A 56,124-nucleotide genomic window follows, 5' to 3' on the forward strand; every position below is an offset into this window, starting at 1 on the left:
AGATGTGTATAAGAGACAGGCACCACACCATCCCACCCCTCAGGAGCAGACAGCATGGACTGGCTCGACAGCATCATCAAGACCTTCTTCGACTTCGACGCGATGTGGCAGGTGTTCCCGCAGCTGCTCGGCGTGGGACTCGTCAACACTCTCGTCATCTCGATCGCCGCCACGGTGATCGGGGTCATCCTCGGCATGATCATCGCCATCATGGGCATCTCGCCCTCACGCTGGCTCCGAGTACCCGCGCGGATCTACACCGACGTGTTCCGCGGCCTGCCGGCGATCCTCACCATCCTCCTCATCGGCCAAGGCTTCGCCCGCTTCAGCCAGCAGCTGTTCGGCCCCTCGCCCTATCCGCTGGGCATCCTCGCGCTCAGCCTCATCGCCTCCGCCTACATCGGCGAGATCTTCCGCGCCGGCATCCAGAGCGTCGACCGCGGCCAGCTCGAGGCCTGCCGGGCACTCGGCATGAGCTACGGCAAGGCGATGCGACTCGTCGTGGTGCCGCAGGGCATCCGCCGGGTCCTCCCCGCGCTCGTGAACCAGTTCATCGCCATCGTGAAGGACTCGAGCCTCGTCTACTTCCTCGGGCTCCTCGTCAGTGAGCGCGAGCTGTTCCGGGTCGGTCAGGACGCCGCCGTCCTCACCGGCAACCTCTCCCCGCTCGTCATGGCGGGGCTGTTCTACCTCGTCATCACCGTGCCCCTCACCCACCTCGTCAACTTCTTCGACAACCGCTTCCGCACCGGTCGCCGCAAGGCCACCCCGCCGAAGAGCGGCCTCGACGAGCTCGACGAGGTGCAGCCACCCCTGCCAGCCACCACCGGGAGCAACACATGACCTACACCTCTCCCCTGCCCGTCACCGACGGACACTTCTACCGCGGCTCGAGCCTGGAGCTCCGCGACGTCTCGATGGCGTACGGCGACATCGAGGTCATCCGCGAGGTGAGCATCGACGTCGAGCCCGGCACGACGACCTGCATCATCGGGCCGTCCGGCTCGGGCAAGTCGACACTGCTCCGCGGGGTGAACCGCCTGCACGAGCCCACCTCCGGCGACGTCTTCCTCGCCGGTGAGAGCGCCCTGAAGATGAAGCCGGAACGGCTCCGGACGCGGGTCGGCCTCGTCTTCCAGCACTTCAACCTGTTCCCCGACCACACCGCGCTCGAGAACGTGGCCCTCGCACTCCGCAACGTGAAGGGCATGTCGAAGAGCGAGTCACTCCGAGTCGCAGCAGCGCGCCTCGACGACGTCGGACTCGGTGAACGATCGGACCACCGGCCGCGCGACCTCTCGGGAGGCCAACAACAGCGCGTCGCGATCGCCCGCGCACTCGCGATGGAGCCCGAGGTCATGCTGTTCGACGAGGCCACGAGCGCCCTCGACCCCGAACTCGTGAAGGGCGTCCTCAACCTGATGGCCGGTCTGGCGCAGCGCGGCATGACGATGCTCGTCGTGACCCACGAGATGGGCTTCGCCCGCAAGGTCGCCGACCAGGTCGTGTTCATGGACGAGGGCCGCGTGGTCGAGGCGGGGACCCCGTCGCAGCTGTTCGACGCCCCGCAGAGCCCCCGCCTGCAGCGCTTCCTCTCCGAGGTCCTCTGATGGCGGCACGCGTCTCCGGCACGATCAGGACGGGCGTCATCGGCTTCGGCACCTCCGGCGCGGTGTTCCACGCGCCGTTCCTCGCCGCGGATCCCGACTACTCGCTCGACCTCGTCGTGACCTCCGACCCGGATCGACGGGCCGAGGCGCTCGGGCGGTACCCGGGCGTCAAGGTCGTGTCGACCGCCGAGGAGCTCTTCGCCCGAGCCGACGAGCTCGACCTCGTGGTCATCGGCTCGCCGTCCGGCACGCACGCCGCGCTCGCGACAGCCTCCCTGGACGCCGGCCTGCACGTCGTGGTCGACAAGCCGTTCGCCGTCACCGCGGCCGAGGGCCGCGCGATCGTCGATCGTGCTGCAGCCGCCGACCGCCTCGTCACGGTCTTCCAGAACCGCCGCTGGGACGGCGACTTCCTGACCGTGCGGCGGCTGCTCGACGAGGGCATGCTCGGGCACGTCCATCGCTTCGAGTCACGCTTCGAGTGGTGGAAGCCCGATCCGCCCGCATCGTGGAAGACGACCGCGACCGCAGCGGAGGGCGGCGGCATCCTCTACGACCTCGGCACGCACGTGATCGATCAGGCCATCCAACTGTTCGGCGAGGTCGAGGACGTCCAGGCTGAACTCGGTGTCGTCCGGCCCGGAACGGTCGCGGACGACGACGCCTTCGTGGCGCTCCGTCACCGTTCGGGGGTCCGGTCGCACCTCTGGATGGGGTCGCTCGTCGCCCAGGCCGGCCCACGGTTCCGCGTCCTCGGATCCTCCGGTGCCTACACCTCGTGGGGACTCGACGGCCAGGAGCCCGCACTGAAGGCCGGTGCTGATCCGCGTGACGACGGATTCGGTCGGCGTGACCCGTCCGGTTGGGGCGCGATCGGGGTCGACGGTGCAACAGAGCCCGTCCCCATGGCCGACGGCGACTACGCCGCCTTCACCCGCCTCCTCGCGACCGCCCTCCACGACGGCGGTCGTCCACCGGTCGATCCGGCCGACGCGATCGCCGTCCTCGAGATCATCGAGGCCGTCCACGCGGCCGCAGCACCTCACCAGCGCAGCACTCCAGAACAGAAAGAGCAGACAGCATGAGCAGCACCACCCAGACCAGCCGACGCGTCGTCGTGATCGGCGGCGGCATCCTCGGAACGTCCAGCGCCGTCGCCCTCGCCCGCCGAGGTGCCGACGTGACCCTCGTGACCGACCGCTCCCTCGCCAGCGGCGCCTCGGGACGATCGCTCGCCTGGCTGAACTCCGCGGCCCGGCGGTCGAGCGAGTACCACGCGCTCCGTGTCCTCGGGATCGACCGCTGGCGGACCTTCGCCGCGCAGATCCCGAGCGCGGAGTTCCTCCGCTTCGACGGCGGACTGATGTGGGCACCGGAGGGCGAGTCCTACGCGGAGACCTTCGCCTACGAGCGCGGCATCGGCTACGACGCCCGGTGGCTGGCTCCGGAGGAGGTCGCTTCGGTCACGCCGGGTGTCGATCCGGCCGCCGTGGCTGCGGAGGGCGCGATCTTCAATCCGGGCGAGGGCTGGGTCGAGCTGCCGTCCGTGATCGAGGTGCTGTCCCGCGAGTTCGTCGCCCGCGGCGGACGGATCGTGACGGACGCCGGCGCCGAGATCGCCTCGTCCGGCGGATGTGCCGTGGGTGCGGTGCTCGCGAACGGTGACCGCATCGAGGCCGACGCCGTCCTGTTGGCCACGGGTCCCGACGTCCCGGCCCAGCTCGCCGCACTCGGCATCACGATCGGCGACCAGAGCCCGGCCGCATTCGTCGCGTTCACGAAGCCCGTCGCAGCCGAGCTCGTCGCCGTCCTCAACACGCCGAAGGTGGCCGTCCGTCGCACCAGGGAGGGCGGCTTCGCGCTGGACTCCGCGTGGTCGGAGGAGGAGATCGAGGTCCGCGACGACGGTTCGCTGCACATCTCGGACTCGACCGTAGAGCGGCTGTTGGCCGAGGGATCGCGGGTGCTCGCCGGCAACCCGAGCCTCGAACTCGACCACATCGGGGCCGGCTACAAGCCGATCCCCGGAGACGGCGAGCCGGTCTTCGGCGCGGTCCCGCAGCTGCCGGGGCTCTTCACGGCCTTCAGCCACAGCGGTGCGACACTCGGGCTCATCGCCGGTGAACTCCTCGCGGACGAGATCGTCGACGGCGAACCCTCGCCGCTGCTCGCGACCTTCCGGCCCGAGCGGTACGCGGAGTCCCCTGTCCCCGCGTAGCCCTGGCCGATTCACAACTCAGGACGGCCCCGGCGGGTCACATCGGCCACCCGGCGGGTCCCGCGGGACGCGCCGCACCGGTCCTGAGTTGTGAACCCCTGCCGTCCCCAACTCAGGAGTCGTCCGGCGTGTCGCAAGCGCTCCCGCTCGACGCACCGCAGCACTCCTGAGAACGGAACGCGAGAGACCACGACAGAATGCCCGCCGCACTCGTGGAGTGCGGCGGGCGTTCTGCGTGACGTGGTGCGACTAGTCGGTGCCGGAGTCGAACGCGGCGCCCTCGGAAGCGAGGTCGGTCGCGCGCTCGAGGGCGTCTGCGGTCGGGTCGAGGAGTTCGCCGCCGAGGATCTCCTGCGCTTCACCCTGCTCGAGCTTGCCGACGAGGTCGGCGGTCGCGCCGCCGACGATGCCGGCCGCTGCGTACTGCTCGAGCCGCGAGCGCGAGTCCGCGATGTCGAGGTTGCGCATGGTGAGCTGACCGATGCGGTCGTCGGGACCGAACGCTGCGTCGCCGACGCGCTCCATCGAGAGCTTGTCGGGGTGGTAGCTGAGGCCGGGGCCCGAGGTGTCGAGGATCGTGTAGTCGTCGCCGCGGCGCAGACGGATGGAGACCTCGCCGGAGACGGCGGAGCCGACCCAGCGCTGGATGGACTCGCGCAGCATGAGCGACTGCGGATCGAGCCAGCGGCCCTCGTACATGAGGCGGCCGAGTCGGCGGCCCTCGTTGTGGTAGTTGGCGACCGTGTCCTCGTTGTGGATCGCGTTGAGCAGACGCTCGTACGCGATGTGGAGGAGCGCCATGCCGGGGGCCTCGTAGATGCCGCGGCTCTTCGCCTCGATGATGCGGTTCTCGATCTGGTCGCTCATGCCGAGGCCGTGACGACCACCGATGGCGTTGGCCTCGAGGACCAGCGCGACCGCGTCGGCGTACTCGACGCCGTTGAGCGCGACCGGGCGACCGGCCTCGAAGGTGACGGTGACGACCTCGGAGGCGATCGCGACGTCTTCACGCCAGAACGGCACGCCCATGATCGGCTCGACGAGTTCCATGCCGGAGCTGAGCTCTTCGAGGCGCTTGGCCTCGTGGGTGGCGCCCCAGATGTTGGCGTCGGTGCTGTACGCCTTCTCGGTGGAGTCGCGGTACGGGAAGTCGCGGGCGACGAGCCACTCGCTCATCTCCTTGCGGCCACCGAGCTCGTTGACGAAGTCGACGTCGAGCCATGGCTTGTAGATGCGCAGGCGCGGGTTGGCGAGCAGACCGTAGCGGTAGAACCGCTCGATGTCGTTGCCCTTGTAGGTGGAGCCGTCGCCCCAGATGTCGACGCCGTCCTCCTTCATCGCGCGGACGAGCATGGTGCCCGTCACGGCGCGACCGAGCGGGGTCGTGTTGAAGTAGGTCTTGCCGGCGTTGCGGATGTGGAACGCACCGCACTGGAGGGCGACGAGGCCCTCCTCGACGAGCGCCGACTTCGCGTCGACGAGGCGCGCGATCTCGGCGCCGTACTCCTTGGCGCGGTCGGGGACGGCGCCGATGTTCGGTTCGTCCGCCTGGCCGATGTCGGCGGTGTAGGTGCACGGGACGGCACCCTTCTCGCGCATCCAGGCGACGGCGACGGAGGTGTCGAGACCTCCGGAGAAGGCGATGCCGACGCGCTCGCCGACGGGGAGGCTGCTCAAGACTTTAGACACGCCTGCGATTCTACGGGTTCGCGGGGAGCGGAGCACGTCGCCGCCGGTACCGCTTCGCCCGGGCCGGGGGACGGCGGGGGCTGTGGCGATATCGACGGCGACGCTGCTGTGAACCGGACGGATCGGACCAGGTCGGCTCAGGCGCTGTTCGGGTCTCGCGCCATGAGCTTCACGAGTGCATCGGGATGACGATTCGTCGACTCCAGAGTGATTCTCGCAGCGTCTGTCGGTCTTCCGCACGTCCCACTACTGGGGTCATCGGCAGGGGGCGACAGGCTCCGCGAGACGCGGCGCTACCAGATGGTGACGCGCTCCTCGGGGGCGAGCCATGCTGCGTCGGATTCGGTGACGCCGAACGCCTCGTAGAAGGCGTCGATGTTCCGGACGATCTGGTTGCAGCGGAACTCGTTCGGCGAGTGCGGGTCGATCGACAGCAGACGGATGACCTCCGCGTCGCGTCCCTTCTGCTGCCAGGCCTGCGCCCAGGAGAGGAAGAACCGCTCCGCGCCGGTGAGGCCGTCGATGACCGGCGGCTCCGCACCCTCGAGCGACAGCAGGTACGCCTTCCAGGCGATGCCGAGCCCTCCGAGGTCGCCGATGTTCTCGCCGATCGTCAGTGCGCCGTTCACGTGGTGGTCGGGCACCTGGGCGGGAGCCAGCGCGTTGTACTGCTCGATGAGCGACGCGGTGCGCTCCTCGAACGCCGCGCGGTCGGCCTCGGTCCACCAGTCGGTGAGTCGGCCGTCGCCGTCGAACTTCGATCCCTGGTCGTCGAAGCCGTGCCCGATCTCGTGACCGATGACCGCGCCGATCGCCCCGTAGTTCGCGGCGGCGTCGCGGCCGGCGTCGAAGAACGGGTACTGGAGGATGGCGGCGGGGAACACGATCTCGTTGAAGCCGGGGTTGTAGTAGGCGTTGATCGTCTGCGGCGTCATGAACCACTCGTCGCGGTCGAGCGGCTTGCCGATCTTGCCCAGTTCGCGGTCCATCTCGAACCGGCTGGCGCGACGGACGTTGCCGAGCAGGTCGTCGGCTTCGAGCTCGAGCGCCGAGTAGTCGCGCCACTTGACGGGGAAACCGATCTTGGGCGTGAACTTGTCGAGCTTCTCGAGCGCCCGCGTGCGGGTCTCGGGGCTCATCCACTCGAGGTTCTCGATGCTGTCGCGGTACGCCTCGACGAGGAAGCCGACGAGGACGTCCATCTCGTCCTTCGACGTGGCGCCGAAGTGCCGGTCGACGTAGATGCGGCCGACGGCCTCGCCGAGCATGCCCTCGACGAGCGAGACGCCGCGCTTCCAGCGCTCGCGCTGCTGCGGCGTGCCGGTGAGGGTCTTGCCGTAGAAGTCGAAGTTGGCGCGACCGAACTCCTCGGAGAGGTACGGTGCGGCACCGTGGACGACCTTCCAGGCCAGCCAGTCCTTCCAGGACTCGAGCTGCTCGTCGACGAGGAGCTCCCCGAGGCCCTCGAGGAAGCTCGGCTCGCGCACGACGATCTCCGCGAACACCGCGTCGGCGGCGCCGATCGCATCGCGCCAGACGGCGAGGTCCGGGCCGTCGAGGTCGGCGCCCGCGGCGAGCGCCCCAGCTTCGTCCCACGAGTACAGGTTGTACGTCTTCTCGCTGTCGCGAGTGGCGACGTTGTCCCAGTGCTTGGACGCGATCGCCGTCTCGAGGGCGAACACGCGGTCGGCACGTGCGGCAGCGTCGTCGATGCCGGCGAGCTCGAACATCGTCTGGAGGTGTGCGCGGTAGGCCTCGCGGATCTCGGCGAAGGTGTCTTCACGGAAGTAGGACTCGTCGGGCAGCGTGATGCCGCCCTGTTCGGCGAAGACGAGGTACCGCTCGGGGTTGCCCGGGTCGTTGTCGACGAAGAGCTGCAGGAAGCCGCCGACGCCCTCCGCCTCGAACTCGCCGGACAGGCGGAGGAAGGCTTCGATGGAGTCGACCGCTGCGACACGGGCGAGCTGATCGGCGAGCGGGGTCGCTCCGAGGGCGTTGGCCCGGTCGACGTCCATGAAGCTGGCGTACAGGGCGCCGACCTTCACACCCTCCTCGCCGTCGGGGTTCGTCTGCGACTCCTCGATGATGTCGCGGACGGCGTTCTCGGCGTCTTCCGCCAGCTGGTGGAACGAACCCCAGCGAGCTTTGTCATCGGGGATCTCGGTGCGGTCCATCCACTTGCCGTTCACGTGGCGGAAGAGGTCGTCCTGCGGCCGCACGGCCGGGTCGAGTTCGGAGCGGTCGATGCCGGAGGCGAGCTGCGCGTCAGTCATGCGGATCAGCCTAGCGACGGCACCTGACCACGGCTCGGGTGTTCTCTCAGAGCGGGCGTGCCGCTCTGGACCGAGTCCTGTGGAGGAGCGTCGCGAGCGCTTCGGGGAACGAGGGACTACCGTTGACCCACCCGGCCGGAAGGAGCCCGCGTGGACTGGTTGGCCGACTTCCCGCCCGGCGTCCTGCTCCTCGTCGTCTTCCTGGTCGTCGCGGTCGAAAGCCTCGGCGTGCCGTTACCGGGAGAGACCGTGCTCATCGGGGCGACACTCCTCGCCGCGTCGAGTGGCCTGAACCCGGTGTTCGTCGCCGCCGCGGCCGCCGGTGGTGCGATCCTCGGCGACTCGATCGGCTACTGGATCGGCAAGCGGTACGGCCGGCGGCTCCTGTCGGTGCTGAACCGCAGATTCCCGAAGCACGTGGGGCCGAAGCGACTGGGCGCCGCGGTGCACCTCATGCGGCGGTGGGGGCCGTGGGCGGTGTTCGTCGGACGGTTCATCGCCGTCCTCCGCATCTTCTCCGGACCGCTCGCGGGCATGTTCCGCATGACGTACCCGCACTTCCTCGTCGCCAACGCGGCGGGTGGCATCGCCTGGGCCTCGCTCGTGGTGACGGTCGTCACCGTACTGGGGAGTGCCGCGACCGAGTTCCTGCACCGCTTCTCCTGGGCGGCGCTCGCGTTGGCCGGTGCCGCGGCCGTCGTGATCGCGGTGGTCGTCGTGTTCCGGATCCGTCGTCGGGCCGCCCGGCCGGCCGCCGATCGCGCGCCCGTGTCGATGACCGAGGCGGAGCTCGACGAACTGCTGTCTCCATCCGGGTCGGTCCCGGCCACGACCGACGCCGACGCCCGAATGGACACGCCGACCACCCGGGCCGCCAGCTCGGCCCCCGTCCGCACCGATCTGCGCGCCGCGATCGCCGTCGTCCTGACGCCGCTGCGCTGGGCCCTGCGGACGACCCCCGCGACCACCGCCTTCGTCACCGTCTTCGTCGCCCTCGGCGTCGTGACCGGTGGCCTGTGGCGCCCGATCGACCAGGCCGCCTGGTACCCGGCGTTCGCGTATGGGGTGCCGAGCCTTGAAGCCGGGCGCTGGTGGACGGTCCTGACGGGCATGTTCATCACCGCCGACCCGCTCGCCTACCTCATCGCGATCGTCGGCGCGGCCGTGTTCGGCGGGTGGGTCGAGGTCCGATTCGGCACGCTGCGGGCGTCGGCGATCTTCGTGGCCGGCCATCTCGTCGGTGTCTTCGGGGCCCTCGGTGCGGCCCTGGCGTTGGCTCGGCTCGACTGGCCGTGGGCGCAGTCCCTCGTGACGACGCTCGACGTCGGTCCGAGCTGCGGCATCCTCGCCTGCGTCGCGACCGCGACCGCGTTCATGCGTTCCCCCTACCGGCTGCGCTGGCGGCTGCTGCTCCTGTCGTGGGTGTCGATCGCGCTCCTCTACATCGGGAAGATCGACGACCTCGAGCACTTCATCACGACGGTCGTCTTCGTGATCGTGGCCCGCCTCCTCCTCGGCGAGCACCGGTCGACCCCGCGACCCACCATGCGCGACTGGCGGCTGTTCGCCGTCTCCGGACTGCTCGTGATCGGTGCGGTGCAGCTGCTCGTCACCCTCGTGCCGCTCGACGGGCCGCTCGGTTCGACCACCCTGACGCAGGGCTCGATCCTCGACGTCGGGGTCGACACCATCGCGATCCTGGTGATCGCGAACTGGCTCCGCCGTGGTCATCGCTGGGCCTGGTGGGCGGCGATGGTGCTCACCGTCGGCAACCTCCTGGTCACGCTCGCCCTCATCGCCCTCGCCTGGCTGGCCCAGGTGCCGGTCGTGGCGTCGACCATCTGGATCTCCGCGAGCGTCCTGTGGGCGGGACAGGCGGTGGTCCTCGTGCTGTCGCGCCACGCGTTCCGGGTCGCGGCGAACCAGACCAGGCGACGCCTGCCCGGGGCGATCGGACCCGGTGCGCGGCGAGCACGCGCCAGGGCGGCCCAGCTGCTGCGCGAACACGGCGGCGGACCGCTGGCGGCCTCGGCACTCCGGCGCGAGAACCGGGTGTTCGTCACGGCCGACGGTGGACACGCGGTCGCCTACCAGCAGCATGCCGGCGTCGCGCTTGCCCTCGGCGAGCCGATCGGCGACCCCGGCGGTGCAGTCGCCGCGGTGTCGGCGTTCGCGACGGCGGCCGAGCAGGAGGGGCTCACACCGGCGGTCTTCGCCACCCGCGACGAGCGCATCGTGCCCGAGGGGTGGCGGGTGTCGCCACTCGGCCGAGACCTCGTGCTCGACCTCAGCGGTGCGGATGCATCAGAACCCGTTGGTCCGGACGATGCGACGGGAGCCGCCGGCGCGGATCCGACGACCTCGATCCTGGTGCCCGCTCGCGAACTGCCGTGGGAGCTCCGCAGCCAGATCCGCGCGCTGTCGTCGGTGTGGGTGTCCGACCGGCACGTGCCCGAACTCGGTCTCACCGTGGGTTCGAGCATCGACGCCCCCGATGGCGACGACCGGGAGCCGACCGCCGCGGTCCGGGTCTCCGTCGTGACGGACGCCGCAGGCGCCGTGCTCGCGGCGGTGTCCTGGTTGCCGATCCCCGGGGCCGACGGCACCGTGCACGGGTGGGCGCTCGACGCGGTCCGGCGCGCACTGCCGACGGACGACGCCGGAACGACGGCGAGTGCGGGTACAGCGTCGGAGGAACACACCAGCCGAGCCGTCGAGCGGGCCCTGACCGACGCCTGCCGACGATTCGCGTCGGAAGGCGCAGCCATGGTCTCGTTCGCTGCTTCCGGGCTGGCACAGGACGGCACCGAGCCCGACGGCGCCGCCGTGCGCACGATGACCGGCATCGCCCACCGGGTCGACCCGCTCGTCGGCTTCGCGGAGATCGCCGACGTCGCCGAGCGCCTGGGCGCCACCGCCGTGCCGCTGTACCTCGCCTGCCGCGAGGACGCCGACCAACCGCGGGTCGCCTACGCCGCCGCGGCCGGCTTCCTCACGGGCATCCGCCTGCGCGACCTCCCTGGACTGAGCGGGTCGCTGCTCGCGCGGTAGGCCGTCGACTCGTCCCGCCTCGGACGGTGACGCGGCGCGTCACCACCCGCGGCTAGGCTCGGCGGGTGACCACGGGACAGGACAGGCGACGGCTGCGACCCGTCGACCGCGACATCCTCCGGCTCGCGGTCCCGGCGCTCGGGGCGCTGATGGCGGAGCCGCTGTTCCTGCTCGCCGACTCCGCGATGATCGGTCACCTCGGCGTCGTGCCGCTCGCCGGCCTCGGGGTCGCGAGCGCGGTCCTGCAGACGGTCATCGGGCTCATGGTGTTCCTCGCCTACGCGACGACGCCCGCGGTCGCCCGGCGTCTCGGACACGGCGACGAACGCGGCGCGGTATCGCTCGGGGTGGATGGGCTCTGGTTGTCGCTCGGGCTCGGTGTCGTGATCGGTGCGGCCGGATGGTTCCTCTCGCCCACGCTCGTCGGGCTGTTCGGCGCGACGGACGCCGTCGCCCAGCAGGCCGACACCTACCTCGGCATCTCGATGCTCGGCATCCCCGCCATGCTGCTCGTCTTCGGTGCGACCGGGCTCCTCCGCGGCCTGCAGGACACCACCACGCCCCTCGTGGTCGCCGGCGCCGGGTTCGCCGCGAACATCGGCCTCAACTTCCTCTTCATCTACGGCCTCGGACTCGGCATCGCGGGATCCGCCATCGGCACCGTCATCGCGCAGTGGGGCATGGTCGTGGCCTACCTCGTCGTCGTCCTGCGCCATGTGCGGCGGACGGGAGCGAGTCTCCGCCCGCACCGCGCCGGCCTCGGTGGTGCGGCCCGTTCCGGCGGATGGTTGTTCCTCCGCACGGTCAGCCTCCGCGCCGCGATGCTCATCGCCGTGTTCGTCGCGACCGACCTCGGCACCGACGAACTCGCCGGGTTCCAGCTCGTCATGACCCTCTTCGCCACCCTCGCCTTCGCGCTCGACGCCCTCGCGATCGCCGCGCAGGCGCTCGTCGGCAAGGGGCTCGGGGCCGGCGACGTCGCAGGTGTGCGTGCCGTCCTCGTCCGCTGCCTGCAGTGGGGCGTCGGCTCGGGGATCGTGCTCGGCCTGGTCATCGCCCTCGCGAGCCCGGTCATCGGCCTGCTCTTCACAAGCGACCCCGGCCTCGCGGCGCTCATCGTGCCCGCGATCATCGTGCTCGCCGTCACCACCCCGCTCGGTGGCGTCGTCTTCGTCCTCGACGGCATCCTCATCGGCGCCGGAGACGCGAAGTACCTCGCGATCACCGGGCTGCTCAACACGCTCGTCTTCCTGCCGTTCGCGCTCGCGGTCCTCGCCTGGGCACCCGGCGGGCAGACCGGGCTCACCTGGTTGGCGCTCACCTTCTTCGTCGGCTATCTCGGCGCGCGCGCGACCACCCTCGTGCTCCGCGCCCGCACGACGGCGTGGATGCGCACCGGGGCCTGACGGACAAATGGGGAGTTGTCCCCATTGAGGCGGCCTCCTCGGTCCCCCATCCTGGACCTGAGCATCCGTCAACGCTCACGATTCCAGGGGGAACCACCATGTCACTTCGCTCCGCTCACCACCGTCTCCGCGTCTCCGCGGTGACCGCCGTCGCCGTCATCGGGCTCTTCGGGCTCGCCGCCTGCAGTAGTGGCGACGCACCGGCCGACTCCGAGCCCTCGACGAGCGCCACGACCGCGCCCGAGGCCACGGAGGACGCTGCCCAGGAAGAGCCGGCATCGGGCGCGACGAAGTGCACCGAAGAGCAGGTCAACACGCTCAGCGCAGCCAGCGGCGTCGCGGTCCCGGCGGCCGCTGTCGCCGCGGCGAAGGCCACCTTCGCTCCGGCCGCGGTCCTCGGCGACCTGCCGACCGTGTGCATCCTCAGCTATGAAGCGGGTGACGCCTCGGGCAGCTACGCCGTCCTCTCCGGCGGCGCCGCCTCCCTCACCGCAGCGGCCGCGAACGCGACGGCCGGTGGCGCGAGCGTGACCGAAGCCGCCGGTACGTTCACCGGATCGCTCGACGGGCTGACGATCATCGGCATCCCGTTCACCCAGCTCACCCAGGAGACCGCCGGGTTCGAGAACGTCGAGGACCTCGTCGTCGTCGTCTCCACCGCGGCACTCGGCTGAGCCGCCCCAGCGTCACGCCAGCGCCCATCCACCCTCGTCGGGCGGGTGGGCGTTCGTGCGTGTCGACCAACCGAGCAGACGCCCCCGTGCGTCAGGCCGCTCGCGCATCAACCGATCGGTGGATAGGAGGATCAGCCCCTCCACCGCTACCGGTGCGCGTCCCAGCGGACGAGCATGGACACCATGAGCACACGACCGATCATCGAGGTCCGCGAGCTGCGCAAGCAGTACGGCGACTTCACCGCCGTCGACGGGGTCTCCTTCGACATCCACCCGGGTGAGACCTTCGCCCTCCTCGGCCCGAACGGCGCCGGGAAGAGCACCACGATCGAGATCCTCGAGGGCTACCGGCACCGGACGGGCGGCGAGGCGAGCGTCCTCGGTGTCGACCCGGCGAAGGGCGGTCTCGACTGGAAGGCCCGCCTCGGCATCGTCCTCCAGTCGAGTGCCGAGGCCGCCAACGTCACGGTTCGGGAGCAGCTCACACAGTTCGCCCGGTACTACGCGGACCCGCGGGATGTGGACGAGGTCATCGAGGCGGTCGGGCTCACGAGCAAGGCGGGCACGCGCATCGGCAAGCTCTCGGGCGGCCAGCGTCGTCGGGTGGACGTCGCGCTCGGGGTGGTCGGCCGCCCAGCCCTCCTGTTCCTCGACGAGCCGACGACCGGGTTCGACCCCGAGGCGCGTCGGCAGTTCTGGGAGCTCATCCGCTCGCTCAAACGCGACGGAACGACGATCCTCCTCACCACCCACTACCTCGACGAAGCCGCCCAACTCGCCGACCGCGTCGCCGTCATCGCGGCGGGTCGACTCGTGGAGATCGGCGCGGTCGACGAGATCGGCGGTGCCGAGGCCCGGATCCCCGTGGTGCGCTGGCGCGACGAGCACGGCCTCCACGAGGAACGGACCGAGGTGCCGGCCGCACGGGTCGCCGATCTCACGGCGACACTGGGGGGAGAGCCGCGCGACCTGGAGGTCATCCGTCCGAGCCTCGAGGACATCTACCTCGGGCTCGTCCACGCGGCCGACGCCGCTGCGTCGTCAGCCACCCCATCAGCAGCACCGTCACCGGCCACGACGGTCACCACGACAGGAGTCGGCGCATGACCACCATCGACCGCACCACCAACACGCTCGTCCCGGCACTCCCCCGCGGACGCACCCTCCGGCTCGGAGCCAGCAGGATCGGCTACGAGACCCGCATCTACTTCCGCTCCGGCGACCAGGTGTTCTTCACCTTCCTCTTCCCCGTCGTGATGCTCGCGATCTTCTCGACCGCGTTCAGCGCGATGGGGAACGTCGGTGAGGCACCCGACGGCACCGGCGGGGTCAGTCAGGCCGCCTTCTATCTCCCCGGCATGATCGCCGCCGGCATCCTCCTCTCGGGCGTCCAGAACCTCGCGACCGACATCGCGACGGAGAAGAGCGACGGCACGCTCAAGCGCCTCGGCGGCAGCCCGCTCCCGGTCATCTCCTACTTCCTCGGGAAGATGGGGCAGGTCCTCGTCACCTCGGTGCTCCAGATCGCGCTGCTGCTCCTCGTCGCGCGGTTCCTGTTCGACGTCACCCTGCCGACCGAGCCCGAGCGGTGGCTCACTTTCGCCTGGATCTACCTGCTCGGCATCGCGACCTCGGCCGTCCTCGGTATCGCCCTGTCGGCGCTCCCCCGCACGGGCAAGAGCGCGACGGCCGTCATCATCCCGATCGTGCTCGTGCTGCAGTTCATCTCCGGCGTCTACCTCTCGTTCACGATGCTCCCCGAGTGGCTGCAGAACGTCGCGAGTGTCTTCCCGCTCAAGTGGATCGCGCAGGGCATGCGCTCCGTCTTCCTGCCGGAGGGGTTCGCCTCGCAGGAGCCGTCCGGTGGCTGGGACCTCCCGATGGTCGCGCTCGTCCTCGTCGTCTGGGCGATCGTCGGCCTCGTCCTCACCCGCCTCACCTTCCGCTGGGTCCGCCGCTCCTAGCCCGCGAACTGTCAGTTCCGGTGGGTGTACGCCGCCGGAACTGGCAGGAAGTGACAGTTCGCGAGCAGGGATGGGAGGGTTGGGACATGGACGGACGACGGTGGTGGGATGTCGCGTTCGGCGCGGGGTGCGTGATCGTCGGTGCGCTCGTGAGCGTCAGCGCGGCCGGGGCACCGGAGCGGGCCGTCGGCGTCTGGATCGTGCTGGCGGCGCTCTGCCTCGTCTACTACACGGCCGGGCGCCGCACCCTCGAGCGTCCGCAGGGCGGGCTTTGGTTCGCGATCACCCTCATCGCCCTCACCGCAGTCGGGACGGCATTCTCCCCGAACGTCCTGACCCTCCAGTGCCTCGTGTTCCCGCTGCTGTGGGTGCTGACGCCGAACACCCGGAACGCGATCATCCTCAACATCGCGAGCGCCGCGGCCCTCGCCGTCGGCTTCATCGTCGGACAAGGTGCCGCCCCGGAGGCGATCCTGCAGGGGCTCGCGATCCAGAGCGTCTCGCTCGTCTTCGCGTTGTCCCTCGGGCTCTGGATCACCCGGATCGCCGAGCTCGGCGACGAGAAGGCACGACTCCTCGTGAGTCTGCAGACCGCTCAGGCGGAATCGGAACGGGCGAGCCGAGAGGCCGGGGCGGCCGCCGAACGCGAACGCATGGCTCGCGACATCCACGACACCATCGCGCAGAGCCTCACGAGTGTGGTGCTGCTCGCGCAACGCGCCCGCTCCGAGGTCGGTGAGACCGTCGCGGGCACGCCGGACGCCTCCCCGCTGGACGGTCGACCGATCGCCGCCCTCGACAGCATCGACCTCATCGAGAGCACGGCACGCGACGCCCTCCGCGAGGCGAGATCCCTCGTGGCCACGCTGGCCGCGATGCCGGCCGCCGACACCACCCTCGGTGACAGCCTGCGGCGCCTGGGCGAGCGGTTCAGCCGTGAGACGGGCGTGGTCGTCGAGGTCGACGCCCCGTCAGAACGGTTCGAGCGAGCACCCGAGGTCGTGCTGCTCCGGAGTGCCCAGGAGGGTCTCGCGAACATCCGGAAGCACGCCGCCGCCGACCGCGTCGAGCTGGTACTCACCGTCGACGACGGCTGGGCCGAACTGCGGATCTCCGACGACGGGGTCGGCATCGCGGACCCGGAAGGCGCGCTGCTCGGGACCAGTCCGGGCGCAGGCTTCGGGCTGCACGGCATGCACGACCGGGTGACGCTGCTCGGCGGAACGGTGGAACTCACGAGTGCCGCCGGAGCGGGGACGACGGTGCGGGTGCGAGTGCCGGTGACGATCGAAGCGGGCCCTTCGACGGGCTCAGGGACCACGGACGGCCTCTCGGTCGGCAGCCCTTCGACAGGCTCAAGAACCGTGGAGGACGGACGATGACACGGATCAGGATCGTGGTCGCGGACGACCACCCCATCGTGCGATCGGGCATCGTCGCGCTGATCGGGCGCGCGGACGACCTTGAGGTCGTCGCCGAGGTGGCGGATGGCGCTGCGGCGGTCACGGCTGCAGAGGAGCACCGGCCGGACCTCGTGCTCATGGACCTGCGCATGCCGGTCCTCGGCGGTGCGGAGGCGACGGCGCGCATCGTGCAGCGCGTGCCAGGCGTCCGGGTGCTCGTCCTCACGACCTACGAGACCGACGACGACATCCTCGGCGCGATCGAGGCCGGAGCCGGCGGCTATCTGTTGAAAGCGGCGCCCGAGCAGGAGATCCTGGCCGGCATCCGTTCGGTGGTCGCCGGTCAGACGGTGCTCGCGCCCACCATCGCGGCGACGCTCGTCGGCCGCATGCAGGGTGGGACCCCCGCCCGCCCGCAGCTCAGCGCTCGCGAGCTCGAGGTCCTGGCGCTCGTCGCCGCCGGCAACAGCAACCGGGCGATCGCGGCGGCACTCTTCATCTCGGAGTCGACGGTGAAGACGCACCTGCTGCACGTCTTCGAGAAGCTCGAGGTGGCCGACCGGACCCGGGCCGTCACCCGTGCACAGGAGCTGCGGCTGCTCTGAGCCGGCGCACGAGGCTGCGGGTCCGTTCAGTCACCTCGGGGCACAGGACGCCGCACGTGCGTGCGCAGACCCACCACGTCGAGGACGAACTCGCAGAACATCGCGTTCGCCCAGGAGAACCAGGGGCGGGTGAAGGTGTCGGGGTCGTCCTTGTGGAACGACTCGTGCATGACCCCGGTGCCGGCGTCGGTCCGCAGCAGCGTGTCGAGCAGGCGGGCGCGATCCTGCTCGTCCTGCGAGGTGAGGCCCTCGATGGACAGGGCGATCGGCCAGATGTGGTCGTCGGGCGTGTGTGGGCTCCCGATCCCACGGGCGGCGGACCCGACGAAGTAGCTCGGGTCGTCCTCACTGAGCAGGAACCGTCGCGTGGCCAGGTACCGGGCGTCGTCGGGCGCGCACCAGCCGAGGAACGGCAGCGAGAGCAGGCTCGGCACGTTGGCGTCGTCCATCAGGAGCGCGTTGCCGAATCCGTCGAGCTCGTAGGCGTAGACGTCGCCGTACTGATCGGTCGTCACGACACCGTGGGCGTCGATCGCGGTCTCGAGCTCGCGTCGGAGGGCACCGGCTTCCGCGGCGAGTGCCGCGTCGTCGAGCACCTCGGCAGCGATCGATTCGACCCCGGCGAGCGTCACCGCGGCGAAGAGGTTGCCGGGAACGTTGTAGCCGTACCGCCCTGCGTCGTCGCTCGGCCGGAACCCCGACCACGAGAGCCCGGTCCACGCCGTCTCCGGCCCGAGTCCGTCGCGGACGAGCGTGTCGGAGAGCGGCGCGTCGAACCGCTGGAACCGGTACGGCGAGCGCTGCTCGTGGTGCTGCTCGACGCGCCAGACCTCCATCGCCGCGACGACGGCGGAGCGGTACCGCGCATCCAGGTGGTCGCGGCGCCCCGTCGCCAGCCAGATGTCGTGTGCGAGCTGGAGCGGGTAGCAGAGCGAGTCGATCTCGTACTTGCGTTCCCACACCCAGGGCGACGCATCGGTGCGGTCGTCGCGGTGGCCGTGCCCGTTCGGCTCGGCGTTGAACGCGTTCGCGTAGGGGTCGAGTGCGATCGCATCCAGCTGCCGGCGGTTGACGGCGACGAGCAGCTCGGCCAGCTCGGGGTGGTCGGCTGCGAAGTGGAGATAGGGAGCGAGTTGGGCGCTCGAGTCGCGCAACCACATCGCGGGGATGTCGCCGGTGAGCATGAACACGGTGCCGTCCGGCATGGGCGTCATCGTGCTGTGCAGGGTGTCGGCGAAGCAGCGCTCGAACATCTCGGCCACCCGTTCGTCACTGCGCTCCCGCACAGCCGTGGTCACCTCGGTGATGAGTTCGTCGATCCAAGCGGTCATGGGTCTCCTCCGTCTGCGTCGGCGCGGTGATCGGGCGGGTCAGGTCGAGTCAGGTCAGCGCAGGTCGGAACGAGGGGCGTGCCCCTCGTTCCGCTCCACCGTCAGACGTCGCCGCGTGGTTTCGGGGCGTCCGGTTGCTTCGCCGCGTAGGCGGACTGGCCGGTCGCTCCGGGCTCGCCTGCGGGGATCGGGACGAGGTACGCCGCGGTGCCGTAGGCGGTCAGCTGCGTCCACGCACCGCCGATGTCGGTGGTCTCGAGACGCATCGCGAGGACCGCGTTCGCGCCGCGCTGTTCCGCGTCGGCCACCAGGCGTCGCATGACCTCCTGGCGGGACTCGAACAGCAGCTGGGTCATCCCCGGGACCTCGCCGCCGCCGAGCGCCGAGAAGCCGATCGACATCGAGGAGCCCCAGTCGCGAGCTCGCACGGTGAGCCCGACGACCTCGCCGAGGACGGCGTCGATGCGGTGTCCGGCGACGGTGTCCGTCGTCACGACGATCATGCGGTGGCCGCCGTTCCGGCCAGACGCGACAGTGCCGCGAGCGAGAGCGCTGCGATGCCGGTGTCGAGGGTGGGGTGGATGAGCGGAGCGAACTTCGAGGAGTGGTTGCCGGGGAGGTCTTGTTCCATGCGCCCCGAGGCGTAGGCCGCGGCGAAGGCCTGTGGGTCGGCACCCCCGAGGATCCAGTAGACGATGGGAGCGTCGGCGGCCGTCGCGAGCATGCCGACGTCCTCACTCCCCGTGACGAGACCGGGGTCGACGACGCGGTTGGCACCGAACGCGTCGGCGAACACCGCCGTCACCGCGCCGGTCGCCGCGGGATCGTTCACGAGCACCGGGAAGGCCTCGGTGTGTTCGATCACCGGTTCCCGCTCGGCGCCCGATGCTGCGGCCTCGGCCCGGATGATGCGCTCCATGGAGCCGACGACGCGGTCGCGCACGTGCGGTTCGTAGCTGCGGATGTTGACGCCGATCTGCGCGGTGTCGGGGATGATGTTGTTCTTGGTGCCGGCGTGCATCGTGCCGACGGTGAGCACCGCGGTGTCGGTTCCGGCGACCTCGCGGGACACGATGCTCTGGAGGCGGACGACCGCCGACGCCGCCATCACGATCGGGTCGATCGTCGACTGCGGGCGGGATCCGTGCCCGCCGCGGCCGTGGAAGGTGACGCGGTAGGCGTCGGTCGCGGCGAACGACGGACCGGCGTGCGTGCCGACGACACCGGCCGGCAGCGGACCGACGTGCTGGCCGAACACGATGTCGGGCTTCGGGACGCGTGCGTAGAGGTCGTCGTCGACCATCGCCTGCGCACCGCCGCCGGCCTCCTCGGCCGGCTGGAACAGGACGACGAGTGTCCCGGACCAGGTGTCGCGCCGTGCGGCGAGCAGTTCGGCGGCACCCAGCAGACAGGTGACGTGGACGTCGTGGCCGCAGGCGTGCATGACCGGGACGTCGTTGCCCTCCGGATCGACCCCGCGCGCGACGCTCGCGTAGTCGAGGCCTGTCTCCTCCAGGACGGGCAGGCCGTCCATGTCGGCCCGCAGGAGGACCGTCGGTCCTTCGCCGTTCTCCAGGACACCGACGACACCGGTGCCGCCGATCCCCGTCGCGACCCCGTACCCGAGGCCGGTGATGCGATCCGCGACCAGGGCGGCCGTCCGGTACTCCGCGAAGGAGAGCTCCGGATTGGCGTGCAGATCCTGGTACACCGGTGCGAGCGACACGGCGAGCGACGCCGCCTCCTGCTGGACGAGTGCTGCGGTGGCGATGGGCTGGTCGGTCATGGGTCTCCTTCGAGCGTCTCCTCCACCCTACGGGGCGGGTCAGCCGCACGGCAGGGGCTGTCGAAACCCCGGCGAGGACTCAGAGCTGTGGAGCGGGGACCCGTGCCGTCGTCGCTCCAGGGTGGAAGCGGACGCTGAACTGCTCGCACTCCGGATCGCGGCCGTCGAGCATGGCGACGATCGCGCGGCCGGCGGCCGACCCCTTCTCCCGGGAGGGCTGCCACACCGTCGTGAGGTCGTAGTCGAGCCCCTCGACCCGGATACCGTCGAACCCGACCACGCTGAGCTCCGCGGGGACGGAGATGCCGAGTTCCTCGGCTGCGCGGATGACGCCGGCGGCCAGGAGGTCGCTCTGTGCAGCGATCGCCGTCGGCCGTTCACCCGCCGGAACGTCGAGGATGGCGTGTCCGGCGACCCGCCCCTCCTCGAGCGATGACCCCGTGGTGACGAACCCCTGCGCGTCGGGGAAGACGTCGCGGAGGCCCTGCAGGCGTTCGATCGCCGGGACCGTCGTGGCGGATCGCTCCCACTCGGGCGTGAGCGGGCCGCGGCGCTCGGTCGGGTCGAGGTTGAGGGTGACGACGGCGACACGCTCGTGGCCGAGATCTGCGAGGTGTCGCGCCTCCTCACGCACGCCGCCGCGGTTGTCGACGGCGATGTCGGGGACGCCGAGGGCTGCGAGTCCTTCGATCGACACGATCGGCATCCCCCGTCGGCTGAGGATCGCGACCGAGCTGTCGAGGTTCGGGCTGCAGCCGATGAGGACGACGCCGTCCATCGGTGCGTTGCTCAACTGCAGCGTGCCCTCCTGCGCGTCGTTCAGGAGCAGCAGACCGGCACCGACCGCGCCGAGCTCGTCCGCGAGTCCGTCGAGGGTCTGGACCATCACCGGGTCGCGGAAGGAGTGCCCGATCCGGCCGGCGACGACGGCTCCGACGATGCCGCTGCGTCCCTGGCGGAGGGAACGGGCCCGGGGGTCGGGGCCGGCATAGTCGAGGTCGGCCGCAGCCTGCAGCACCCGCTGCTTGGTCGCTTCGGAGACGGGTCCGGCGCCGCTGAACGCGAGCGAGGCGGTCGACGGCGACACCCCCGCGCGCTCGGCGACATCGGCGAGCGTCGGTCGCGAGGGGCGTGATTCCTGGTCCACGATCTGCTAGCTTAGTCGACGGAATCGAATCGATTCGATTCTCGTCAGATCCACCCAGATGCACGGGCCTCACCACCCCGCTCCACCGAGCGCCCAGGCGCACCAGCACCGATCCCGAGGACCCTGTGTCAGAGCCGACCAACCCGCCGACCGCACCCGTCGCCCTGCGCCCACGCCGCGAGCTCCTCGCCTGGCGCAACGCGATCTTCGTGATCTTCGCCCTGAGCGGCCTCAGCATCGCGACCTGGGTGGCCCGCCTCCCGGCCATCCGCGACAACCTCGACCTCACCACCGGCACGGTCGGACTCCTCATCCTCGGCATGTCGATCGGGTCGATCCTCGGCCTCATCGCCTCGCAGCACATCCTCGGACGGCTCGGCCCGCGGCACGGGATGCAACTGACGCTCGGGCTCATCGCCGTCGGGCTGCTCCTCATCGGGATCGGCGCGAGCCTCGTCCCGACTGCCGGCATCGTGCTCGTCGGCCTGATCATCTTCGGCTTCGGGAACGGAGCGCTCGACGTCATGATGAACGTCGAGGGAGCCGCCGCGGAGCAGGAACTGGGCAAGACGGTCATGCCGTTCATGCACGCGTGCTTCAGCTTCGGCACGGTCGCGGGCGCCGGACTAGGGGCGCTCGCCTCCGCCGCCGGCCTCGAGGTGTTCTGGCACGCGCTCATCATGGCCGTCACCATCGCGATCGCCGCCGTCATCGTCGTCCGGTTCGTGCCGACCGAGCAGGCCGTCGTGGACGGGCTCGACGAGGCCCCGAAGGCGCCGTGGCAGCACCGTCTCCGCGAGAGCCTGTCGGTCTGGGCGGACGGCCGGCTCATCCTCATCGGCGTCATCATGCTCGGTATGGCCTTCGCCGAGGGCAGCGCCAACGACTGGCTCGCGCTCGCCGTGGTCGACGGCCACGAGCAGAGCAACACGACCGGCGCGCTCGTCTACGGCGTGTTCGTCACCGCGATGACCGTCGGTCGCATCGTCGGTGGGCCGCTCATCGACCGCTTCGGCCGGGTGCCGGTGCTGCAGGTGTCGGCCGCCGCGGCGATCGCCGGACTCGTCCTGTTCATCCTCACGCCGGTCACCGGACTCATGGTCCTCGGAACCGTGCTGTGGGGCCTCGGGGCCTCGCTCGGGTTCCCGGTGGGCATGTCCGCCGCGGCCGACGACTCCAAGCGCGCTGCGGCACGGGTGAGTGCCGTCGCGATGATCGGCTACTGCGCGTTCCTCGTCGGTCCGCCGCTCATCGGCATCCTCGGCGACGCCATCGGCCTGCTGAACGCCCTGTTCGTCGTGCTCGTGCTCATCGTGTTCGCCGGCCTGGCGTCGCCGGCCGCCCGCGAGAGCAGCCGCCGCAAGCGCTGAGCGCAGTTCGTTCGCCCCACCTGGCGAGGGTGCACAGCTCCTGCCGACGGTCTGCCCGTCGCCCGCGCCCGGTTCGCAACTCCTGCTCCTCGCATCTCCCGCGATCCGACGACCCGAGAACTCCGGGCTCATGACTCGCCGGAAGAGGCACCAGCAGGAGTTGTGAGCGGAGTCGTGCTGACGGCAGCAGGAGATGTGCGCAGCCGTCGGACGCCGGCTGCGTCGGGCGCCCACGTCCGGAGGGTAGGCTCGTCGTCGTGCGTTTGGTGATTGCGGAGTGCTCGGTCGACTATGCCGGACGGTTGTCGGCTCACTTGCCGCTCGCCAAGCGGCTGCTCATGGTGAAGAACGACGGCAGCCTGCTCGTCCACTCCGACGGCGGCTCCTACAAGCCGCTCAACTGGATGAGCCCACCCTGCGTGCTCACGACGGTCGAGCCCGACGAGACGCAGGCCGCGGCCGGGATCACCGAGCTGTGGAAGGTCACGCACAAGAAGACCGGCGACGCCCTCATCGTGTCGATCCACGAGGTCCACCACGACAGCGCGCACGAGCTCGGCGTCGACCCGGGCCTCCAGAAGGACGGCGTCGAGGCGCACCTGCAGAAGCTCCTCGCCGAGCAGATCGAACTCCTCGGCGACGGATACCGACTCATCCGCCGCGAGTACATGACCGCGATCGGCCCGGTCGACATCCTCGCCACCGACGCGACCGGGGCGTCCGTCGCGGTCGAGCTGAAGCGCCGCGGCGACATCGACGGCGTCGAGCAGCTCACCCGCTACCTCGAACTCATGAACCGCGACCCGCTCCTCGCACCCGTGCAGGGCGTGTTCGCCGCTCAGGAGATCAAGCCGCAGGCGCGCACCCTCGCCCAGGACCGCGGGATCCGCTGCGTCGTCCTCGACTACGACGCGATGCGCGGCCTCGACGACAGCGACTCCCGCCTCTTCTGACGTCGACTGGGTCCCTTTCTCAGGAGTCCTGCGGCGCGCCGGCTTCGCCAAGCACCGACGCGCCCGGAAACTCCTGAGAACGGCACCACCTACCGCTCAGTGACCTTTCTCAGGAGTCCTCCGGCGCGCCGGCTTCGCCAGGCACAGACACGCCCGGACACTCCTGAGAAAGGCACTGGACCGACGGTCACGACTCGGACTAGACGAACAGCCAGATGAGGGCGACCATCCCGAAGCCGACGACCGAGAGGATCGTCTCGAGCACGGTCCAGGTCGCGAGCGTCTGCTTCACCGACATGTTGAAGTACTTCGCGATGATCCAGAACCCACCGTCGTTGACGTGCGAGAGCGTGATCGAACCCGCTGCGATCGCGATGCCGATGAGCGCCAGCTGCGGCTGCGAGTAGTCACCCGCGAGTACGACCGGCTGGAGGATCCCCGCCGTGATGACGATCGCCGCGGTCGCCGAGCCCTGCGCGATGCGGAGGCCGGAGCTGATGAGGTACGCCGACACGATGATCGGCAGGCCGAGCGAACCGAGCACCTCGGCCAACGCCGCGCCCACACCCGTCGCTGAGATGACCGCGCCGAAGAACGCACCCGCACCGACGACGAGCAGGATCATGCCGATCGGCCGGAGCGACTGACCGGAGAGCTCGCCCAGCTCGGCGAGCGTCATGCCGCGCCGCACCCCGAGCACGTAGTACGCGAGGCAGACGGCGATCGTGAGCGCGACCGCGGGGTTGCCGATGAGCGTCAACGCTTCGAGGACCGGGCCGTTCGGGAGGGCGAGCGCACCGAAGGTTGCGGCGAGGATGAGCAGGATCGGCGTGATGATGATGAGACCGACGCTCCAGAGCGAGACGTCCTTGCGCTCGGGGGCGTCGTCCTCGGGCTCCAGCACGTACTCCTCGGGAACCGAGACCATGACGCGCTTCCCGATCCAGAGCGGCCAGGCGATGCCCGACGCGATGAAGGCGGGGATGCCGCAGAGGAAGCCCATGAGGATGAGCCAGCCGAGCCCGACCTCGAAGGTGCCGGCGAGCGCCGTCGGTCCCGGGTGCGGCGGTAGGAACGCGTGCGTCATCGAGAGGCCGGCGAGCATCGGGAGCGCGTAGAGCACGAGCGACTTTCCGCCGCGACGCGCGGTGATGTAGACGAGGGGCGCGAGGACGAAGATGCCGACGTCGAAGAACACGGGGATACCGAAGATGAGACCGGTGAGCCCCATCGCGATCGGAGCGCCGCGTTCCCCGAAGCGACCGAGGAGCTTTCGGATGAGGACGTCCGCACCGCCGGAGCGCTCGAGGATCGCGCCGAGCACGGTGCCGAGACCGATGATGATCGTGATGTGCCCGAGGATCCCGCCGAAGCCGGTTTCGAGGAGCGACGCCCCCGGCTTGATCTGCTCGTCGTCGAAGGGGTCCGGCACGGCCACGCCGACGATCTGGTAGATGCTCGTCCCGGTCGCGAGCGCCAGGCCGATGCCGACGATGAAGAGCGAGATGAACGGTTCGAGCTTCACCCGGATGATGAGGAACAGCAGCACCGCGATGGCGACCGCACACAGGATGAGCAGGCCGGGGGTGGTCTGCTGCAGCCATCCGATGGGATCGCTCGGGGCTGGTGTGGCGGCGGCTACGACGCTGCGCGCGAGGGCGGTGATGGGCATGGGAAGACCTTCTGTGTCTGTGGGCGCGGGGCGGGGAGGGACGAGGGAGTGGTCAGGCCGGGCTGCGCCGGATCGAGCGACCGGGGACGGCGTCGGTGCGTCGACCGTCGGCGACGACGGCGGCACCGTTCACGAACACCCACGGGATGCCGGCGGCCTGCTGCCGGGGCTCGGCGAACGTCGCGCGGTCGGCGATGGTCGCGGGGTCGAACAGGACGAGGTCGGCGACGGCTCCGACGCGGAGCACGCCGCGGTCGCTGAGACCGAGACGCGCGGCCGGACGCGAGGTGAGGTGGGCGACGGCGTCTTCCAGCCCGAGCACACCCTCCTCGCGGACGTAGTGGCCGAGGTAGCGCGGGAAGGTGCCCCAGGCACGCGGGTGTGGCTTTGCGCCGACGAGGATCCCGTCGCTTCCGCCGGTGTGGGCCGGGTGCACCATCATCGTGCGCACGTTGGCCTCGTCGCCGACGTGCTGGAGGATGCCGGTCGCGAGCCGGTCGGCTTCGAGCAGCGCGAAGAACAGGGCCGTCGGGTCGCCCGACCACGCGTGTCCCGCATCCTCGGCGGCGATGTCGGCGACGGTCCGCCCGACGAAGCCGGCGAGCTCGGGGTTCGCGACGCCGGAGATCTCGATCGTGGCCCAGTCGGTGACGACACCGTGACAGCCGTCCGTGCCGAGCACCTCGAGCTCGTATCGGATCCGCGCACGGACGTCGTCGTCACCCAGGCGCTCGATCGTCGCGTCCGGCCCGCCGACCGCCGCCCAGCTCGGCAGCAACGCCGACAGGGTCGTCGAACCTGGCAGATAGGGATAGGTGTCGAGCGTGATGTCGACCCCGTCGGCGATGGCGGCATCGATGATGGCCACGAGTTCGGCGGCCCGGCCGGCGTTGACGCCGAAGTTCATCGTCGCGTGCGTGAGGTGCAGCGCGCACCCGGAACGACGACTGATGTCGATCATCTCCGCGTACGCCTCGAGTGCACCCTTGCCGTACGAACGTTGGTGCGGGGCGTAGAAGCCGCCGTGCTCCGCGACGGTGCGGCACAGCGCGACGAGCTCCTCGGTGTCGGCGAACATGCCGGGCACGTAGGTGAGGCCGGAGGACATGCCGACGGCCCCCTCCCGCAGACCCGCCGCGACGAGCTCCTGCATGCGAGCGATCTCGTCAGCGGTCGCAGCCCGGTTCTCGGTGCCGACCACGAGCATCCGGACGGAGCCCTGCGGCACGAGGTAGGCGACGTTCAGCGCGGCTCCGCGGTCGACCCGGTCGAGGTACTCGCCGACGGTCCGCCACGCGAAGTCGACGTCGTCGGGTTGCCCGTTCCAGCCGGCGATCTGCTGCCGGACGATGGCCATCGTCCGGTCGTCCGTCGGGGCGTAGGAGAGCCCGTCCTGTCCGAGGACCTCGGTGGTGACGCCCTGCGAGACCTTGGCGAGGTGCTCGTGGTCGCGAAGGACGGCGAGGTCGGAGTGGGCGTGCATGTCGATGAAGCCGGGCGACGCGACCAGACCGTCGGCGTCGATGATCAGGGCGTCGCCGGGCGCGTCGGCCTCGGCGGACGCCCCGATCGCGATGATGTGGCCCCGGTCGATGAGCAGCGACCCGTGCACGCTCGGTCCGCCGGTGCCGTCGACGATGCGAGCGCCGCGGATGACCACCGCGCGCGCATCGTCCGTCGGTCGCGACGTCACGACAGGAGGGCCGCCGTGGTGAAGGCGGTCGCGCGCTCGGTGACCCCGGCCCAGTCGGCCGCGGCGACGTCGGCCGCACCGACCACGCTCGACCCCGCGGTCACGGCGGCTGCGCCGGCCTGGATGTACTCCCGGGCGTTGCCGGCGTGCAGTCCGCCCGAGGGCACGAGCCGGAGACCCGGGAACGGGCCCTTGAGGTCCTTGAGGAAGCCGGGCCCCATGGCGGCGGCCGGGAAGATCTTCACCGCGTGGGAACCGAGCGACGCGGCGCGCATGACCTCGCTCGGCGTCATCGCACCGAGCAGGAACGGGATGCCGGCGGCGGTGGCGACCTCGGCCACCTCCTCGCTCAGACCGGGCGTGACCAGGAACTGCGCACCGCTGTCGACGGCGCGCTGCGCGGTGTCGCGGTCCACGACCGTCCCCGCGCCGATCACGGCCCCGTGGTCGCCGATCGCGTCGGCCGCGGCGCGGATGAGCGCTTCGACGCCCGGCGTGGTGAAGGTGAACTCCACACTGCGGATCCCGCCCGCGGCGAGCGCCCGGCAGAGTTCGACCGGGTCGGGGATGACGGGCACGCGGACGACGGCGATGGCACGGTCGGCGTACAGGGCGTCGAGGGCGTGCGGCGTGGAGGGAGGGGTCTCGAGCGTCATGCGGGGCTCCTGTTCGGTTCGGCTCAGCCGAAGGTGGTGGTGACGGCGTCGACGGCGCTCGGTTCGGCGAGACGGACGTCGTCGATGACCACGAGGGCACGCCACTTGTCGAAGGTGGTGCACGGGTGGGAGAGGCCCAGGCGGATGACGTCGCCGACCTCGACGTCGCTGCCGGGCGGCAGGGAGACGAAGGTGTGCTGGTCGTTCATGGCGGTGGTCGTCGCGCCCGGGAGCGGTTCGACTGTGGCGGACCCGGCGCGACGGACGCCCTGCACCTCGGGGAGCCCCTCGTCGAACGGGAAGTCGCGCTTCCCGCCGTCGACGAGCGCGAGGCCGGGCTCGGGGCGGGAGACGATCGTCGCCCAGCCGTGGATCGCGGAGCGGAAGTCGCCGGTGCCCTCGTGGCGGCCGAGCGGGGTGATGCCGCGGTAGAAGCCGTCGTCGTGGGTGACGTATGCGCCGGAGCGCAGCAGCACGTCGACGGCGCGTCCGTGAGCACCGTCGAGGTCGCGCAGTCCGGCGAGGACCTCGGCGACCACGTCGAAGTAGGCGCTGCCCCCGGCGGTCACGATGAGCGTCCGGACACGTTCGTCGTACCGGCCGCCTGCGAGGAGCGCGTCATGGAGAGTGGCGAGCGACTCCAGGTAGTCGCGGACGATCTGCAGCGAACCGTCGTCGCCATGGTGCGCGAGGGCCCCCTCGTAGCCGCTGACGCCGGCGAGCGCGAGCTCGGGCGAGGCGACGACGGCCTCGGCGATCTCGAGCGCGGTGGCCTGGTCCCGGGCTCCGGTGCGGCCGCCCGGCGCACCGAGTTCCACGAGCACGTGGAGGGGGCGACGGGGTGGCTGCTCGGCGAGCACGCGCGACATGATCTGCACGGCTCGGACGGAGTCGGCCCACACGACGATCTCGGCGTCGCCGCTGTCGAGGGCCCGCCCGACCGCGCGCAGGTGTTCGGGCTGCACGAGGGCGTTGGCCAGCATCACGCGGGGGATCGACCAGTCGAGCGCGACGGAGAGCTGCCACGGGGTCGCGACGGTGATGCCCCAGGCACCCGCGTCGAGCTGACGCTGCCACAGGGCTCGGTTCATCGTCGTCTTGCCGTGCGGTGCGAGGCCCACCCCAGCGTGGTCGCACCACTGCCGCATGGTCTCGACGTTGTCGGTGACCGCCGAGCGGTCGAGCGTGACGAGCGGCGTCGTGAAGTCGGCGAGCGCCGGCCGACCGGCGAGGAACGTGGCGGCGTCGGTCCCGACGGACGCCGGCGGGAAGCCCTTGAGGCTGCCGTCGAGCACGCCCAGCGCGCCGGCATCGAAGTCGTCCGTCATCGTCTCCTCGTTTCGCGATCGAGCGCTGCACCCGCCGACGTCGTGAGCGCCTAGCGTTGCGCATCTTGCAACGTACATTGCATCCGGCGCTACGTCTGTTCTAGCATTGCGTCCACAGGCCGTCAACCGGACCCGGCCGAGACGTGAGGGGAACCGTGATGACGACGTCACCGTCCACCGTGAGCACGATCGGCGAAGCGATGGTCGTCCTCCTGCCCGAGAACCAGCTCCCGGTCGCCGAAGCCCGCGAATACCGGACGGGCGTCGGGGGCGCCGAGTTCAACGTCGCCTCGAGCCTCGCGCGCCTGGGCGTCCCCACCCACTGGATCTCGCGCCTCGGCGACGACGGGTTCGGCGACTACATCCTCGAGACGGCCCGGCACGACGGCGTCCTCACCGACGCCGTCGAACGTGACGACCACCGGCCCACCGGCCTCTACGTCAAGGAGACGGTCGTCAGCGCCGACGGCGACCGTCGGCCGCGGATGCACTACTACCGCAGCGAGTCCGCCGCATCGCAGCTCGGCGCCGACACCCTGCGACACGAGGCGACCCGGGCGGCCATCACCGCCTCCGCCATCGTGCACACCTCCGGCATCACCCCGGCGCTCTCCGACTCGACGGCGCTGCTCGTCGGCGAGCTGGGCGACGCGCTCCCTCGCGACACCGTCCTGAGCGTCGACCTCAACTTCCGGCCGCGCCTCTGGGAGCGTCGCTCGACCGCCCCGCTGCACCGCCTGCTCGACCAGGCGTCCGTCCTGTTCCTCGGCGTCGACGAAGCGGAGCTGTTCTTCGGCCACTCGGACGCCGCCCGCCTCTTCGCCGAGCTGCCGACCCTGCAGCGCATCGTGCTCAAGGACGAGGAGAACGCAGCGACCACCCTCCACCGTGACTCCGAGGCGGGCATCGAGGTGCGGTCGTTGTCGGTCGACGTCGTCGAGACCGTCGGTGCGGGCGACGCGTTCGCAGCCGGCTACCTCGCCGGGCTGGCCTCGGGTCGCTCCGACACCGCCTGCACGCGGCTCGGCCACGCGGTCGCGGCGTCGACGCTCATCTGCCACGGCGACCGCCCCGAGCTCGTGCCCGACGCGCAGGGCGTGGACACCATCGTCGAGGCGTCCGATGAGGAATGGGCTTCGTGGCGGATCACCGCGGACCACCCGCTGCCGTGGACCACGGTCGGCGCGCACGGGATGATCGACGCATGAGTCAATCGCTGTCCCGGGCCCTCGACCTCCTCCGCGAGATCGTCTCGGGCACCAACTCCCTCGACGCGCTCGCGGCGACGGCCGGTGTGCACAAGACCACGGTGTTGCGCCTGCTCAACACGCTCGAGGAGCACGGCTTCGTCACGCGCGACGCGTCGTTCCGGTACCACCTCGGGCGGGCGATGTTCGAGCTGACCCAGACCGCGCTCGACGAGCAGGACGTCCGCGGCGTCGCCGCTCCGCACATCCGGGCGCTCGGGGCGGCCACGGGCCAGACGGTGCACCTCGCCGCCTACGAGAGCGGTTCCGTCTTCTACATCGACAAGGTCGAGTCCCGTCAGCCCCTCCGCATGTACTCGCGTGTCGGCCTGCCCGCCTCCCTGTACGCGACCGGGGTCGCGAAGGTCCTCCTCGGTGGACTCGACGAGGCGGAGCGTCGACGCGTCGTCACCGGCATCGTCTTCGAGCGGTACACCGACAAGACCATCACCGACGCCGACGCCCTGCTCGCCGAGATCGAGCGTTCGACCGAACGCGGATGGGCCGAGGACCACGAGGAGCACGAGAGCTTCATGAACTGCGTGGCCGCGCCGGTCTTCGGGCCCGACGGCCGGGTCACCGCGGCGGTGTCGATCTCGGTCCCGACGATGGTGCTCCCCCACAGCGGCGTCCGCGCCCTCCTGCCGCAGCTCCTCGCCACCACGACCGCGATCTCCGCCGAACTCGGCTACGCACCGCCGGCGCCCGCTGAGGCCCCCGCCACCGCCTGACCTCCCGTCCATTACGTCCCTGAGCCCCCACCAACCCCGGTCCCTGACCACCTAGCCCGGCCCCTGAGCCCCACCATCCGGTCCCTGAGCTTGTCGAAGGGCCACCAACCGAAGGACACACCCCCATGACCGAACGCACCGCCATCTCCACCACCGACGCCCCGGCTCCCGCGCACACCTTCTCCCAGGGTGTCCGCAAGGGCAACTTCGTCCAGGTCTCCGGCCAGGGCCCCGTCGACCCCGTGACGAACGAGTACCTGTTCCCGGGCGACGTCGCCGCGCAGACCACCCGCACGCTGCAGAACGTCGAGGCGATCCTCGCGGCCGGCGGCGCGACCTTCGACGACGTCATGATGCTGCGCGTCTACCTCACCAAGCGCGAGGACTTCGCGATCATGAACGACGCCTACGGCGAGTTCGTCGGCTCGCGCGTGCAGGGTGGCGTGCTGCCGTCCCGGACCACGGTCTTCACCGGCCTGCCGCGCGAGGAGATGCTCGTCGAGATCGACGCCATCGCGATCGTCGACTGACGCAGGCCGTTCGCCCGTTTCTGGGCGACCGAGCGTTCGTTCGCCCATCTTCGGGCGAACGAACACGCCTCGTCGGAGGCTGGTAGCGTGGTGCTCGATAGCGCCTAGGGTTCCGGAGCGACAGCTCGACTGGTCCGAGCGGCGCCACGGTCGGCGGCCAGCCGACGACCGTCATCTGACAGGACAAAAGCCCGGAGGACCCTGATCGTCGCGCCCGCGAGGATCGGAAGGGTCTCACGTGTCTCTGCTCGCCGTCACCATCGTCCTCGCCGCCGCGGTCTGCCATGCGGCGTGGAACATCGTCGCCCACGGCGTCAGCCGGATCGGCATGCCCTTCCTCTGGTGGGGAGCGGTGGCGAGCACCGTGTTGTGGGCGGTCGTCGTCCCGTTCACGGGCGGACTCGGTACGGACGACCTCGCCGGCTTCGCCATCGGCGTCGTGGTCTCCGCCGTGCTGCACTACGTCTACATGCTCGTGCTGCAACGCGGCTACGCCAGCGGGCGCCTCTCCACCGTCTACGCCACGGCACGCGGCACCGGCCCGACGATCAGCGTGATCATCGCCGTCCTCCTCCTCGGCGAGCGCCCGTCGCTGCTCGCGCTCCTCGGCGTCGCGGCGATCGTCGTCGGCGTCGTCGCGATCGGATTCGTCGATCGCGGCAGCGACCCGGCACCGGTCGCCGTCGAGGTGCGCGCCACCCGACGACGTATCGACCCCGCGGTCGCCTTCGGGCTCCTCACCGGGGTCGCGATCGCCGCCTACACGATCTGGGACGCGCACGCCGTCCGCACGTGGGGTGCCTCCCCGGTGGCGTTCATGGTCGGCTGCACCGCGGTCGAGGTCGTCCTCTTCTCCGGGTCACTCGGGCGCCGCGCACGCGAGCTGCCGGCGGTCCTGCGCGCGCACTGGCCGCGCATCCTCGCCTTCGGGGTGCTCTCGCCGATGTCGTACATCCTCGTGCTGGTCGCCATCACCATGGCACCGGTCGCGCTCGTCGCGCCGATGCGCGAGGTGAGCGTCATCCTCGTCAGCCTGTTCGGCGCGCTCGTGCTCCGCGAGGGCCGACCGGTGCGCCGGATCGCCGCGGCGACCGTCGTCGTGATCGGCGTCGCCCTCCTCGCGGGCTGACCCTGTTTCGAGGCATTCGTGAGCGCGCCCCCTGTGACGTGAGCGCGGGCCTCCGGAGGGGCGCACTCACGCCGCAGGGGCAAGGTCGGGTCAGCGCGCCGCGCTGGCCGCAGGGATCACCAGTCGTGGACCGTGCCGTCGGCGAGACGGTTGTAGGGCAGATAGGCGCGCTGGTACGGGTACTTGCCCGCCTCGTCGACGTCCAAGTCGACACCGAGGCCGGGCGCATCCCCGGGGTGGAGCATGCCGTTCTCCCAGGTGTACGACTGCTGGAACACCGCGTCAGTCTTGGCGCCGTGCTTCATGTACTCCTGGATGCCGAAGTTGTGGATCGACAAGCCCAGGTGCATCGCGGCGGCCATCCCCACCGGCGAGATGTCCGTCGGCCCGTGCATGCCCGACTTGATCTGATACTGCGAGGCGTAGTCGAGCACCTTCTTCAGATGCGTGATTCCGCCGGTGTGCGTGACCGCGCTGCGGACGTAGTCGATGAGCTGCTCGCGGATGATCTGCTGGTAGTCCCACACCGTGTTGAAGATCTCCCCGATCGCCAGCGGCGTCGTGGTGTGCTGCCGCACGAGACGCAACGCCTCCGGGTTCTCCGCCGGCGTGCAGTCCTCCAACCAGAACAGGTCGTAGGGTTCGAGGCTCTTGCCGAGCTTCGCGGCCTGGATCGGCGTCATCCGGTGGTGCCCGTCGTGCAGCAACGGCAGTTCCGGCCCGAACTCGTTCCGCACCGCCTCGAACACCGTCGGCAGGTGACGCAGGTACGACCGCGTGTCCCAGTCCTCCTCGTTCGGCAGGCCACCGCGCTGCGCCGGCTCGTGGTCGTAGCGGACGCCGGTGTTGCCCTCGAACGTCGCGTTCGAGGCGATCCCGTAGATCGACTTCAGCCCCGGCACCGCCGTCTGGATGCGGATGGCCTTGTAGCCCTGCGCCTGGTGCTCGCGCACGCTGTCGAACAGCTCCTCGTTCGTCTTCCCCGACGCGTGCCCGTAGGCGAGCAGCCCCGTCCGGGACGCCCCGCCCAGCAGCTGGTACACCGGCATGCCCGCGGCCTTGCCCTTGATGTCCCACAGCGCCATGTCGACCGCCGCGATCGCGGCCATCGTCACGGGACCCCGCCGCCAGTACGCCGAGCGGTACAGGAACTGCCAGGTGTCCTCGATCCGCGACGCATCGCGCCCGAGCAGCAGCGGCACCACGTGCTCGGTCAGATACGCCACCACCGCGAGCTCGCGCCCGTTCAGCGTCGCGTCGCCAAGGCCCGTGAGGCCGTCGTCGGTCGTGAGCTTCAACGTCACGAAGTTCCGGTCGGGACTCGTGACGATGACCTCGGCCTTGTCGATGTTCATGGGTACTACTCCTTCGTGCGTTGCGGCCGATGTGGCCGGGGTGGTTCCGACGGACTGCCGGTCGGCTGCAGCGGCGGGTGTCAGGGGTTCCGTGGGCGTCCGGTCAGCTCGTCGACCAGGTGCTCCAGCTCGGTGACGAGCGTGGAACCGTCATCCGGCTCCGAGTCGAGGAGGCGGGGATCGATCAGGCGCACGAGCGCCGCGGTCCGCTCCCGGCTGTGGAACCGGAGTGCCTCGGCGACCGCGGCACCGCTCGCATCGCCCGGGCGGTCGTCGCCCTGGACGGCCGCCACCCACGCGGCGATCACGCGCAGGGACCCGGTCCCCGGCCGACCGGCGGCCCGTTCCGCGAGGAGGGTCGACACGATCCGCACCCGCAGCTTGGTGACCCCTTCGAGGGCGATCTGCTGCAACCGGTGCTCGATGCGCGCGTTGTCGAAGCGCTCCAGGAGTGCGGTGCGATACGCCGTCAGCCCGAGGTCGGTCGGCAGGTGACGCTCCGTCTCGTCCCAGTACTCCTCGACCCAGGCCCGGCACTGCTCGTCACCGACCGCCTCGGCGACCGTCACATGACCGCGCAGCGGGCCCGCATAGGCGAGGAGGCTGTGGGCGCCGTTCAGCAGCCGCAGTTTGCGCTGCTCGTAGGGCTCGAGGTCGTCGACGAACCGGGCACCCGCGGACTCCCACGCCGGCCGCCCGGCGGGGAAGTCGCCGCTCAGCACCCAGTCGGTGAAGGGCTCGGTGACGACGGGAGCGGCGTCGGCGAATCCGGTGAGCGTCGCGGCCGTCGCTTCGTCGGCAGCCGTGGGACGCGGTGTGATGCGGTCGACCGAGGACGAGACGAACGAGACCTCGTCGGCGATCCACCGAGCGGTCTCCGGGCGGACCCGGTCGGCGAGGGCGAGCATCGCACGACGGACGAGCGCACCGCCGTCGGCGATGTTGTCGCACGGCACGATCGCGATCGGACCGGCCCCGGCGCGACGACGGGCTTCGAGGCCGAGGAGCAGTCTGCCGAGCGTCGTCGTCGGTCGGGCATCGCGGAGTTCCGCCCCGCCGTCCAAGGCGTCCGACAGCAGCGTGACGTCCCGCTCGACCGCCGGATCCGACGCGTCCGGCTTGCCCTCGGCATCGAGCCGGTACCCGGACTCGGTGACGGTGAGGGTGACGATGGCGGTGGTCTCAGCGGCGAGGAGGTCATGGAGCCGTGCGACGTCGGCGCCGTCCCGCGCCTCGACGATCGAACCGACGATCGTGGCCGAGTCGCCGTTCGCCGAGCGCTCGACGACCGTGTAGAGGCAGTCCTGGGCGTCCAGGTCGACTGCGGCCTGCGGGCTCCGGCCGGTGAAGGCGGCGATGCCCCACTCGTGATCGGGGTCGACGAGCTGGGTGTACCAGGCCTGGTGGGCACGGTGGAAGGCGCCGAGTCCGAGGTGGACGATCCGGACCGGTGCCGATGGGAACTCGGGCAGCCGCGCGCGGGACAGACGCTGGACCGCCTGCTCCCCCGGCGCTCCGGCAGCGCTGTCCACGTTCGTCACGGTGCTCACAGCTTGAACACCCGTCGCGGCTGCTCGACGACGAGGTCGAGGATGATGCGTTCGGCCGTCGCCTCGTCGATGCGCCCCTCCTGCACGAGTCGCGCGAGGAAGGAGGCGTCGAGGCGCCGGGACATGTCGTGTCGGGCGGGGATCGAGAGGAACGCCCGCGTGTCGTCGATGAACCCCGATCCGCGTGAGAACCCTGCCGTCTCCGTCACGGCGGACCGGAAGCGCAGGACGGCGTCGGGCGCGTCGAGGAACCACCACGGCGCGCCGATGAAGACACTCGGGTAGAACCCGGCGAGCGGCGCGATCTCCCGCGAGTAGCTCGTCTCGTCGACGCTGAAGAGGACGAGGTGGAACCCCGGAGCCGTGCCGAAGCGCTCCAGCAGCGGACGCAGGGGGCGGACGTAGTCGGTGCGGACCGGGACGTCGTGCCCGGTGTCCGGTCCGAAGCGGGCGAATGTCGGCGCGTGGTGGTTGCGGTGGACGCCGGGGTGCACCGTCATGACGAGGCCGTCCTCGACGCTCATCCGGGCGCTCTCGAACAGCATGTGCGCGGCGAACCGCTCGAGATCGGCCTCATCGGCGGTTCCCGACAGCGCGCGGGCGAACAGTGCTGCGGCGTCCGCCTCGTCGAGTTCGAGCGTGAGTGGTTGCGGGACACCGTGGTCGGCCGACACCGCGCCGTGCTCGATGAAGTGCCGACGGCGCCCGGCGAGCGCTTCGAGATAGCCACGGTAGCTGCCCTCCGGCGTCCCGTTCCAGGCGGCGAGCGAAGCGACTCGCTCCACCCACCCGGCCTTCGACGGATCGAGGTACGCGTCAGGCCGGAAGGTCGGCAGGACGCGCCCGCCGAAGGTGGGGTCCGCTGCGAGGGCGGCATGCGCGGCGAGGTCGTCCATCGGGTCGTCGGTGGTCGCGAGCACCTCGATGCGGAAGCGGTCGAACAGCGCACGCGGACGGAACGCCGACGCTTGGAGCGCCTCGTGGATCGTGCCGAAGAGCCGGTCGGCGTTCGCTCCGTCCGGCTGCTCCGTGACGCCGAACTGCTCACCGAGGATCGAGCTCAGCCAGTACCCGGAGGCGGTGCCGGCGTACAGGTGCCAGTGCTCGCAGAACCGTCGCCAGGCGTCCCGCGGCGCGGCGACGGCACCACCCTCCGCGAGGTCGGGCACACCGACGTCCGCGAGGGAGAACCCGGCGGCGTGCAGCAGGCGGGTGACGTAGTGGTCGTGCCGGAGGAACAGCTCGGTCGCGTTCGCGAACGGGGTGTCCTCGACGAGGATCGCCGGATCCACGTGCCCGTGCGGCGAGATGATCGGCAGGGCCTCGACCGAGCGGTAGAGCGCCCTGGCGACGTCGCGCGTCCCGGGGTCGGCGGGGAGGAGGCGGTCTGGATCGTTCTGCAGCGTCGTCGGCACGCCTCCATTGAAACGGTGAGGCCTCCGTCTGTCAACCGATTGCCACACCCTGCTGGCAATCGCTTGCCGGAACGCCGACCGTCTGCGAGACTGATCCCGCTTCCGACCGGAACCGTCGTGGTCCAGGACCACTGGAACGCGTCAGCGACGCGAGGAGCAGACCCGGCTATCACAGGAGATTGCAGTGGCAAGCAGCGTTCGTATCGACATCGCGACCGCCCAGCGGCACCCGCTCGCGGGGTACGGCGTGATCGTCCCCTCCGAACGCATCCCCGGTGCGTTCGCGTCCGGAGCCGACTACGCGGAACCGACCATCGTCGGCAACCTCGTCGTCGCCGACGGAGCCGGGTGGACGCGCCACCCCGACTACGACGTGAGCGTCCGACGCGGCTCGTTCGCGATCCTGTTCCCCGGCGACCTGTCGCTCGCCGACCCCGGCTTCCCGACGCAACGCGTCACCGCGTACCTCGACGCCGTCATGCCGATCATCGGTTCGGTCTCGGAGCCCGGCGCGAAGATCGTGTTCGGGAGCGGTACGGCGCGCACCATCCCCACCGGGGTGGACGTCGCGGCCGCCCGCGCGAGGTTCGCAGAGGTCGTCGTCGAGACGCGCGACGCGGCGGAGCGGAACGGACTGCAGATCGTCCTCGAGCCGCTGAACCGTGACGAGACGAACCTGCTCAACTCGCTCGAGGAGACGGTCGCCTTCCTCGACGAGTTCGGGATCGACCGTGTGCCCGTCGTCGCCGACCTCTTCCACATCATGCTGGAGGAGGAGCCGTTCGCCGTCGTCCAGGCCCTCGGCGCCCGCATCGGACACGCCCACATCGCCGATGCCGGACGACGGCCGCCCGGTCAGGGCGACTGGCCACTCACCGAATTCATCACGGCCCTCCGAGACGGCGGCTACGACGGCCCCATCACCGTCGAGTGCCTCTTCGAGGACTTCGAACCGGAGCTCGAGGCCGCCCTCGCGCACCTCCGTCAGCTCGCCTGAGCCGGCACGGACACCGACGCACCCCACGCACAGAACTGGAGCGAACCCCCGCATGTCCCGACCGCACCGCATCGCCATCGCCGGCGCCGGCATCATCTCGAAGCAGCACGGCATCGTCATCGACCAGTTGCGCGACGAGCTGGAACTCGTCGCCGTCGCCGACCCGGAGCTCGCGAAGGCGGAGGCCCTCGTCGCCGAGCGCGGCGGACGGGCGTTCACGACCCTCACGGAGGCGCTGGCGCAGACCGACCCCGACATCGTCGTCGTCTGCACGCCCACCGGTCTGCACGCCAACCTCGCCATCGAGGCGCTCGAGGCCGGCAAGCACGTCATCATCGAGAAGCCGGCCGACGTCACCGTCTCGCGGACGGACGACATCATCGCCGCCCAGGAGCGCGCCGGTACCGTCGTGACCGTCATCTCCCAGCACCGCTTCGACCCGTCGACGGAGATCGTCCTCGCCGCTGCCGAACGCGGAGACCTCGGGCGCATCACCTCGGGCATCGCATCGGTCGACTGGTGGCGCGGGCAGAGCTACTACGACTCCGGCGACTGGCGCGGCACGTGGGCGCTCGACGGCGGCGGAGCGCTCATGAACCAGGGCGTGCACACGGTCGACCTGCTGGTCGCCCTCCTCGGACGCCCCGTCGAAGTCTTCGGGTACACGGCGCTCCTCGCCCACGAGCGCATCGAGACCGAGGACGTCGCGGTCGGTGTCGTCCGCTTCGCATCCGGCGCGCTGGGCGTCATCCACGGCTCGACGGCCGTCTACCCGGGCCTCGTCGCGCGGCTGCAGGTCCACGGTGACCGCGGCTCCGCGGTCATCGAGAACGACCAGCTGACGTACTTCCACTCCACCCCCGCGGGGATGGAGCGCGCCGAGGCCTTCTTCGGCTCGCAGGGCAAGGACACGAACCAGGCGGCGCAGTTCGCCGACGAGACGCAGGCGGGCTCGAGCGTCGCCGGACAGATGTCGGACGCGCACCTGCACCAGTACCGGAACGTCCTCGCCGCGATCCGCGGGGAGGAGCCGCTCCGCGTGACGCTGGCCGAGAACCGCCAGGCGATCTCGATCATCACCGGTCTCTACGAATCCGCACGCACGGGCCAACCGGTCCGTCTCGACGCCGTTGCGGCGGTGGCCCGATGAGCGCGCAGCGGACGAACCGGGTGGCGGCGAACCCCATCCCGTACTGGAGTGCGCGCGGCAAGACCCGCGAGGTGTTCGAGGAGGCCTTCGCCGACTTCCAGCGCATCGGGTTCACCGCGGTGAAGGCCGACATCCCCGAGGGCATGACCGCCGATGAGTACCGCACGTGGATCGGCGGCTACGGCCTCGCACCGTCGCTCAGCCTGTTCAGCAGCCCGTTCGACGAGACGGTCGTCCTGGCCGAGGTCCTCGAGGCGGCGAAGGCGTTCGGGGCGGCGCAGGCCTCCCTGGGGCTCGACCGCACGATGATCTCCTCGATGGCGGTCCCGGCGCGCATGGCGACCCCGGCGATCGGCGCCGACTTCTCCCAGGAGCGCCTCGACCTGGCCATCGAGAACGCCGGCCGCACCTGCGAGGTCCTGCTCGCCGAGGGGATCCGCCCCCTGCACCATTCGCACGTCGGTGGTGTCTTCGAGACCGAGCACGAGATCCGCAGTCTGCTCGACACCCTCGGACCGGATCTCATCGGGTTCGGGCCCGACACCGGACACCTCCGCTGGGCGGGAGCGGACCCGGTCGCGATGATCACCGACTACCGCGACCGCGTCGGCGGCATCCACATCAAGGACGTGTACGCCGATCACCTCGACGGCGCAGCGGACGGCGCACTGAGCTACCACGAGACGTCCCAGACGAAGCGGCTGTGGGCGGAACCCGGGCTCGGTGTGCTCGACTTCGACGCGATCGTCGCGGCGATGCCCGCGGACTACGACGGGGATTTCATGATCGAGGTCGACTTCCCGAGCGTCGAGAGCGTCTACGAGTCGCACCGCCTGTCGTACGAATGGGCCAGCCACGCACTCGATGTCGCGACCCGCTGACCAGGCCGGCCTGAACCCGCACGCCGAGGCCGCGGCAGTACGATGGCTCAGGTCGCCGAGGGCGGCGATCGAGAGGAGCGGGCCCCATGAGCACCTCTGACGCATCCGCGGAGACGGTCGCTCCCGAGCCCGGAACGCCCGAACCCACGGCAGGGGCCGCGAAGACGAAACGTGCAGCGACGATCTACGACATCGCACAGCTCGCCGGCGTCAACCCGTCGACCGTTTCGCGGGCGCTGAGCCGCCCTGGCCGCATCAACGAGAAGACGGCGCAGAAGATCCACGACGCCGCCAAGCAGCTCAACTACGTCGCGAACCCCGCCGCCCGAGCGCTCCCCACCGGGCGCACCGGCACACTCGGCCTCATCGTCGCCGACATCACGAACCCGATGTTCTTCGACGTCGTCCGCGGCGCGGAGCGTGAGGCCGCCGAGCGCAACTACACGCTCGTGCTCGCGGAGTTCAAGGAGTCGGCGGAGATGGAGCTGCTGACCGCCCGGCGGCTCATGCCGTCGGTCGACGGTCTCATCCTCGCGACCTCGAGGCTTCTGCCCGACGACGTGCGCGCGCTGGGCCAGGAGAAGCCCGTCGTCGTGATCAACCGTCAGGTCGACGACGTCGACAGCATCGTCGCCGACATCGACCCGGGCCTCACCGCGGCGATCGACCACCTCGCCGAGCTCGGGCACCGGAGGCTCGCGTTCGTCTCCGGCCCCGGTCGGTCCTGGATGTCGCGGCATCGGTGGAGCCGGACACGGGAACTGTGCGCCGAACGCGGCATCGAGACGGTGCGGGTTCCGTCGACACAGCCCGACATGGCCGCAGGCAGGGCGGCAGCCACGGCGGTGCTCGAGACGGGTGCCACCGCGGTCCTCGCGTACAACGACCTCCTGGCCATCGGCATCATGCTGGAGCTGCGCTCACGTGGTGTCGAGATGCCCACCCAGCTGAGCCTCATCGGCTTCGACGACATCTTCGGTTCGGACTTCACGACACCGGCACTCACCTCGATCCGCAGCCCGCACATCGCCTCCGGCTCCTACGCCGTGCAGACCCTCTTCGCGCACCTCGGGGGCACCGCCGTCCCGACCATCACCGACCTCGCGACCACGCTCATCATGCGCGAATCGACCGCCCCGCCGCCGACCACGGACTGAGTGGGGGCGTCACCCAGCCCTTCGACAGGCTCAGGGACCGGGGTGGGCTCAGGGACCGGGACGGTCCCTCGCCCGGGGACCGACCGCGGGGTACGCTCGATCCGATGATCGAGCTGAGCCCGCACCGGACGGCGTGGGCGACGGCGTTCCGACACGAGGCGGCGCGACTCTCGGACGTCCTCGACGGACGTGTCGACGCGATCGAGCACATCGGGAGCACCGCCGTCCCTGGTCTCGTCGCCAAGCCGATCATCGACCTCGCCGCGAGAGCGATGGCAGGCGTCGACCCGTTCGCCCTCGGACCGCTCCTGGCCGGGCTCGGGTACGAGCCGAACGCCGCGGGACCGAAGACGCATGCCGTGTACGTCCGCTCAGAGCGAGCCCGTCGCACGCACATCCTCCACGTGTTCGGCCCAGACGCGTGGGAGCACTGCAACCAGCGGCTGTTCCGAGACAAGCTACTGCACGACGCATCCGCTCGGCGCCGGTATCAGGAGCTCAAGCTGGAGCTCGCCAGGACCGACGACGGCCGCGCCTACACGGCGGCGAAACTCCCGCTCATCGAAGCGCTGCTGAACGAGGAACGCACCGCGCGGGGCCTGCCGCCGACCGAGGCCTGGGACAAGTATGGCCGCCCCTCGCGTGGTCCTCAGGCGACGAGCTCGATCTCGACGCGCGCGCCGAGCGGCAGCCCGACGACCGCGACCGTGGTGCGCGCAGGGTAGGGCGCCGAGAAGACCGTCTCGTAGACGCGGTTCATCGCGGCGAAATCGGCCATGTCGACGAGGTACACGTTCACCTTCACGACATCGCCGAAGCCTCGACCGGCGGCCGTCAGCACCGACTCGAGGTTGGCGAACACCCGCTCGGTCTGTGCCGCGACGTCGCCCTCGACGAGGGCTCCGGTCGAGGGGTCGATGGGCGTCTGCCCCGACAGGTGGAGTGCCCCGCTCGGGCCGGACGCCGCATGCGAGTACGGCCCGACGGGTTCGGGCGCGTGCGGGTCGGTCACGGTGGATCGGGTCATGGCCTCAGCCTAGGGAACGCGGGCGGGTTCCGATGGTGTTCGACGAGGCCAGCGTCGCACTCGGGTACTCGCCGAAGCGTCGCGAGTACCCGGCGGCGAACCGCCCCAGATGACCGAACCCCCACCGACGGGCGACGTCACCGACCGTCGTCCGTCCGGGGTCGGCGTCCCGCAGGTCGTCGCGGACGCGGTCGAGCCGGACCGCGCGGAGGTAGTCGGCCGGTGTCATGTCGAACTCCCGGCGGAACGCCGACTGCAGACTGCGGAGGCTCATGCCGGCCGCCGCTGCGACGTCCTCGGTGCGGATCGGCAGATGAGCGTTCGCGACGAGGTACTCCACCGCGGTCCGCGTCCGAGCGCTGGCGGCGACGGCCACCTCGGTCGGCGGCCGGAGCGCGAGGTGCGGGAACGTCTCGAGCAACGACACCGCGGCCGCTCGCCTGGCCTCCGCGCGCAGGAGCGCCGGGCTGTCGTCGTCGTAGACCACCCCTGCGACGGCCGCGACGGAGGCGTTCCATCGGTGGAGTCCCGCGCCCGACGGGCGGAACGTCGTGTCGAACCGGATCGGACCCACCGACCCCTCGGTCTCCCCCGCGACACCCTCGAGATAGGCGCCGCCGAAGTGCATCATGTTGAGCCGGTAGTCGATGAGGTCGAACTGCGCGGGGCGGTCGTTGGCGAACATCGCCGGCTGCCCGTGCAGGAACTTCATCGGTGAGCCGAGCAGGTCTGAGACGCCTTCGCCACGCGTCATCCAGGAGACCACGTACTCGCCCTGGGTGAACGACGCACCCGTGATCCGTCCCTCGACCTGCGAGGCACGGAGGGAGAGGTCGTCGTCGCCGGTGGACGTGAAGCGGTATCCGAACTCGGCGGCTGTCGGCTCGACCGTCATCCTGCCGATCCGGTAGGCCTCGCGGTAGAGGTCGCGAGCGTCGTCGACGTCGCTTCCCGCGGCCTCGAACCGCTCCGCGGACCCTGGTTTCGCGCTCATCCTGCTCAGAATCCCACGACTGTGGCAAAGCTCCACTTCCGGACGGTCGGCGTTCGTTTATCGGATAACGCCGGATCGTCGCCGAGCGCCAGGCGTCACCCGATGTACGAGGTGTCGGAGCGGGCCTCTCCCGCCACGACGGCAGTCAGGTCGACCTCGCGGCCGTCGAGGCGGAACGTGAACCGCCCCGTCTGTTCGACCATCGGCGTCTCCGTGAGGTACTGGCGGAGTTCGGCGCGTTCGCTCTCGTGCAGCCAGACCACCGGGTCGGAGGTCGACTTGAACTCGAGGATGGCGGCGACGTCCTGGAGCATGCGACGTTCGACGGGGTCGAGGAGGTTCCGAGCGCTGCGGAAGTAGACGGCGTCGGGGTCGACCTCGTAGACGTCCTTCAGCCAGACGCGGTTGACGGAGTCGACGATGGAGTTCCAGGCCCCGACGCCCGACGGATCGCCGACCCGTTCGGCGTTGTCCCAGAACGGACCGACATCCGGCCCCACGCGCGCGCCGTCGAACACCCCGATGGACGGGATCATCGGGACACCGCAGCCGAGCAGGTACACGTCGTCGCCGACGGTCTCCCTGATGAACGAGATCGCGTCCCGGTAGGCGGTTTCGCGGTGGACGTCCTGGTGCCGCCGCCCGGTGACGGCGCCCGCGTACATGAAGTCGAGCTTGAGGTAGCTGAAGCCCCATCCGGTGACGCGCTCGAAGACCTCGCGGAGGTGGTCCTGCACCTCCCGCTGGGTGGTGTCGAGCGAGTAGTAGTGGGAGTTCCAGTTGTAGCCGGTCGCCAGCGGGCGGCCGGCGTCGTCCTGCACGAGGAGGTCGGGGCGCTCCCGCGCGATCGTGGAGTCGGGAAGCGCGATCATCGGGGCGAGCCAGAGCCCCGGGCGGAACCCGGCTTCGGCGATGCGACCGGCGGTCGCCTGCATGCCCGACGGGAAGTCCGGTCCGGCCGTCCAGTCGCCCACGATCGGCTCCCAGCCGTCGTCGAGCTGGAACACGTCGAAGGGGTACCCGGTGAGATCGGCCACGGTGCGGGCGACCAGCTCCTCGTCGATGCCCTCGTAGTAGGAGTACCAACTGCTCCAGACGCGACCGGCGCGCTGCGAGCGCCGCCCGAGCCGTTCGGACAGGATCGCCGCGTAGTCGGCGAAGGCCTGCTGCTCCGGCCCCAACGTGACGAACCACTCGGCTTCGTCGGTCTCGCTCCGCGCCCAGATCGTGTTGCGGTCGGCACCGACCCGGGGGTTGCCGAGCCCGAGGGTCCCGATGAGCAGTACGGTGCCGTCCGGCCCCTCGATGGCTCCGACACCACTGCCGGAGTGAAGGTGCGGGGTCTCGTTGACCGCGTCGTCGGCGGTGAGCAGCCGGTCGGGGCTGTTCTTGATGCCGATGGTCTCGCCGTCCGTGGTGGTCCACCCGCTCGGGCTCCACGAGTTCCAGCCGTGCCGGTAGAAGCCGGTGTCGCCGAAGGGGTGGAGGAGCGCGACCGGACCGGCGGGCACGACGAACCCCGAGCTGGTGGCGGTCGGTTCGCCGGCGAGGTTCGCGGGGATGCGGAGGTCACCGAAGGTGAAGGTGTGCAGCATGGCCGGCTTTCTGTGTGGGTGGGCGCTCTCGGGATCGACGCGGGACTCCCGACTGCTGCCGCGGGGCTGCCGCGGGTAGAGTCGAGGAGGCGGAGTTAATACTGCAACGTGCCGTGAAAAGTCGCAAGAGGGGAATGGCGAATGCCTCGAGAGGCGATGGTGGAGCCGTCCGGCGGATCGATGGGCAGTCGGTCGTTGCTCCGGAGGATGAACTCGCTCGGTGTGCTGCGCGCCCTGCTCCCGCAGCCACTCACCCTGCGGGAGTTGGCGGACGCGTCCGGGCTGTCTCGGACGGCCATCGACGCGATCGTGACGGATCTCGTCGAGATGGGCTGGCTCGAATCCGTCGAACGCGCCTCGGCGTCCCGGGTCGGCAGACCCGCCACCGCTTTCAGCATGCGGGCCGGACTCGGCCACCTCCTGTCGCTCGACATCGGCGCGAACCACATCCACGCCGTCGTGACCGACCTCGCCGGTGCCGTCCTGGGCCAGCGCACGGCTCGCCTCCCAGAGGACACGGGCGCGACCGAGCGCATCACCCTGGCGCTGGCGACCGGCGATGCGGTGCTCAGCACCCTCGACCTCACCCGCGGGTCGGTGTGGATCGTCGCCGTGGGATCCCCGGGCGCGATCGGCCGGGACGGCGAGGTGCTGCACTTCGGCGGGACGGGACTCCCGGACTGGGTCGGACTCAACCTGCGCGGGCGGTTCGAGCAGGAGTTCGACGGAGCCGTCCTGGTGGAGGGCGACGTCGCGCTCGGTGCCCGCGCGGAACTGACCGTCGGCGCGGCACAGGGCCACCGCGACGTCGTCTATCTCCTCTGCGGCGTGCGCACCAGCGCCGCCTCCATCGTCGACGGGAAGGTGCATCGCGGCGTGCACGGTGCGGCAGGGATCGTCGGCGAGATGCCCGAACTCCGGTGGTCCCGCCTGAACGAGCGGTACGGCGAGTCGGTCCTCGGCTCACCACGGCCGTCCCGCGAGGAGATCTTCGATGCGGCTCGCGCCGGTGATCGGATCGCCCTGACGGCGATGGACGAGTTCGCGGACGACCTGGCCACCGGCGCAGCGGCCATGGTCCTCGCGCTCGATCCGGAACTCCTCGTGGTCGGCGGCGGAAGCGCTCCGGGCGCGGACGTCTTCCTGCCGCGCTTCATCCGCACCCTCGGCGAGACCTGCCCGCTGCCACCGGACGTGGTCGTCTCCTCGCTCGGTTCGGAGGCGGTGGCGATGGGTGGCGTCAGCCTGGCGTCCCAGCACCTCGACACCGTCCTGCAGACGGCCGTCCGAGACGTGGAGCGGTTCCCCGACCCGGACGGAGCGCAGCTGCTCGTCAAGCGGACCGCAGCGTCCTGAGCCGTCACAGCCCGCGGCGGGTGGTGGCTCAGCGACCGCCGAGCTGCGCGGCGAGGACCGACGACCGTCGCTCGGGGATCGCCGCGTCGTAGACGTCCTGGATCACGTCGAACGCCTTCCGCGCTTCTGCGGGGTGGAGCCAGAAGGCGCCCGGCTCGTCGAGCCCCGCGTAGAAGTCCTGGATCAGCCGTTCATGGGACACACCCCAGTAGGCACGCGCTCCGCTGGCCGTCACCCGCTCGACGGTGGTCTCGACGCGCCCATCGGCGAAGCGTGCGGTGAGTTCGGCCCCCAAGCTCAGCGTGCCCAACGCGCAGACGACGTCGATCGTCACGGGCAGGTTCGCGACCCCGGCGACCGTCGCGTAGACCGTGCTCGTCGCGCCACCCGCGTGCACGATGCGCAGCTCGGCCGTGTCCTCGACCTCGATCACCTCGGCGAGCGCGCGGGTGGCGATCGACCCCGTCGCCTCGAGCGGGTCGCCGACCAACCACTGCACGAGGTCGATCGTGTGGATCGCCTGGTTCATGAGGAGTCCACCGCCGCCGGTCTCCCAGCGACCGCGCCACGGGCGATCCTCGTAGTAGGCCGCCGTCCGATGCCACGGCACGACCGCCGAGGCGCCGAGCACTGCGCCGAGCTCACCCGAGTCGAGGAGTTCCTTGGCGCGCTCCGCCGGCTGGTTGTAGCGGTTCTGGAAGCACACCGCGATCTTCGCGCGGCTGTGCTCCGCCGCGGCCAGGAGCCGTTCGGCCTCATTGCGCGTGTGGGCGAGGGGCTTCTCGAGGATGACACTGATCCCGCGCTCGAGCGCCCGGATCGCCTGGTCGGCGTGCAGGTGGTGCGGGGTGCAGATGTGGACGACGTCGGGTCGCGCCTCGTCGAACAGTCGATCGAGGTCGGTGAAGCCCGGGACACCCGTCGCAGCCGTCGCCGCATCGAGCCGGCCGGCGTCGACGTCGCACACCGCCACGAGCTGCGCACCGGGCACCGTTCCGATCGCCGCGATGTGGAGGGCGGAGATGTCGCCGCACCCGACCACGGCGACGCGACGGAGGACGGGTGCGGGCCCGCGGCTCATCGCAGTTCGATCCCCAGCTCGTCGGTGAGCCTCCGGAAGGCCCGGGCGGCCACGCCGAACGAGGCGGGACCCGAGAAGCCGCCGAGCGCGTGGGTGTCGGCGAGGTGCGGCTCGAGCGAGGCGAACCCCGCGTAGCCGTCGTCGCGCAACGCCGCGAGCGTTTCACGCAGTTGCCCGTCGCCCTCGCCGGACGGCACGACCTGGCCGCTCTCGGCGACCGCGTCCTTGACCTGCAGGTAGTCGAGGTACGGGCGCAGCATCGCATAGCCGTCGTCGAACGGCGCGACGCCCACCTGGACGAAGTTCGCGTTGTCCCAGGCGAGGCGAAGTGCGGGCGATCCGACGGACTCGACGAGGTCGAGGATGCGCTCCGGGACGTCGCCGTAGATGTCCTTCTCGTTCTCGTGCAGGAGCACGACCCCCTCCCGCTCGGCCAGGTCGGCGAGCAGGCGCATGCGGACCAGGACGTCGTCGCGGGTGGCCTCCACCGGCACGCCCTCACCGCGGAAGAAGGAGAAGATCCGGATGTTGGGGGTCCCGAGGGCATGTGCAGCGGCGATCGCTCGCGCGAGGCGGGCGACCTCCAGCTCGGCGTCGAGGGCCACGTCGACCTTGCCGATCGGCGATCCGATGGCGGACACACCCATGCCCGACTGCCGCAGCTGCGCACCGAGTCGGGCGAGCTGGTCGGCGTCGAGGTCGATGATGTTGACGCCCCACGCGCTCCTGACCTCGATGTGCGATGCACCGAGCGCCTCCAGCACGGCGATCTGCGTTGTCGGGTCGGCGTCGATCTCGTCGCCGAAGCCCGACAGGGTCCAGCTCACCGGGTGTTGTGCATTCACGTGCGCTTCCGCCTTCGCGTTCGTTCTCGTCATCGGGAACCAGACAGTCGGGCTGCCGGTCCTGTCAGCCTACGGCTCTGGCAACCGGTTGACAACCCTCTGCAGCCGGAGGGGTCGCCCTAGGATGGAGCGTGTGACCGATCTCTACCTCGCGAGTACGACCGTGTCCTTCCACCGCAGTTGGTCCTGCGTACTGTTCGACCTCGACGGCACGATCGTGGACTCGGCTCCCGGCATCATCTCCCGCATGAAGACGACCCTGGCGAACGTCGGTGCCGTCGTGCCGTCCGACGAATCGCTGCTGCGTTGGGTCGGACCACCGCTGCTCGACTCCTTCCGCGACTTCGCGGACATGGACCCGTTGCAGTCGCAGCTCGCCCTCACCGAGTACCGTCGCCAGGTCGCCATCGAGGGCGCCGAGGTCGGCACCGCGGTGTTCCCGGGCGTCGCCGGACTGCTCGCGCGCATCTCCGAGGCCGGTATCCCGATCGGGCTCGCGACCTCGAAGCCCGAGTCGCAGGCGAACACGATCCTCGACCACTTCGGCCTGAGTCAGTACTTCACCGTCGTCACGGGCGCCTCCGAGGACGAGGTCCGCAGCAGCAAGGCCGATGTCGTCGGCGAGGCCCTCCGGCGCCTCACGGCCGCCGGCGTCGACACGTCCCGCACCGTACTGGTCGGCGACCGCCTCCACGACATCGAGGGTGCAGCGGCGCACGGGATCCCGACGATCCTCGTCGAGTGGGGCTACGGCTCGCCGGCGGAGGCCACCGGTGCCCTCGCCGTCGTCCACTCGATCGACGCGCTGTCGAACCTCATCACCGGCTGAGCGAGACCGGAACCACTTGGTGACCCCAGGAGGGCCTGGCTTCACCGACACCTGCTCACTAGGGTGATGACCATCCTGAGGAGGTCGACATGGCGGTGTTCACACGCGGTTTCGGAGGACGGGCACGGGAGCAGGACGACCGACTCCCGCCCGGTCAGTTCCTCACCGAGGACTTCCCCGTCCTGTCCGCCGGACCCACGCCGCGGATCGACACCGATGAATGGGAGTTCCAGATCCGCACGGAGACGGGCGAGACCCACCGCTGGGACTGGGCGGCCATGCAGGCCCTGCAGCAGGACGACATCACCCGCGACATCCACTGCGTGACCCGCTGGACGAAGCTCGGCACGAGCTGGCAGGGCGTCTCCCTCGACACGCTCTTCGCCGAGGTCGAGAGCGGCTACGACTTCGTGATGGCCCACTCCTACGGCGGCTACACGACCAACGTCCCACTCGACGACCTCCTGGACGGCAAGGCCTGGATCGCCACCGGCTTCGACGGCGAGCCGCTCGCCGCGGAGCACGGCGGCCCGGCACGACTCCTCATCCCGCACCTCTACTTCTGGAAGAGCGCGAAGTGGATCCGCGGCCTCGTCATGCAGCAGGACGACGAACCGGGGTTCTGGGAGCAGAACGGCTACCACGCCTACGGCGATCCCTGGCTCGAACAGCGGTACTCGTGAGGCGCACGGGCCATGTCGACGTCTGGAAGGCGGCAACCGTGGTCACGGCGACGCAGCTGACCCCATCGGGGCGGAGCCTCATCCTGGACGCCCCGGGCTGGGGCGGGAACCTGGCCGGGCAGCACGCCGACGTCCGCCTCACCGCACCCGACGGCTACCAGGCGGTCCGCTCCTACTCGATCGCCTCGGCCGACGCCGGTGACCGCATCGAGATCGCCGTCGACCGGGTCCCCGACGGCGAGGTCTCACCCTTCCTCGTCGACGCGATCGAGGTCGGCGACCAGGTCGAGGTGCGTGGACCACTGGGCGGCTGGTTCGTCTGGCGCCCCGAGGACACGGAGCCGGTCCTCCTGATCGGCGGAGGTTCGGGCATCGTGCCGCTCATGGCGATGGTGCGGGCGCACGAGGCGGCCGGGAGCACGACGCCGTTCCGACTCGTGTATTCGGTCCGCTCACCGCAGGACGCCTTCTTCGCCGACGAGCTCGCTGCGGCGACCGGGGTCGAGGTCACCTGGATCTACACCCGGCGAGCGCCCGATGGCTGGCCTCGTCCCGCCGGCCGTCTCGTCGCGGCCGACCTGCAGGCGCTCGAGTCCACCGGCGGCGAGGCCCCGTCGGTGTTCGTCTGCGGACCGACCGGCTTCGTCGAGGCGGTCGCCGACACCCTGGTCGCGATCGGCCACGATCCGGCCCGCATCAAGACCGAGCGGTTCGGAGGCGCGTGATGACCTCGCATCTGGACGGCAACGTCCTCGCCGGAACCCTGTCGGAACTGACCGGCACCGACCCGAGCGGGACGATGTCGCAGTGCCTCGGGTGCCGCGACGTCTCGCCCCTCGCCGCGGAGCTGGTGTTCGGCACCCCGGACGCTTGGGTGGTTCGCTGTCGGCACTGCGACGACGTCCTGCTCGTCGTCCTCCATCACGAGGAGACCACGCGCGTCACCCTCGACGGCGTCCGCTGGTGGACGGACCTCGGCTGACCGCATCTCGCACGGTACCGATTCGTGTTACAGTACCGGCATGGAACCAGATAGCAAGCTCGCGGCACTCCGCCGAGGCATGCTCGAACCGCTCGTGCTCGCTTCGGTCGAGCATCAGCGACGCTACGCGGGCGAGATCGCGACGGCGCTCCGCGAAGCCGGCTTCCCCGTCCAGGAAGCCACGCTCTATCCCCTCCTGAACAAGCTCCGACGCGAAGACCTCCTGGCACACGACTGGCAGGAGTCCACGTCCGGTCCACCTCGCAAGTACCTCTCCCTGACCGAGGCCGGACGAGTGCAGCTCTTGGACTTCCGCACCTATTGGTCCTCGCTCACCGACATGATCACGACGATCGGACACTGACATGGAACAGATCCACCACATGAGCCTGAGTGGGCATGCGGAGACGATCCCGCTGACGGCCGCCGCCCACGCCCACCTGCTCCGCTACCTGTCGAACACCCGCGCCGCACTCGGCACCGACCCCGATGCGGACGAGACCGTACGCGACCTCGAGACGACACTCGGAGACCGCCTGCGATCGATGCCGGCAACCCCTGGCGCCGCGATCGACGACGAGCAGCTCGCGACGATCCTCGCGGAGACGGGCTCCGTCGAGCAGGAAGCACCGCCGATCCGGATCCTCGCCTATCCCGCTCGCGGTCGATTCTTCTGTCGCATCGGGGAGGGGAGCTGGTTCGGCGGCCTGTGCGCCGGCATCGCCGTGTACGGCGACTTCCGCGTGGACTGGGTCCGCACCGTCGCCCTCTTCCTCCTGCTCTTCACGGGCGGGACCGCCGGCCTGGTCTACCTGGCGCTGCTCCTCATCCTGCCGAAGGTCGACACGGTCGCCGAGTATCAGCGCCAGTGCGCGGCGCCAGCGCCGAGTCGATGAGGTTGCCCGACAGACGATCCATCAAAGCTATTGACATTAGCCAAACAGCAATGCAGACTAGCTTCATGAACATGAACCCGGCATCGACAGGGCCTGCCACCCGCTACCTCGACCGTCCCGAGGGCAAGATCGCCTACGAGATCCAGGGAGACGGCCCGCTCGTCGTCCTCGTCCCGGGAATGGGCGAGCTCCGCTCCTCCTACCGCTTCCTCGCTCCCGCGCTCGTCCAGGCCGGGTACCGCGTCGCCTCCACCGACCTCCGTGGTCACGGCGACAGCGACACGACGTTCTCCTCGTACGGCGACGTCGCGACCGCCTCGGACATCCACGCCCTCATCCGCGACCTGGGTGCCCCGGCCGTCGTCATCGGGAACTCCCTCGCTGCCGGCGCGGGCGTGATCGTCGCCGCCGAGCACCCGGAGGACGTGTCGGGTCTCGTCCTCGTCGGGCCCTTCGTCCGCAACCCGAAGGCGGGCGCCGTCATGCAGGCGGTCTTCCGCGCCATGATGGCTCCGCTGTGGATCGCACGGGTCTGGAAGGCCTACCTCCCCACGCTGAATGCGGGCCGGAAGCCGGTCGACTTCGACGACTACCTCGCCGACGTCTTCGCGAGCCTGCGTCGCCCCGCCTACGGCAAGGCCTTCTCGCAGACGACCAGACAGACCGACCATGCCCCGGCCGAGGCTGCGCTCCCCGGCGTGAGCGCTCCGACGCTCGTGATCATGGGCACCAAGGACCCCGACTTCCCCGACCCCGCAGGAGAGGCCCGCTGGATCGGCGACACCCTGCAGGCGGAGGTCGTCCTCGTCGAGGACGCCGGCCACTACCCGCAGGCCCAGCAGCCCGAGGTCACCTCGCAGGCCGTCCTCGGCTTCCTCCAGTCGGCGCTGCACCGTGCCTAGGGCGGGACTCAGCCGCGCGCGCGTGGTGGACGAAGCGGCTGAACTCGCCGACGAGGTCGGGCTCGAGGGGCTGACCCTCGCCGCCCTCGCCGAACGGCTCGGCGTCCGGCAGCCCTCGCTCTACAAGCACCTCGACTCGCTCGCCGGACTCCGCCGGAGCATCTCCCTCCAAGCGAAGGGCGAGCTCGGCGACATCCTGCTGCGCGCCGCCGTCGGCCGTTCGGGCGCGGATGCGATCACGGTGATGGCCGGCGCCTACCGGGAGTGGGCCCTGGAGCACCCGGCACGCTATACGGCCGCGCAGTGGATCGCCGGGCCGGAGGATGAGGAGGACGCGGCGGCATCGCTCGGCGCCATCCAGGTCATCAGCGACGTCCTCACGGCCTACGAGCTCCGCGGCGACGACGCCATCGACGCGATCCGCGCGTTCCGCTCCACCCTGCACGGCTTCGTCTCGCTCGAGGCGGCGGGCTCCTTCGGCCTCGACCGCGACCTCGACCGGAGCTTCGACCGCCTCGTCCGTGGCTTCGTGATCACGCTGACCCGTTGGGCCGAGACCGCTGGGGACGAGTCCTAGCCGATCCGCAACGGGTTCCGCTGCACGACGCGTGCGGGGTAGCGTGCCGTCATGTCATGCCGCATCAGTGAACTCGTCCTGGACTGCCGCGATCCGGAAGCGCTCGCCCGCTTCTGGTGCGAAGTCCTCGACTTCGTCGTGCTCGACCGAGACGAGGACGGGGTGGAGATCGGAGCGCGGGACGGCTTCGGTGGGTCGCAACCGACCATCATCCTCAGCCGCAGCGACGACCCGCCGCAGCCGAAGTCGAAGCTCCACATCGACGTCAGCCCGACCGACGGCGACCAGGACGCCGAACTCGAGCGCCTGTTGGCCCTCGGAGCGCGCCCGACGGACATCGGGCAGACGGGCGATGAGTCGTGGCACGTCCTCGCCGATCCCGAGGGCAACGCCTTCTGCCTCCTGCGCACGCCCGTCAAGCCGGTCTGATCGGCCTCAGTCCCGGGCGATGAGGGCGAACCGTTCGAGGACGACGAGCGTCGTGTCGTCGAGGTGGAAGTCGGCGCCGAGTTCGGCCTGCATCTCCGGTGAGGTCCAGAACCGCTCGTGACCGGCACGCCAGTCGGCGACCGACGCGTAGCCTTCGCCCTCTGCCAGAGCGTGAGCCAGCGGCACCTCGCCCAGCGCTACCACCTCGACACCCACCGTCTCGATGACGAAGCGGTGAACGCCATCGGAATCGACGACGATTCCGCGCTGCCCGACCGCCGGCAACTCCTCGCCTGCCACCTCGTACTCGTGCGCCAGGGAACTCGTCGCGACCTTCTCGCCGGACTCGATCGCCGCCACCAGCCTGTCCCGCAGCGGGCCGGGGAACGCGAACTCGACGATGGGGAGGTGGTCATCCATGCGTCCATCCCAGCATCGATCGACGCGTCGTGCCACTTCACCACTCCTGTCGGTTTCCCGTGGCGGCGCCTGCTGCCTCCTGCGGACGCGAGCGGATGCGGTCTGAGGGCCGGCGGGCACGGTGCCGGTGGGATAATCGGCGCATGTCCTCGACCGCGCGGTACGCCAGGCAGCTCGCCCTCCCCGGGTTCGGACCAACGGCGCAGCAGCGTCTCGCCGACGCGCGGGTGCTGATCGTCGGCGCCGGCGGCCTGGGCAGCATCGTCATCCCGGCGCTTGCCGCTGCCGGTGTCGGTTCCGGTGACGGCGCGATCCACCTCGTGGACGACGACACGGTCGAGCTCAGCAACCTGCATCGGCAGACCGTCCACAGCACCGCGGACGTCGGCCGGTCGAAGGTCGACTCCGCCGCCGATCGCGCCCTCGCCGTCAACACCGATGCGACGATCCTCAGGCACCGCCTCCACCTCGGACCCGGCGAGATCATGGGCCTCCTGGCCGACGCGGAGATCGACCTCGTCCTCGACGGCAGCGACAACTTCGAGACCCGTTACCTGGTCGACGACGCCGCGACGCTCGCCGACGTCCCACTCGTCTGGGGTGCGGTCTCGCAGTACGGCGGGCAGGCTGGACTCAGCTGGTCGTCTCGCGGCCCGCGCTACCGCGACCTCTTCCCCCACCCGCCGACGGACGGTTCGGTGCTCTCCTGCGAGGCCGGCGGCGTCCTGCCCACCACGGTCGGGGTCATCGGGTCCATCATGGCCACCGAGGCGATCAAGGTGCTCACCGGGGTCGGGACCCTCTCGCTCGGCCGGGTGACGATGTTCGACGGGCTGAGCGGCGGGTTCCGCGAACTCCGGTACGAGCGCGACCCCGCGGGCGCCCGGCAGGTGTCGCTCGATGAGCATCTGCATCGGACGCCAGGAGGGGACACAGCGAGCGCCGCAGCGGCAGCCCCGCACGAGCCGCGACACGGCGGCCGCACGATCACCGCACCGCAGCTCGCGGCGAGCGACGATGAGGCCGTCCTGCTCGACGTCCGGGAGCCGTGGGAGGCGGAGATCGCCCGGTTGCCCGGTTCGACGCTGATGCCGCTCGGCTCGCTCCCCGAGACGCTCCACGGGCTCGACCCCGAGACGCCCGTGGTCGTCTACTGCCACCACGGCATCCGATCCGAGTCCGCGCTTCGCCTGCTCCTCGAGCGCGGCTACTCGGCCGTCCATCTCGAGGGCGGCATCGACGCGTGGTCGCGGCTCGTGGATCCGACCGTCCCCCGCTACTGACCGCGGCTCCGAATACCCCGTGCAGCCCCACCGACCGACCTCGACGACGGGAACCACCATGACGACGCCAGCGCCCACGAGTCGGAAGACCGTCGAGCAACACGCCTCCGACGTCGCAGCCCTCCTCCACGACGTGACCGACACCGGCGCCGAGCACGTGCCGATCGACGAGGCCGCAGCTCGGGTGACGGCGGTGGCGGTGCCGTCACCGGTCGACCTGCCGCTGTTCCGCAACTCGCAGATGGACGGCTTCGCGGTTCGGGCGGCAGACCTCACGGGCGATGAGACGCGACTGCGGGTGGTGGGCGAGATCGCCGCGCGCCCGATCAACCCCGCGCCGCTCGAGGCGGGGACCTCGGTGCGCATCATGACGGGCGCGGTCGTTCCGCCGGGTGCGGACGTCGTCGTGCCGGTCGAGGAGAGCGAGGTCGAGACGGATCCGGACGGTGTCGAGACCGTTCTCCTCGGTCCTGCGCGCGGCGGTGGCGAGCGCCCGGTGGGGCTGTTCGTCCGGGAACGCGGGAGCGACGTCCGCGCCGGCGAGGAGCTGCTGCCGGCCGGCGTGCGCCTCGCTTCACGACACCTCGCCGTGTTGGCTGCGGCCGGGATCACGACCGTCGAGGTGCGTCGGCGGGTGCGGGTCGCGATCGTTACGACCGGTGCCGAACTCGTCGAACCCGGCGAGACGCCGACGCTCGGCCAGACCTTCGACTCCAACGGGACCGCGCTGGCGGCCGCCGTCCTCACAGCCGGGGCCGAGGTCGCCGCCCGTGCGCGCGTCGTCGACGATGCCGACGTCCTGCTCGCCCTGCTCGACGACCTCCACAGCGAGGTCGATCTCATCCTCACCTCCGGCGGTATCTCCATGGGTGAGCACGAGGTCGTCCGTGACGTCCTCGGTCCGCTGGGTGGCTGGATCGGTTCGGTCGCGATGCAGCCCGGCGGACCACAGGCGCTCGGCGCCCACCGGGGCGTCCCGATCATCGCGTTCCCCGGCAACCCGGTGAGCACCCAGCTCTCGTTCGAGGTCTTCGTCGCTCCGGTCCTCCGCCGGGTCGCCGGCCTGCCGCAAGCGACACGCGCACCGGCCGAACTCGCGGTCGCCGTGCGTTCGGTGCCCGGCAAACGCCAGTTCCTCCGCGGACGCCGACGAGACGATGGCCGGGTCGAGCCGGTCGCAGGCCCCGGCTCGCACCTCGTCGCCGGGCTCGCGGCCTCCGACGTGCTGATCGTGATCCCGGAGGACACCCTCGA

The 56,124-nt window shown here is 70.5% G+C and carries 53 protein-coding genes (1 of these 53 only partly in view); 34 read left to right on the forward strand and 19 right to left on the reverse strand.

Annotated features, from left to right (window positions below; translation table 11 throughout):
• The first annotated feature begins 54 nt into the window (after positions 1 to 54).
• Genes ACQG07_RS16810 through ACQG07_RS16825 form a run of 4 tightly spaced genes read left to right on the forward strand, consistent with a single transcriptional unit; the run spans position 55 to position 3,828 of the window.
• Positions 55 to 843 carry an amino acid ABC transporter permease gene (locus tag ACQG07_RS16810; protein ID WP_079704476.1) on the forward strand — a complete coding sequence of 263 codons (789 nt, stop codon included), beginning with the start codon at positions 55 to 57 and terminating at the stop codon, positions 841 to 843.
• Positions 840 to 1,610 carry an amino acid ABC transporter ATP-binding protein gene (locus ACQG07_RS16815; protein ID WP_426738890.1) on the forward strand — a complete coding sequence of 257 codons (771 nt, stop codon included), beginning with the start codon at positions 840 to 842 and terminating at the stop codon, positions 1,608 to 1,610. Before ACQG07_RS16810 ends, ACQG07_RS16815 begins: the two co-directional genes overlap by 4 nt.
• The gene (locus tag ACQG07_RS16820; protein WP_426738892.1) at positions 1,610 to 2,695 is read left to right on the forward strand and encodes a Gfo/Idh/MocA family protein; all 1,086 of its coding nucleotides are present in this window, start codon (positions 1,610 to 1,612) and stop codon (positions 2,693 to 2,695) included. The genes ACQG07_RS16815 and ACQG07_RS16820 overlap by 1 nt, the downstream gene beginning before the upstream one ends.
• On the forward strand, positions 2,692 to 3,828 hold the full coding sequence (locus ACQG07_RS16825) for an NAD(P)/FAD-dependent oxidoreductase (RefSeq protein ID WP_426738893.1): 1,137 nt from the start codon (positions 2,692 to 2,694) through the stop codon (positions 3,826 to 3,828). The genes ACQG07_RS16820 and ACQG07_RS16825 overlap by 4 nt, the downstream gene beginning before the upstream one ends.
• A 249-nt stretch (positions 3,829 to 4,077) precedes the next feature.
• On the opposite strand, the gene argG is transcribed toward ACQG07_RS16825, so the two are convergent.
• A complete protein-coding gene (gene argG, locus ACQG07_RS16830; RefSeq protein ID WP_071261487.1) occupies positions 4,078 to 5,517 on the reverse strand; it encodes an argininosuccinate synthase in 1,440 nt (479 codons plus the stop codon).
• 293 nt (positions 5,518 to 5,810) lie between these two features.
• Positions 5,811 to 7,790 carry a M13 family metallopeptidase gene (locus tag ACQG07_RS16835; RefSeq protein WP_426738894.1) on the reverse strand — a complete coding sequence of 660 codons (1,980 nt, stop codon included), beginning with the start codon at positions 7,788 to 7,790 and terminating at the stop codon, positions 5,811 to 5,813.
• Between the two features lie 150 nt (positions 7,791 to 7,940).
• Here ACQG07_RS16835 and ACQG07_RS16840 point away from each other — a divergent pair, with 150 nt between their 5' ends.
• The 7 genes from ACQG07_RS16840 to ACQG07_RS16870 all read left to right on the forward strand — a co-directional run bounded on the left by ACQG07_RS16840 (position 7,941) and on the right by ACQG07_RS16870 (position 16,893).
• On the forward strand, positions 7,941 to 10,841 hold the full coding sequence (locus ACQG07_RS16840; protein WP_426738895.1) for a VTT domain-containing protein: 2,901 nt from the start codon (positions 7,941 to 7,943) through the stop codon (positions 10,839 to 10,841).
• Positions 10,842 to 10,906: 65 nt separating this feature from the next.
• Positions 10,907 to 12,247: an MATE family efflux transporter gene (locus tag ACQG07_RS16845; protein ID WP_426738896.1), complete on the forward strand. Its 1,341-nt coding sequence runs from the start codon at positions 10,907 to 10,909 to the stop codon at positions 12,245 to 12,247.
• A gap of 98 nt (positions 12,248 to 12,345) precedes the next feature.
• Positions 12,346 to 12,921: a hypothetical protein gene (locus ACQG07_RS16850; protein ID WP_124767954.1), complete on the forward strand. Its 576-nt coding sequence runs from the start codon at positions 12,346 to 12,348 to the stop codon at positions 12,919 to 12,921.
• 183 nt (positions 12,922 to 13,104) lie between these two features.
• Entirely contained in the window at positions 13,105 to 14,028 is a 924-nt protein-coding gene (locus ACQG07_RS16855; RefSeq protein ID WP_426738897.1) for an ABC transporter ATP-binding protein, read from the forward strand.
• Complete coding sequence (locus ACQG07_RS16860; RefSeq protein WP_274498964.1) at positions 14,025 to 14,885, forward strand: ABC transporter permease; 861 nt, start codon at positions 14,025 to 14,027, stop codon at positions 14,883 to 14,885. Before ACQG07_RS16855 ends, ACQG07_RS16860 begins: the two co-directional genes overlap by 4 nt.
• An 86-nt stretch (positions 14,886 to 14,971) precedes the next feature.
• Entirely contained in the window at positions 14,972 to 16,267 is a 1,296-nt protein-coding gene (locus ACQG07_RS16865) for a sensor histidine kinase (protein ID WP_426738898.1), read from the forward strand.
• Positions 16,264 to 16,893: a response regulator gene (locus ACQG07_RS16870; protein WP_426738900.1), complete on the forward strand. Its 630-nt coding sequence runs from the start codon at positions 16,264 to 16,266 to the stop codon at positions 16,891 to 16,893. The genes ACQG07_RS16865 and ACQG07_RS16870 overlap by 4 nt, the downstream gene beginning before the upstream one ends.
• Positions 16,894 to 16,919: 26 nt before the next feature.
• Here ACQG07_RS16870 and ACQG07_RS16875 read toward each other — a convergent pair whose 3' ends face one another.
• The 4 genes from ACQG07_RS16875 to ACQG07_RS16890 form a co-directional block, all read right to left on the reverse strand.
• On the reverse strand, positions 16,920 to 18,224 hold the full coding sequence (locus tag ACQG07_RS16875; protein ID WP_426738902.1) for a glycoside hydrolase family 125 protein: 1,305 nt from the start codon (positions 18,222 to 18,224) through the stop codon (positions 16,920 to 16,922).
• Between the two features lie 101 nt (positions 18,225 to 18,325).
• Complete coding sequence (locus tag ACQG07_RS16880; RefSeq protein ID WP_124767949.1) at positions 18,326 to 18,727, reverse strand: YbjQ family protein; 402 nt, start codon at positions 18,725 to 18,727, stop codon at positions 18,326 to 18,328.
• The gene (locus tag ACQG07_RS16885; RefSeq protein ID WP_426738904.1) at positions 18,724 to 20,010 is read right to left on the reverse strand and encodes an amidohydrolase; all 1,287 of its coding nucleotides are present in this window, start codon (positions 20,008 to 20,010) and stop codon (positions 18,724 to 18,726) included. Before ACQG07_RS16885 ends, ACQG07_RS16880 begins: the two co-directional genes overlap by 4 nt.
• Before the next feature lie 79 nt (positions 20,011 to 20,089).
• Positions 20,090 to 21,157 carry a LacI family DNA-binding transcriptional regulator gene (locus tag ACQG07_RS16890; protein ID WP_274498961.1) on the reverse strand — a complete coding sequence of 356 codons (1,068 nt, stop codon included), beginning with the start codon at positions 21,155 to 21,157 and terminating at the stop codon, positions 20,090 to 20,092.
• 125 nt (positions 21,158 to 21,282) lie between these two features.
• Between ACQG07_RS16890 and ACQG07_RS16895 the strand changes: the two genes are divergently transcribed.
• Positions 21,283 to 22,527, forward strand: a complete 1,245-nt coding sequence (locus ACQG07_RS16895; RefSeq protein ID WP_426738905.1) for an MFS transporter — start codon at positions 21,283 to 21,285, stop codon at positions 22,525 to 22,527.
• A 257-nt stretch (positions 22,528 to 22,784) separates the two neighbouring features.
• A complete protein-coding gene (gene nucS, locus ACQG07_RS16900) occupies positions 22,785 to 23,480 on the forward strand; it encodes an endonuclease NucS (RefSeq protein WP_064294112.1) in 696 nt (231 codons plus the stop codon).
• A 199-nt stretch (positions 23,481 to 23,679) separates the two neighbouring features.
• Here the strand turns inward: nucS and ACQG07_RS16905 are convergent, their stop codons facing one another.
• From ACQG07_RS16905 to ACQG07_RS16920, 4 genes are read right to left on the reverse strand one after another with little or no spacing between them, the layout of a single operon-like run.
• A complete protein-coding gene (locus tag ACQG07_RS16905) occupies positions 23,680 to 25,152 on the reverse strand; it encodes a GntP family permease (protein ID WP_079704457.1) in 1,473 nt (490 codons plus the stop codon).
• A 52-nt stretch (positions 25,153 to 25,204) separates the two neighbouring features.
• The gene (locus ACQG07_RS16910) at positions 25,205 to 26,845 is read right to left on the reverse strand and encodes an N-acyl-D-amino-acid deacylase family protein (protein ID WP_426738906.1); all 1,641 of its coding nucleotides are present in this window, start codon (positions 26,843 to 26,845) and stop codon (positions 25,205 to 25,207) included.
• Positions 26,842 to 27,501: a bifunctional 4-hydroxy-2-oxoglutarate aldolase/2-dehydro-3-deoxy-phosphogluconate aldolase gene (locus ACQG07_RS16915; protein ID WP_274498958.1), complete on the reverse strand. Its 660-nt coding sequence runs from the start codon at positions 27,499 to 27,501 to the stop codon at positions 26,842 to 26,844. Before ACQG07_RS16915 ends, ACQG07_RS16910 begins: the two co-directional genes overlap by 4 nt.
• A gap of 23 nt (positions 27,502 to 27,524) precedes the next feature.
• Entirely contained in the window at positions 27,525 to 28,829 is a 1,305-nt protein-coding gene (locus ACQG07_RS16920; RefSeq protein WP_426738907.1) for an amino acid deaminase, read from the reverse strand.
• Positions 28,830 to 28,987: 158 nt separating this feature from the next.
• Here ACQG07_RS16920 and ACQG07_RS16925 point away from each other — a divergent pair, with 158 nt between their 5' ends.
• The 4 genes from ACQG07_RS16925 (at position 28,988) to ACQG07_RS16940 (ending at position 32,466) form a co-directional block, all read left to right on the forward strand.
• Positions 28,988 to 30,037: a sugar kinase gene (locus tag ACQG07_RS16925; protein ID WP_426738908.1), complete on the forward strand. Its 1,050-nt coding sequence runs from the start codon at positions 28,988 to 28,990 to the stop codon at positions 30,035 to 30,037.
• Positions 30,034 to 30,807, forward strand: coding sequence for an IclR family transcriptional regulator (locus ACQG07_RS16930; RefSeq protein WP_159876741.1), 774 nt, complete (start codon positions 30,034 to 30,036; stop codon positions 30,805 to 30,807). Before ACQG07_RS16925 ends, ACQG07_RS16930 begins: the two co-directional genes overlap by 4 nt.
• A gap of 125 nt (positions 30,808 to 30,932) precedes the next feature.
• A complete protein-coding gene (locus ACQG07_RS16935; protein ID WP_426738909.1) occupies positions 30,933 to 31,337 on the forward strand; it encodes a RidA family protein in 405 nt (134 codons plus the stop codon).
• 238 nt (positions 31,338 to 31,575) lie between these two features.
• On the forward strand, positions 31,576 to 32,466 hold the full coding sequence (locus tag ACQG07_RS16940; protein ID WP_426738910.1) for an EamA family transporter: 891 nt from the start codon (positions 31,576 to 31,578) through the stop codon (positions 32,464 to 32,466).
• Between the two features lie 116 nt (positions 32,467 to 32,582).
• Here ACQG07_RS16940 and manD read toward each other — a convergent pair whose 3' ends face one another.
• The 3 genes from manD to uxaC all read right to left on the reverse strand — a co-directional run bounded on the left by manD (position 32,583) and on the right by uxaC (position 36,786).
• On the reverse strand, positions 32,583 to 33,821 hold the full coding sequence (gene manD, locus ACQG07_RS16945) for a D-mannonate dehydratase ManD (protein ID WP_124767937.1): 1,239 nt from the start codon (positions 33,819 to 33,821) through the stop codon (positions 32,583 to 32,585).
• Positions 33,822 to 33,901: 80 nt separating this feature from the next.
• Positions 33,902 to 35,362, reverse strand: a complete 1,461-nt coding sequence (locus tag ACQG07_RS16950) for a mannitol dehydrogenase family protein (protein WP_426738911.1) — start codon at positions 35,360 to 35,362, stop codon at positions 33,902 to 33,904.
• A 5-nt stretch (positions 35,363 to 35,367) separates the two neighbouring features.
• A complete protein-coding gene (gene uxaC / locus ACQG07_RS16955) occupies positions 35,368 to 36,786 on the reverse strand; it encodes a glucuronate isomerase (RefSeq protein WP_426738912.1) in 1,419 nt (472 codons plus the stop codon).
• A 184-nt stretch (positions 36,787 to 36,970) separates the two neighbouring features.
• Here uxaC and ACQG07_RS16960 point away from each other — a divergent pair, with 184 nt between their 5' ends.
• The 5 genes from ACQG07_RS16960 (at position 36,971) to ACQG07_RS16980 (ending at position 41,696) form a co-directional block, all read left to right on the forward strand.
• Positions 36,971 to 37,783 (forward strand): sugar phosphate isomerase/epimerase family protein, encoded by an 813-nt coding sequence (locus ACQG07_RS16960; RefSeq protein WP_426738913.1) that lies wholly within the window; start codon positions 36,971 to 36,973, stop codon positions 37,781 to 37,783.
• Between the two features lie 52 nt (positions 37,784 to 37,835).
• A complete protein-coding gene (locus ACQG07_RS16965; protein ID WP_426738914.1) occupies positions 37,836 to 38,933 on the forward strand; it encodes a Gfo/Idh/MocA family protein in 1,098 nt (365 codons plus the stop codon).
• A complete protein-coding gene (locus tag ACQG07_RS16970) occupies positions 38,930 to 39,814 on the forward strand; it encodes a sugar phosphate isomerase/epimerase family protein (protein ID WP_426738915.1) in 885 nt (294 codons plus the stop codon). The genes ACQG07_RS16965 and ACQG07_RS16970 overlap by 4 nt, the downstream gene beginning before the upstream one ends.
• A gap of 86 nt (positions 39,815 to 39,900) precedes the next feature.
• Entirely contained in the window at positions 39,901 to 40,971 is a 1,071-nt protein-coding gene (locus ACQG07_RS16975; RefSeq protein ID WP_274498947.1) for a LacI family DNA-binding transcriptional regulator, read from the forward strand.
• 104 nt (positions 40,972 to 41,075) lie between these two features.
• Positions 41,076 to 41,696 (forward strand): GrpB family protein, encoded by a 621-nt coding sequence (locus ACQG07_RS16980; protein WP_426738916.1) that lies wholly within the window; start codon positions 41,076 to 41,078, stop codon positions 41,694 to 41,696.
• Here the strand turns inward: ACQG07_RS16980 and ACQG07_RS16985 are convergent.
• The 3 genes from ACQG07_RS16985 to ACQG07_RS16995 form a co-directional block, all read right to left on the reverse strand.
• Positions 41,621 to 41,998 carry a RidA family protein gene (locus ACQG07_RS16985; RefSeq protein WP_426738917.1) on the reverse strand — a complete coding sequence of 126 codons (378 nt, stop codon included), beginning with the start codon at positions 41,996 to 41,998 and terminating at the stop codon, positions 41,621 to 41,623. The two genes, ACQG07_RS16980 and ACQG07_RS16985, sit on opposite strands and share 76 nt — an antisense overlap.
• Positions 41,999 to 42,002: 4 nt before the next feature.
• Positions 42,003 to 42,992, reverse strand: coding sequence for a helix-turn-helix transcriptional regulator (locus tag ACQG07_RS16990; protein WP_426738918.1), 990 nt, complete (start codon positions 42,990 to 42,992; stop codon positions 42,003 to 42,005).
• Between the two features lie 95 nt (positions 42,993 to 43,087).
• Positions 43,088 to 44,587 (reverse strand): glycoside hydrolase family 36 protein, encoded by a 1,500-nt coding sequence (locus ACQG07_RS16995; RefSeq protein ID WP_426738919.1) that lies wholly within the window; start codon positions 44,585 to 44,587, stop codon positions 43,088 to 43,090.
• A gap of 207 nt (positions 44,588 to 44,794) precedes the next feature.
• Between ACQG07_RS16995 and ACQG07_RS17000 the strand changes: the two genes are divergently transcribed.
• Positions 44,795 to 45,943, forward strand: coding sequence for an ROK family protein (locus ACQG07_RS17000; RefSeq protein WP_426738921.1), 1,149 nt, complete (start codon positions 44,795 to 44,797; stop codon positions 45,941 to 45,943).
• A 28-nt stretch (positions 45,944 to 45,971) separates the two neighbouring features.
• Here ACQG07_RS17000 and ACQG07_RS17005 read toward each other — a convergent pair whose 3' ends face one another.
• Together ACQG07_RS17005 and ACQG07_RS17010 are read right to left on the reverse strand one after the other, a co-directional pair.
• Positions 45,972 to 47,024, reverse strand: coding sequence for a Gfo/Idh/MocA family protein (locus ACQG07_RS17005; protein ID WP_426738922.1), 1,053 nt, complete (start codon positions 47,022 to 47,024; stop codon positions 45,972 to 45,974).
• A complete protein-coding gene (locus ACQG07_RS17010; protein ID WP_426738923.1) occupies positions 47,021 to 47,902 on the reverse strand; it encodes a sugar phosphate isomerase/epimerase family protein in 882 nt (293 codons plus the stop codon). The genes ACQG07_RS17005 and ACQG07_RS17010 overlap by 4 nt, the downstream gene beginning before the upstream one ends.
• Positions 47,903 to 48,002: 100 nt before the next feature.
• Here ACQG07_RS17010 and ACQG07_RS17015 point away from each other — a divergent pair, with 100 nt between their 5' ends.
• The 9 genes from ACQG07_RS17015 to ACQG07_RS17055 all read left to right on the forward strand — a co-directional run bounded on the left by ACQG07_RS17015 (position 48,003) and on the right by ACQG07_RS17055 (position 53,167).
• Entirely contained in the window at positions 48,003 to 48,698 is a 696-nt protein-coding gene (locus ACQG07_RS17015) for an HAD hydrolase-like protein (protein ID WP_194599907.1), read from the forward strand.
• A gap of 89 nt (positions 48,699 to 48,787) precedes the next feature.
• Positions 48,788 to 49,381, forward strand: coding sequence for a sulfite oxidase-like oxidoreductase (locus ACQG07_RS17020; RefSeq protein WP_086472594.1), 594 nt, complete (start codon positions 48,788 to 48,790; stop codon positions 49,379 to 49,381).
• A gap of 38 nt (positions 49,382 to 49,419) precedes the next feature.
• Entirely contained in the window at positions 49,420 to 50,106 is a 687-nt protein-coding gene (locus tag ACQG07_RS17025) for a ferredoxin reductase (protein WP_307783416.1), read from the forward strand.
• Positions 50,106 to 50,363: a DUF6510 family protein gene (locus ACQG07_RS17030; protein ID WP_079704433.1), complete on the forward strand. Its 258-nt coding sequence runs from the start codon at positions 50,106 to 50,108 to the stop codon at positions 50,361 to 50,363. The genes ACQG07_RS17025 and ACQG07_RS17030 overlap by 1 nt, the downstream gene beginning before the upstream one ends.
• 40 nt (positions 50,364 to 50,403) lie before the next feature.
• Complete coding sequence (locus tag ACQG07_RS17035) at positions 50,404 to 50,727, forward strand: PadR family transcriptional regulator (RefSeq protein WP_159876711.1); 324 nt, start codon at positions 50,404 to 50,406, stop codon at positions 50,725 to 50,727.
• Position 50,728: 1 nt separating this feature from the next.
• On the forward strand, positions 50,729 to 51,259 hold the full coding sequence (locus tag ACQG07_RS17040; RefSeq protein ID WP_274498939.1) for a PspC domain-containing protein: 531 nt from the start codon (positions 50,729 to 50,731) through the stop codon (positions 51,257 to 51,259).
• Positions 51,260 to 51,324: 65 nt separating this feature from the next.
• Positions 51,325 to 52,161 carry an alpha/beta fold hydrolase gene (locus ACQG07_RS17045; RefSeq protein WP_426738924.1) on the forward strand — a complete coding sequence of 279 codons (837 nt, stop codon included), beginning with the start codon at positions 51,325 to 51,327 and terminating at the stop codon, positions 52,159 to 52,161.
• A gap of 22 nt (positions 52,162 to 52,183) precedes the next feature.
• The gene (locus ACQG07_RS17050; protein WP_426738925.1) at positions 52,184 to 52,738 is read left to right on the forward strand and encodes a TetR/AcrR family transcriptional regulator; all 555 of its coding nucleotides are present in this window, start codon (positions 52,184 to 52,186) and stop codon (positions 52,736 to 52,738) included.
• 51 nt (positions 52,739 to 52,789) lie between these two features.
• Positions 52,790 to 53,167, forward strand: a complete 378-nt coding sequence (locus ACQG07_RS17055; RefSeq protein WP_071261898.1) for a VOC family protein — start codon at positions 52,790 to 52,792, stop codon at positions 53,165 to 53,167.
• Positions 53,168 to 53,173: 6 nt separating this feature from the next.
• Here ACQG07_RS17055 and ACQG07_RS17060 read toward each other — a convergent pair whose 3' ends face one another.
• Positions 53,174 to 53,587: an ASCH domain-containing protein gene (locus ACQG07_RS17060; protein ID WP_426738926.1), complete on the reverse strand. Its 414-nt coding sequence runs from the start codon at positions 53,585 to 53,587 to the stop codon at positions 53,174 to 53,176.
• A 143-nt stretch (positions 53,588 to 53,730) separates the two neighbouring features.
• Between ACQG07_RS17060 and ACQG07_RS17065 the strand changes: the two genes are divergently transcribed.
• Together ACQG07_RS17065 and glp are read left to right on the forward strand one after the other, a co-directional pair.
• Positions 53,731 to 54,870 carry a ThiF family adenylyltransferase gene (locus tag ACQG07_RS17065; protein ID WP_426738927.1) on the forward strand — a complete coding sequence of 380 codons (1,140 nt, stop codon included), beginning with the start codon at positions 53,731 to 53,733 and terminating at the stop codon, positions 54,868 to 54,870.
• A 58-nt stretch (positions 54,871 to 54,928) separates the two neighbouring features.
• Positions 54,929 to 56,124 carry the 5' portion of a gephyrin-like molybdotransferase Glp gene (gene glp, locus ACQG07_RS17070; RefSeq protein WP_426738928.1) on the forward strand. 40 nt of this gene lie beyond the right edge of the window, so only the first 1,196 of its 1,236 coding nucleotides appear in the window; it begins with the start codon at positions 54,929 to 54,931; its stop codon lies off the right edge, out of view.

It is taken from the genome of Plantibacter sp. 2H11-2, assembly GCF_050031945.1.
Taxonomy (GTDB): domain Bacteria; phylum Actinomycetota; class Actinomycetes; order Actinomycetales; family Microbacteriaceae; genus Plantibacter; species Plantibacter auratus.

Bases quoted from the DNA above. Each gene is read 5' to 3' on its own strand.
- ACQG07_RS17040 (WP_274498939.1), top strand. From the start codon at position 50,729: ATGGAACAGATCCACCACATGAGCCTGAGTGGGCATGCGGAGACGATC.
- ACQG07_RS17065 (WP_426738927.1), top strand. From the start codon at position 53,731: ATGTCCTCGACCGCGCGGTACGCCAGGCAGCTCGCCCTCCCCGGGTTC.
- ACQG07_RS16815 (WP_426738890.1), top strand. From the start codon at position 840: ATGACCTACACCTCTCCCCTGCCCGTCACCGACGGACACTTCTACCGC.
- ACQG07_RS16865 (WP_426738898.1), top strand. From the start codon at position 14,972: ATGGACGGACGACGGTGGTGGGATGTCGCGTTCGGCGCGGGGTGCGTG.
- ACQG07_RS17055 (WP_071261898.1), top strand. From the start codon at position 52,790: ATGTCATGCCGCATCAGTGAACTCGTCCTGGACTGCCGCGATCCGGAA.
- ACQG07_RS17030 (WP_079704433.1), top strand. From the start codon at position 50,106: ATGACCTCGCATCTGGACGGCAACGTCCTCGCCGGAACCCTGTCGGAA.
- ACQG07_RS16980 (WP_426738916.1), top strand. From the start codon at position 41,076: ATGATCGAGCTGAGCCCGCACCGGACGGCGTGGGCGACGGCGTTCCGA.
- ACQG07_RS16825 (WP_426738893.1), top strand. From the start codon at position 2,692: ATGAGCAGCACCACCCAGACCAGCCGACGCGTCGTCGTGATCGGCGGC.
- ACQG07_RS17060 (WP_426738926.1), bottom strand. From the start codon at position 53,587: ATGGATGACCACCTCCCCATCGTCGAGTTCGCGTTCCCCGGCCCGCTG.
- ACQG07_RS17035 (WP_159876711.1), top strand. From the start codon at position 50,404: ATGGAACCAGATAGCAAGCTCGCGGCACTCCGCCGAGGCATGCTCGAA.
- ACQG07_RS16855 (WP_426738897.1), top strand. From the start codon at position 13,105: ATGAGCACACGACCGATCATCGAGGTCCGCGAGCTGCGCAAGCAGTAC.
- ACQG07_RS16915 (WP_274498958.1), bottom strand. From the start codon at position 27,501: ATGACGCTCGAGACCCCTCCCTCCACGCCGCACGCCCTCGACGCCCTG.
- ACQG07_RS16930 (WP_159876741.1), top strand. From the start codon at position 30,034: ATGAGTCAATCGCTGTCCCGGGCCCTCGACCTCCTCCGCGAGATCGTC.
- ACQG07_RS16920 (WP_426738907.1), bottom strand. From the start codon at position 28,829: ATGACGGACGACTTCGATGCCGGCGCGCTGGGCGTGCTCGACGGCAGC.
- ACQG07_RS16925 (WP_426738908.1), top strand. From the start codon at position 28,988: ATGACGACGTCACCGTCCACCGTGAGCACGATCGGCGAAGCGATGGTC.
- ACQG07_RS16990 (WP_426738918.1), bottom strand. From the start codon at position 42,992: ATGAGCGCGAAACCAGGGTCCGCGGAGCGGTTCGAGGCCGCGGGAAGC.
- ACQG07_RS16875 (WP_426738902.1), bottom strand. From the start codon at position 18,224: ATGACCGCTTGGATCGACGAACTCATCACCGAGGTGACCACGGCTGTG.
- ACQG07_RS17000 (WP_426738921.1), top strand. From the start codon at position 44,795: ATGAACTCGCTCGGTGTGCTGCGCGCCCTGCTCCCGCAGCCACTCACC.
- ACQG07_RS16905 (WP_079704457.1), bottom strand. From the start codon at position 25,152: ATGCCCATCACCGCCCTCGCGCGCAGCGTCGTAGCCGCCGCCACACCA.
- ACQG07_RS16965 (WP_426738914.1), top strand. From the start codon at position 37,836: ATGTCCCGACCGCACCGCATCGCCATCGCCGGCGCCGGCATCATCTCG.
- ACQG07_RS16985 (WP_426738917.1), bottom strand. From the start codon at position 41,998: ATGACCCGATCCACCGTGACCGACCCGCACGCGCCCGAACCCGTCGGG.
- ACQG07_RS16860 (WP_274498964.1), top strand. From the start codon at position 14,025: ATGACCACCATCGACCGCACCACCAACACGCTCGTCCCGGCACTCCCC.
- ACQG07_RS16850 (WP_124767954.1), top strand. From the start codon at position 12,346: ATGTCACTTCGCTCCGCTCACCACCGTCTCCGCGTCTCCGCGGTGACC.
- ACQG07_RS16835 (WP_426738894.1), bottom strand. From the start codon at position 7,790: ATGACTGACGCGCAGCTCGCCTCCGGCATCGACCGCTCCGAACTCGAC.
- ACQG07_RS17045 (WP_426738924.1), top strand. From the start codon at position 51,325: ATGAACATGAACCCGGCATCGACAGGGCCTGCCACCCGCTACCTCGAC.
- ACQG07_RS16810 (WP_079704476.1), top strand. From the start codon at position 55: ATGGACTGGCTCGACAGCATCATCAAGACCTTCTTCGACTTCGACGCG.
- ACQG07_RS17005 (WP_426738922.1), bottom strand. From the start codon at position 47,024: ATGAGCCGCGGGCCCGCACCCGTCCTCCGTCGCGTCGCCGTGGTCGGG.
- ACQG07_RS16880 (WP_124767949.1), bottom strand. From the start codon at position 18,727: ATGATCGTCGTGACGACGGACACCGTCGCCGGACACCGCATCGACGCC.
- ACQG07_RS17020 (WP_086472594.1), top strand. From the start codon at position 48,788: ATGGCGGTGTTCACACGCGGTTTCGGAGGACGGGCACGGGAGCAGGAC.
- ACQG07_RS16995 (WP_426738919.1), bottom strand. From the start codon at position 44,587: ATGCTGCACACCTTCACCTTCGGTGACCTCCGCATCCCCGCGAACCTC.
- ACQG07_RS16870 (WP_426738900.1), top strand. From the start codon at position 16,264: ATGACACGGATCAGGATCGTGGTCGCGGACGACCACCCCATCGTGCGA.
- ACQG07_RS17010 (WP_426738923.1), bottom strand. From the start codon at position 47,902: ATGACGAGAACGAACGCGAAGGCGGAAGCGCACGTGAATGCACAACAC.
- ACQG07_RS16820 (WP_426738892.1), top strand. From the start codon at position 1,610: ATGGCGGCACGCGTCTCCGGCACGATCAGGACGGGCGTCATCGGCTTC.
- ACQG07_RS16970 (WP_426738915.1), top strand. From the start codon at position 38,930: ATGAGCGCGCAGCGGACGAACCGGGTGGCGGCGAACCCCATCCCGTAC.
- ACQG07_RS16975 (WP_274498947.1), top strand. From the start codon at position 39,901: ATGAGCACCTCTGACGCATCCGCGGAGACGGTCGCTCCCGAGCCCGGA.
- ACQG07_RS16885 (WP_426738904.1), bottom strand. From the start codon at position 20,010: ATGACCGACCAGCCCATCGCCACCGCAGCACTCGTCCAGCAGGAGGCG.
- manD (WP_124767937.1), bottom strand. From the start codon at position 33,821: ATGAACATCGACAAGGCCGAGGTCATCGTCACGAGTCCCGACCGGAAC.
- ACQG07_RS16935 (WP_426738909.1), top strand. From the start codon at position 30,933: ATGACCGAACGCACCGCCATCTCCACCACCGACGCCCCGGCTCCCGCG.